A 57,671-nucleotide genomic window follows, 5' to 3' on the forward strand; every position below is an offset into this window, starting at 1 on the left:
TTAAAGCTGTTATCGATTCTTTGTTTTATCTCATTTGAAATTTCATGCAAGAAAGTATAATCGAAAGAATATATGCTTGAATATTTCATAAGATTGCTCATTGATGTATCGATAAAAGTTGAAGAATCAAGGTGCCAGCGATTTAACGGAGTAATGATTTTATCAAACGAATTGTGCATGGAAGCTATAAAGCTGCCTAACGTCTCAGTCATTAAGTCGCCTGTTATACCTTCATTCCCTAACACTTCATTATAGAGGACACAAAATCTGTTTCCCTCGATCGCATTTAATTCAAATATATAGCTGCCGTTATTCATCATAACCGGTTCGCCAACGTTGATACCGTCCTTTTTCAAATGCTTTACTATAACCACTTCTGATTCAATCTCTTCCATTGTACGTAGTCCATGATAATAAATCTTCAAATAATATTTTTTAACGTCATCTCTAACTACATATGTATCGTGCATACCCCTACGAAATAAATGGCAAGAAATCACGTTGTCACCAAAACAATAATTTGAGCAGAGTGTGGCATTTAAGGCTTGGTTACATATGATCGATGCTTCGGTTGGAAAAAAACTTCTTGGACTCAAAAATACTTCACATCCCTCGGTTGTTTTATTCTGAAGTACCATAACGAACCTGTTGTTTCACCCTAATAATACCATAATCTGGTTAAGCCAACATTCAAAAAAGGACGCTCTCGCGCTTTCGCTTACGTACCGAGATTCGAGTGTTTCTCTCTATGCCATAGCTTTTTTGGAGTTGGATGTAAGTTCTGCAGTCGTGGTTATCCTCTCTTCGTTGTAACTCAAGTAGGTATGTGCTGCCAGAAGTTTATCTAAGCAGCTTCCATTCCCCCTTTTGAGTATTTTATTTTTAAAACAAAAAATCGCAGAGTATATGTATCCGCGATAACTGCGTCATTTAAAGGCTGTTAATGTACTTCTCTAAATTCCCTCTGTTTAGCTCAATCAAAGCCCTAGTTTCAAGGAGTTACGGCTCCTAATAACCAGGGCACCGAAGACTGATCGCCACTTTAGAATGGCCTGTCCTATATCATTTTCTCACGTTCAATACTTTCCTCGGACTCGATCTAAATATTCGTGCCAAATGCCGCTTTCCTCTTCTGTCATTCCCCCGGTTATTGTGGAAAAATCTATGGCCCGGTCGAAACTTTCTTTTAATAGAGTAAATTGCTGGAAAGAGGCCGTTATTTTGCTCAACGAGGCCGAACAGGCCAAGTCTTCCAACTTCCCTATGTTAGGACAACCGCTTAGTTCCAAGGATTGGAGCTTTTCAAGCTTAGCAAGTAGGGAAATATCCTCAACCACCGAGTCTTTTATAATCACCTCTCGCAGCTTATGGCATTTCTTTACAAATTGCATATTTAGCAGAGAAACCCCTTCCAGCTCCAGCTTGCGCAAGTTCACGAGCTTGCCTAATACAGCCAAGTCTCCTTCGGTTATTTGGTCTAATCCGGAAATCGTCAGTTCCTTAAGCTGCTTGAGTTCGGCTATACTGCGAAGCTGCTGTGCATCCGGTGCGGAAATTTCCAAGGCACGTAGGCTCTTGACCGTCTCCAAGGGTGAGAAGTCACGGATCTGCGTATGTTGGACATTCACTACTTTCAATTTGGGAAGCAAGCTGAGAGGAGATATATCTGTAACGGCCGTACCGGAAATAATCAACTCCTGTAAATGCTCCAGACTTTGCAGCGGGCGAAGATCCGAAACCGGATTTTTCACCAGATACAATATTTTCAACTGCTTGCAGCCGCTAAGTGCTTCGATCGAACAAATTTCATTCACGCTCAGGACCAACTCGCGCACGTCCCCGCACTGTCCCAGTGGTGTAATATCCGTTAGCCCTTTACCAATAAAAAGAAGCTGCTTCGCACGAAGAAAAGCATCTGGAGAGCCGCTAGTGCCCATAATTCTTTCTTTCCAAGCGTTATCCAGTCCCTCAAACCATATGTTTACGTCCTGAACACCCGACTCTTCTCGATGCAGCTCAAGCACAGGAAGCTTCATACTGCGAATCGCATCAAGAAAATGAACTTCTCCTTCTTTGCCAAAGCTCCATGAGATGTATGCATCATCTTCCCTATTAATACTGTAATTACCTTCCTTAGCCGTATCTCGGATAAATTGCAGCAAATGAGAAACACTGAGGGCTATCACGTACTTGACCTCTTCGTCTCGCCCGAAATTGATTACCTGTCCTTTTATTCCTTTGTCTGCAGGATCCAGGTCGATACCAAGGTTATTACCGCCCCAATCTTTGCTGATCGGCACCCAATACCTGTTTATGTACTGTTCCTTAATCCAGTCGGCGGGAACGGAATAATGCTCCACTTCTATGGTATCATCTTCCAGATCGATCCAAATCCTTGATTCCGCAAGCATGTTATCCAGCGATAGAAACGGCAGTCCAAAAAACAACCCCGGCCCGCCGTCCTTTTCTCCGTTATGGATCAGGTAAAGCTCCCGAAGCTCAGATGGCAGTCCAAACCCCAATTGCGCTTCCGCTTTGCAAAGGTCCTCCTCCGTTGCGGGTGGGTTTAACGATGAAGCTAACTGTGGGAGATCACCTTGTAGCAGCTCTATGATTTCTTGAAGCACTTGTTTCATTGCAAATTTCCTCCTCAGCGAATCCTCAAACCTAACATTTAATTATATCCTCAATAAATTCAATAAACACTTCCTAAGTTTCTCTATCGGCTTTCCAACTCAATGCTTATGCCTGTAACGGGAGTCACGTATTTTCTATTATAGGATTTCAAGTAGAAAAAGTCAGCGGCCTTTGTACCTAATTGGCAGGGTCATGGGAAGCCATGGTTCATAGGGTCGAGGTCGAGGTCGAGGTCAAACAAGCTATTCCGCCCATTTTAATTATGGGATATAATGAAAACTGGTGTCGGATGTGCTATTTTAGATCGAACACTAGCAAATGCCAAAACAAGGAGTTCATAAAATGGACATGGAAAATTATAAAAAAATGCTAATAAAAAGAACAACAGACTGTATTACATATCATGCAAGCCCAGGCCCATCTATAGAAAATTGCACAAGCTGGATAAGCGGAAATACATCTGACTTCTTTGATGATAAATCGGATTTAATCATTGATCACAGTTACCTCTTTGGTTATGGAGCACTATATGTTTTCGCCAAAATCACAACTAATGAAATACAAGATCCCGTAGCAGGTTTTTGGCAATTCTCATGATTCAGCGTATCTTTAAGGTTGGGATTTGGCTTATTTTGTTGACGTATCTTGCTCTGATGATTATTGGTTTCTTTCGGGGGAGTTTGACTGGCAGGACTGGTTTTCTAATGACGTTAATAGCTGGTGCAATTGTCGGTATTTTATATTGGCTCCCGAAACTGTATGCATACTTAAATCGTTGGTTGTATGAGGAGCTGAAAAGAATGATGAAATAAAAAACCAACCTCACATAACAAAAAAGGTTGGTTTTTTAATATTATTTAGCTTGGGAGATTCCATGAATGATGCTTGTTAGTGCCTCCTTGATGGGTGTAACTGGACGACCGAGCAGCTTTTCAAAATCATTGCTTTCGATCTCCAATGTACCTTCCCGGATGCCTTGCTGGATACCTATGAGAATAGGAATGACGAAATCGGGTACACCCGCGCTTTTCATGATTTCGGCAAACTTGGCATCATCGACTTGTTGCACGGGTATATCTCTGCCTAAAACCGTTCCAATAATAGACACTAGTTCTTCTTGAGTCATCGGTTTACCCGAAAGCTCGTAGATCTTATTCGCGTGCCCCTCTCCCGACAATACGGCTGCAGCTGCCTCCGCATAATCTTGTAGTAATGCCCAGCCTGTCTTACCCTTTCCTGCAGAAGTCACCCACGGCGCTCCAGCCATCACACCTTGAATGGTTCCGATCTCATTCTCCAAGTACCAGTTGTTTCGCAAGAAGGAGTACGGAATGCCCGTTTTGATGATGGCTTCTTCGGTGACACGGTGTACTAAAGCAAGGAACAACTTGCTTTCACTTGCATTTGCTGCACTTGTGTATGCAATAAATCCAACTTGCGCGCGTTGTGCCGCTGCTACCGCATTTGTATGTTGACGAATTCTTGTCTCGTTGTCCCCATCTGTTGATATGATTAATAATCGGTCTACACCAATAAAGGCTGTATCCAATGTTTCAGGGCGGTCAAAATCTCCATGCCGTACTTCTACTCCCCGAGCTTGCAGTCCTTCTGCTTTTTCTGGATTGCGAACACTAACAGCTAATTGATTTGCCGGTACTGTTTTCAATAACGTCTCTACAACTTTCGTACCCAATTTCCCTGTTGCTCCAGTGACCAAGATTTTCATCGTCGTATTCCTCCTAATATACTTAGTTGTAATAATTATTGTTATAACAATTAAAGTTACAACAACTTTATAAAATAAAAGCTCTTAAAGGAGCTTTCATTTATTTGAATTTTACTGTGAGTTGACTCAAATTGGTCTGTGCCAATCTGTTTTCCATAGCAGACTGAGCCTCATCCAATTCAATTTGAAGGATCAACTCAATGTTCCGACCGACTGGGCATTGCTTATTCGGGTCGTCGTGTAAACGGAATAATTGGTTTTCTTCTATAACATTTACAGCGCGGTAAATATCAAGGAGCGTAATTTCCTCTGGTGTTTTGAGTAATAAAGCCCCTCCTACCCCCGGCCGTACTTCCACTAAACCTGCCTTTTTCAGCATTCCCATAATTCTTCGGACTACTACAGGATTTGTGTTAACGCTCCCCGCAATAAAGTCCCCAGTCATTTCATTGGGATTAACAGCAATCAGGGAAAGGATATGAACCGCCATTGAAAAGCGCGTGCTTATTTGCTTCAAGCTTTATCACCACCGTTGTAACCATTGTAGTTATTACAAGTTGTTAAGTCAATACCCGCTCCATGTCGACTCCTTATATACTAGAAAAACGCATATAGTCCATTTTCAAAGTACTTGTATTCCTGCTCACCTATAATCTTTTTTCCATATCCTTCAAAGAAAGCATCAATCTCTGATTCTGTTTCAATTGCATTTGGCTTAGGGCGAACCGCTAAAGCTGCATCATATCTTGGATCTCCAAACGCTCCGCCGCTCCAATCAATAATGCTTGCTATTTTTCCATCACAAACTAATACATTATCAATTGTGAAATCACCATGAATTAATGTATATTCTGTTGCTTGAGGCTTGTTGTTTTTCAATGAGCCTAATAATTCAATTGTTCCATCGACTGAGTAATGTTTAAGATTATATTCTGCAGTTCGTAACATATTGTCCAACCAAATTGAATCTCCAATTAATTCTTTAGGGCATGGTGTTCTGTGAATATTTGACAAGGCTGCTCCAAAATTAAATATCAGTTCATGCTTTTTATCACAATTTTTCTCATTCATTAATGCCTGTCTTAAAGTCTCTCCCTCAAAAAATTGCACGAGCGCCCACGCCTGATTCTTATCTTTTTCTTCCACGAACTGATAAACAGAAGGAATAGGTAACTGTGTCTCTTGAAGACAACCCAGAACATGTATTTCTTGAGATAACCAAGAACAATATTGATCCCCCCTTGTTCTTTTTAAAATATAACAACCTCGTTCACTTTTAATTATTCCTACATCAGATGTGTGACCCTGTCTTGGAAATCTGATGTCTTTAACTTGACCTATGTAATCAATGATTTCATTGGGTATTTCATGTAAATTGATTGGCAGCATAAAAAAAACACCTCAACAATTCGTTTTGCTAATTTTAACATCATTTCTTGAAAAAATTGAATCCACAACACTTTCTTGCGCGGGTAAGCCCTCCCTTTCACTAATTTTCCGCATTTTTTATTTCTTCTTTTGACACAACACGCCAACCGTGTGCTTCAAGTTTATTTATATATGTTTCTATATTAATTTCTTCAATTTCTATTGCAAGTGGTGTCAAAGAAACCCAACATTCATCAGAAGCATAATTAATAGTAACTTTTACTACCTCATATCCATTGTGGAACCCTGGATGAAAACCTGGATCATCTATTATATCCCCTTTAACAGGGCGGATATTAGATTCAAGTGTTTTCATCATTATCTCTTGTATATTCTTTTCTTTTTGTTCCTTTATTGATGATATAAAAAGCATCATATTTATTTTCATTGTTATCCCCCTCTTTACATTTTTTAGATCCGTTCAACGCTCTCACACAACCTACAAGTAGGCTTCGTATCAGAGTTAGGGTACCCCCGTCTGCTTTGCAATCCTACAAGACTTAAGGTTCTAACTTAAATATTATTTCCTCAACATCTCTGCCACTTAATTCTATATAAAAAGGCTGAAGATCCTCGTTTAAACAATATTCAATTCTCTGTCTTAAATTTTTCCAAGTAACCATTTCCAATGCTATTTTTATTGAAAAAAAACCTACTTCTAGGCTCTCAGAACTAGTTGTAAGTTCTCCTCCAATAGCTTTACCCAAAAATAATGTATTACAAATTGATCGATCTACATTTTGAATGACTCCACAAAATTTGATAACCTCAATATCTATACCCGCTTCTTCTTTTGTTTCCCTGATTGCAGCGTCCTTAAGTGATTCTCCTTCTTCAACTTGTCCGCCAGGCATCTCCCATCCTCTACGTGGTCCTTTTATTAATAAAATTTCTTCTTGGTTATTAAATACAATAGTTGCTGCTGAAACTATATGTTTTGGTTGGGTCATACATATGTTACCTCCATCGTTTTAGTCACGGCATTCTGCTCCACTCTCGTACCCATTAGCTGAAACAGGTACACACCATTATCATATTGCCATCCGGATCTTTAAATGTGAAATCAGACAAGTCGGGATATGTTTGGATCTCCGTTACGATGTCTGCCTCGAGTTCCTTAACACGATGATATGCTGCGTTAATATCTGAAGTACTCAGATTAAATAGAGGCTGATTTGAAGGTATGAGCTCGTAATTCAAATCAAAACAATGATTATCTAGGGTAATTCCCGGTCGCCCGAGTCCCATATCCAATGTATAAACTGGACCTATATACCCTCCTTCTCTGACTTCTAAGCCAAGAAGAACGCTGTACCATCGTATTGATCTTTCTAAATTTGTGACATGAACGAAGATAGTATCTACTCTGTTATGAATAGGATTTAACAAATTTGCTACCCCCTTGAATGGTATTTATTAACAAGCTAATATTATCGTACATACGTTCCGCTGTAAATAGGAAGCAGTATTTCAGCAATCGCTTTGAAAAATGAAAAAACAAACGCAGGATTATCTTTATAAGATGATCCTGCGTTTGTGAGTCTATCAGGAAAAATAAAGAACGTGTTCGCCGCGGCGGAACCTAATCTGTCATATAAACCAGTCTGAATTAGCAAAATGCTTTAAATGTCTATTACCCTGAGTGTATACACGTTAGAAGAACCAACTGGAGCCGCATTGAAATAGGCGCTGTTCGCAACTGCTCCGGGAAACTTGACCCCATATGTAATACCGCCTCCGCCATCCTTGATACCCACGATTTCTACTGTACTAGGAATAGGAACTTGCAATACTACGGGCTTGTGAAAAATGCCGACATTTTCCACAAGGATTTGGCCATTTACCTTAACTGTAACTACATCTCCATCTTCTGCAGCATAATCCCATATCAGCACACGGCTTGTATCCATTCCCTTCTTCATCTCAAGCTCGAAATTTCTAGGCTGCAGGCCTGCAGAATCATCTGAATAGGTTAATATTGTTCCGGCCATCATCCCTTTGCCGATCCCATTTGACTGAACATCTTTCATATTGCCTGATAACGATGAGGAATCAAAGAAGAAAAATGTCGCAAACAGCACTAATGCCATAATTCCCATCCAGAATCGATGCTTGTTTTTCCTCTTGTCAGGCGGAGGATGTTGTCCATCAGACTTCACTTGATGACTCGAATGAATCTCTTCTTTTACCCCGGCGGGGGGACGCTGGTTTCCCTTTTGCACATAATTTTCCCGTGCTTCCGTATTTCGCTGAAAGTCCGTCAATGCTGCTCCTCCTTTCTATGTCAGATTTATCGATTGTCTTCCTGTTGAACGAGCGGGTACTCCCGGTACAAGATGGACATACACAATCGGACAATGACAAAAACAAGAATTCCCAGCGTAATAGCCCATCCTTTTGAAAAAAGCCCTTGGTCAGCCCATTTGTTAACTACGATACCCGCCAGGGCTAGAGCAGTGCTAGTATATAAAGCCATCTGCAACAAAGGAAGCAGAATCGTCATTTTGCGGTAAGGTTTCCCCAAGAAATCGCTTTTCATAGCCAAATACACCCAAAAGGTAAAGAAGCCTAAAACACTTAATACGGTGTTACTGGTTGGAATCTCGTAGACAAGTGCATTCTTAATATCATCATATACCATAAAAGGCAGAAGAAAGATCACGGGGATAAAAATAATCATTAAAGGATGATAAATAATCGCAAACAACCATTTCAAGGCTTCTCCCTCCTCTCTCTATCTTTCAAAATCTTCGGGAATAAGCGTTGACAGCTCCTCGGCAGTGGCATCGGCCTTCCCGCTCATGCGCATGGCATGGCTTCTGATCGCCTTTTCAACCAGATTTCGTACGAGCCGTCCGTTCCCTGCTGTCAAATTTCCCCTATAGGTTCCAAAGAGGGATAGAAGCTTAGAGTCCGCCTCCCCAGTTATCACATACCCTTGTGCCGCTACCTGTATATGCGAGATCTGCAGCATCTCTTCCTCCGAATAATCGGGGAAGGTGATGATATTGGGGAATCTGGACCGGAGGCCCGCATTACTATCCAGGAAACGCTCCATATCTTCATCGTAGCCGGCCAAAATCACGATAAGCCGGTCCCGGTAATCATCCATGGCTTTGACAAGTGTATCGATCGCTTCCTGTCCAAAATGATCCCCGTCCGCCGCTAAGGCGTAGGCCTCATCCACGAATAAGATACCGCCCAGTGCACGTTCGATGACTTCCCGCGTCTTGAGTGCAGTTTGTCCTACATAACCGGCAACCAGACCAGATCGATCGGTCTCTACCAGAGTGTCCGCCTTGATCACACCCAATTCTTTAAACCGTCTTGCCAAAATACGTGCAATGGTCGTCTTTCCTGTTCCCGGGTTTCCTTTAAATACCATGTGCAGAGTCTGCGCGGCACTGATGGGCAAGCCCATCTCCTGCCTGCGTCTGGCTACCTCAACCTGAGCCGAAAGACTTCTCACAAAGTTCTTAACAGTTGCCAGGCCGACGATCGAATCCAGCAGTTCCCATGTTTGAGCTCCATGATTGGCGGAGTCCGGATCTACTGACAAACCAAAGTCTGCCGCTATGAGCTCAGTCAATTGATCCTTCCCGATATCAGGATGATCGGCCAACCGTTCAGCTTGCTTGCGTATCGCTTCCTCCAACGTATTCCTTACGAGCCGGCCATTGCCTCCGTCCTTTTTGCCAGGTATCTGCTTATCATTAAAATAAGTTCTAAGCAAAGGAGTTACGTCAGGAGCCAACGTGAATCCGCGCGTCCTCACCATCAGAGAAGCAATTCGCTGCATGTCCTCAGCCGTATAATCAGGAAATTCGATCTGCAATGGAAACCGTGAGGATAGACCTGGGTTCATACCGACAAACCGCTGCATATCTTCTGTGTATCCAGCCAAAACAACGATCAGATTATCTTTATGAAGCTCAATTAGACGAACAAGTGTGTCGATCGCTTCCTTGCCGAAACCACCGCCCTGTACACCGTCCTGTGCAAGCGCATAGGCTTCGTCAATGAATAGTAGACCGCCTAGTGCGGATTCTATAACCAGCTTCGTCTTGTTCGCTGTCTCCCCAACATACTGCCCGACAAGATCGGAACGGTCAACCTCAACCAAATGGCCTTTCTTCAAATACTCCATAGACCGGAGCATTCCAGCCAGCAGACGAGCCATCGTCGTCTTTCCGGTTCCTGGATTACCCGAAAAAATCATATTGAGCGTCTGACCCGTATCAACCTGAACGCCGGCCTCCTTCCTCCTCCGATCCACAACAAGCTGCTTCTCCAAAGTCCGGACGAAGGTCTTGACCTTATCCAACCCCACAATGCCGGCAAGCTCATTTTCAATGTTAAATGCTTCCTTTGCCCCAATACCAAAGTCCGCTCCCGTAAGCAGCTGCAGGTCTGTGTCTTCTTTTGACATAAGCTCCCCAATACGGGTCGATTGCTTTCGGACAGCTTCCTCGAACAAATTTCGGACAAGTCGGCCATTACCGCTGTCATTCCGGCCAGGGATCTGCCTATTTTCGAACAGTTCGATAAGCCCCTCATGGGCATCCGCTTCTATGCTGAATCCATTGGAATGTGCCATTCGCAGCATAATCTCCACCATGTCCTTCGCCTGGTAATCCGGAAATTCAACAATGAATGGAAATCTGGATCGCAAGCCGGGATTAGACCGCAGGAAAACTTCCATTTCCCGGGTATAGCCAGCTATCACAACCACCAGATTACTCCGATTATCCTCCATAGCCTTAACGATCGTATCAATCGCTTCGATGCCGAATGTATCGTGGTCATGACGCGCGAGTGTATAAGCCTCATCAATGAACAGCACGCCTTCTAAAGCTTCCGTCACTTTCGCCATCGTTTTTGGAGCAGTAGAACCTACATATTGACCTACAAGCTCCTGTCTTGATACTTCAACAAGTTGGCCTTGGGTGAGCAGTCCCAATGCCTTCAGAATACGGCCTATTAAACGGGCAACAGTAGTTTTGCCGGTTCCTGGGTTTCCTGTGAATACCATGTGAAGTGCCATGGCCACAGAATTTGCCCCCTCCCTAGCCCTAAGCTTGTTGACTTGGACCGTTTCCATGAGCTCATGCACGAATTTTTTAACGGACTCTAGTCCTGTTAACGCATTTAGTTCACCTAAAACATCGTCTATCGATTCCTGGCGGACAAAGGACTTGGCCTTAATAGGAATCTCAATCGAACGCGTTTCTACATAAAAAGAACCATTCGTAAACTTAATATTCACTTTCTCATCGGGCCGAATCTCATCGCGGGCACGCAGACCCGACACTACCGGGATAAGCTCCTTGTCCATCCAGTCATGGACGGCCTCCCCGAACGTTTTATTTGCAGTCGCTATACTTGCGAGCGCCTCGAATACAGCAGAATCGATAGTACATCTCGTTTGTGTATCCCTGGATAAATCATCCACCTTTTTTCTAAGTAAGGTCTCGGCGATCAACCGCATCGTTGCCTCATCTAGCGGTGAGGATATAGCCGTTGCCTGGATGCTTCGCAGGATGGGAGCGGGAATCTGATTTGCTATTGCGGGTGGAATTTGCCCAAACCTGCTCTCTCCAGCAGCATATTCATCGATATAGAAGATGAGATAATAATCCGCGGCTCTTATGCGCACCCCTTCCTTGGTCCGGAAGCTCCCTTCCATCGCAAGCTGAGCGACCAGATTGACGAGAGCCGGGTCAGATTCCTTGAATCCGCTAAAAAGAACTGTACCCCCTGGCCCTTGAAAAGCAGCTGCCATATCCTGAATGAAATTGCCTGAAAGTTCATCTATCTCGTAGCTGCTTAAATCAATAGATGCCATTTGTGGCATTGAAGCTAGCTTGTGCTTATGCATCTCTTTGACTAAATACTCCAGAGCTGTCTTTTTTCCAGTGCCTGCGGCTCCCGCGATTAAAATCACATTCCGTACTTGATCCTTGCGCCCGTTCATATAGCCCTGTTTGTATGCTGCAACCAAGTCCCTCACGAAGAGCTCCTGTCCGATCACCTTGGCATTTATACTTATCTCCGCTTCATAGAATCGATGATCCATTTCCTCGGGAAAAAAAGTAGGCTGTGTCTCTCCTCTTCCTTGAGCCAAAAACCCATCTGTTTGAAATCTATTATCGGGGGAGGGTATTGAAGGCAAGGATGAGTTCCCTGCAGCATGCGCCGGATATGGTCCTTGAAATGCGTTTCCAGTGCTAGCACCATAATTAGATTGTCGCCGCTGGTCCGACTGCTTAGGCTGCACAGGCTGTTTCGGCCTTGATGGGGTGCCAGAAGCTTCTTTTTTGGCGAAAAAGCCTTTTTCTTGAATTAGTTTATAGATTTGAATTTCGGGAAAAAGAAAATTCAGGATGTTCACCATCGTTTTCCGGTTGATTCTCATACTTTCAGTTATCCCTCCTGCTGCAGCTTAAACCTTCTATATTGAAAGTGAATCTATTGATTTATTGGTGAATAAGAAGTGTCTAAAGTAGTTCTTCCTAACCTCCTTATCATATCACATTATGGAAAATGATGGGACAATGTGTCGATTTATCGCTTAGCAGCACTGCTGAAAGAGAGAGTGAAGCCATTGTACGCAAATTGTAGAAATCCTTTGATTTATATACTTACTTTGTTTTCTAAGCATGCTCATCTTCTATAATATCTTCATTAAAAATAATAAATGCGTACTTTAAGCAATGCAGTTGGTTCAGCCTTATTCCCATCTTCTCATAGAATACGCTATAGATTAGTTTAGCGAGTTCGATCTCATCTGAACACAATAGCATCTTTTCAGAAATTACAATGATCTCTATATCATATTCGTTTTCTGGTGCTCCCCCAGCTAACAGGCCAATTGGGTCCCATTTATTAATAATTTGGGTTAGTTTTTGAATATTAATTTTCAGGTTGTATCCTCCTCATATAGAACTTACGTTTTTCTTTTTTTTCACGTTTCATAACCATACTTCTTAGGCTCTTTTAAGTACCAAGTAATAAGGATGCAGTCCCTTATATCAATTGAGAGCGTAAATTCATTCACAGAGTAGATTCGTAAACGATGATTATATCCATGCGTTAATTATTTATTTAGTGCCCCCGTTCCCACTCTTCCCTTAAAATTGCGTAGTAATATTCATCCCACCATTCATTGCCATGGGGTATACATTTCTTAAAAAATCCTTCTCTTCTCATCCCGATTTTCTCCATAACTCTATATGATGGGATATTCTGTGGCTGACAAGTAGCAATAATTCTATGTAATCTCATTTTCTCAAAACCAAATTTCAAGACGGCTAAAGCTGCTTCAGAAGCATATCCCTTATTGTAAAACTTAGGATTAAACACCCAACCAATCTCGTAGGTATGCTCTCCAAAATACTTATGAAAGACAATGTGACCAATGAGATAACTTTCATCCGCTAATACAACAGGAAATATCTTAGCTTTGTCATCCATGTTTTTCTTTACAAAGTCTTTAGCCATTTCTTCCGTAAAAACGCCTTCAGGTAAATATCTCATAACATTACTGTCAGATGTATACTCATGTACGGATGGCCAATCCATATATTCAAAATTGCGAATGGTTAATCTTTCTGTTTTTATGTACATTTCATTTCTCCCACCAAACAATTATTTCGATTTTTATATATTCATTTTAAAAGACGAGGAGACCTTTTACCATTGATTTTTATTCAACTGTCCTACTTATTATAGTAGCTTCACGAATAGAACAGTTTTATGATAAACTCAAGAAGTAATTGCATAATGTTGTGATTAATTTAATGGAACGCACGCAAAAAAGCCGCAGATAAACACTTGTTCGTCTACGGCTCAGAAACAGTTTTGCAAATGGCCTTCATACTGCTACCATTAGCGGATACTCCACAATCTTTTAACCTCTACCAGTGCCTGATCATCGAATTCCATTCTGTATACATCAGGTTTAGAGGTATGCATTAAAAAATCCAAATCGTACTGCTTGTCATAATAGCCCATCATTAAAGTCATTACAGCTCCATGAGTGCCTAAACCTATTCTCCGGCCATGATGAATCGTTAATAATTCTTTCAAGACCGCTATAGCCCGGCTCTGACAAACTATATTTGACTCCCCTCCTGTTAATGCAAAGTTGGGATCAGAAAAAGACTTCTCCAATAAAGGGATTAATTCCTTATCAGGCATTCGGCTGTCTTCATTAGAAAAAATTCTTTCTTTAAGATCTTCAAACACTACAATTTCTTGTCCAGCACATCGAGCTAACTCCTGAATGGTAAGGATTGCTCGTTGGTATGGGCTTGACACGAAAACCTCGATTTCCTCTCCTTTCAATAATTCCGTTATTCGATAAGTATCTGATTGACCTTTATCAGTTAACCCTCTTGTTCTTTCGTTTCCTTCTGTCTTCGGTGATTCGCCATGTCTGACCATGTAAACGAAAGTTTTCATTTTTACCTCCATGAAGAACTGAAGAATTTTTTATTTCTGTTGTGAAAGGCCGACAATCCAATCCGTCAGCGCCTTGGTCTGAGAGAGGAGCGCGATAGGATCACGGTACCAAGATCGATCTTCCCCCCAAAGGTAGATTCGCCCTTCGCGAACCGCCTTCAGGGATCCCCATATGGGGTCCTTCTGCAACTCCTCCAGTGAAGATTCGGTGGTCAGCACGATGTAATCTCCAGCGTATTCCGGCAGTTTTTCCAAGGATGTTTCAGAGTATGTTACCTCCATTACCTTGTCAGGTAAGGCAGCTGGAGCATGAAGGCCCAATGCCTGGTAAATAATTCTGCCCCCGCGGCCTGATTTGGCGCCGAACACGAACACCTGTCCATCGTACTCCTGGAATACAGAGAAGGTGGCGTCTTTAGGCAAGACTTCCTCAACTTTGGTTTTAGCCATCGCTATTTGATTGTCATATTGGCGCAGCCACTCAGCCGCTTCAGTCTCTTTGCCCAGCACATCTCCAAAGTAGGTCAATTCTTCATGAACACTGTTGAAAGTATTCGAGGCTACTGATACCGTTGGTGCAATCTGACTATACTTATCGTAGACTTCCTGCTTCGTAGTATGTGTAATAATAAGATCCGGTTCCATAGTTAGCAGTTTCTCGAATGAGTCTCCGATCTCTTCAACATCAGCCAATTGACCATCCAGATAGGGACTTTTTATTAACATTTCACTGGATCCTATCGGTTTAATGCCTAGAGCGATAACGGTACCTAAATAATCTACCGCCACAACTCTCTTCGGTTCCAGTGGAACGTTAACTTCACCAAATAGAGTGGATACAACTTTGGTTTGAGACGGTTGCGCTGCATCGGTGGAACTAGGGGTCACTTGCGAACTCTGGCTGGACGCCGGAGCATCACTGCCCGCAGCGCATGCGCTGAGAATAATAGTGAAGCACAGCCAGAGCGTGGATAAAATAACCTTATTAGAACCTTTATACATTGTATAATCCCCTTTTTCTACATTTTGATAATGATTTTCATTATCGTAATTAGTATAGATTTGAGAGGATTGATTTACAATGGAGTTTTTTAACGCCTTTTTTGTATGATTTGTATAAGTAGAATTCTGATCTTGACGGGGCAGATGTTTATTTCTGAATTGTCCGGGGGCGATGCCCGCATATTTTTTGAACATACGATTAAAATAAAACAGATCCGGATATCCTACACTGCTAGCGATTTCCTGTAAAGTGGCATCTGTTGTAATCAACAGACGCTGCGCTTTCTCCATACGCAGTTTGATTATGTATTCGATAGGGCTAAGTCCGGTCTGCTCCTTGAACTTACGAGACAAATACTGCGGACTATAATTGAGCTGCAAAGACAATGACTCTATGGATTTAGTTTCTTGATAATGCTCAGATAAAAAGCGCAGCACCTGCTCGGTCAGACTGTGCTGACTAATCGCCTCAGGACTTTGCTGCATCTGACGCAGCAGTCTATGTACAAATTGGTAGAAGACCCCTCTTACCTGCAATTTGTCAAGCCCGTTTGTTTGACTCCAATCCCGGTGCATACATTGTACGAATTCCAATAGTTCCAGAGCATCATGAGGTGCGAAGCCGAAAGGCTGCTCGAATGGATTATCGCTTTGTAAAAGCATTTGAAATTCATAGAGACAGTTTTGTGGCAAAACAGCCTTGTATAGAATCAGATAGTATTCAAAAATGGTCTCTGATTCAATTTCCATGGATGCCCCTTTCCCGCCATGCAATATATGAAACCGGTCGGCGTAGTGGACCTCCCCATCCAGCCATAACCTGCCTCTGCCGCGAGCAGCATAAACAAAGGCACTGACAGGGAATATGTACCTGGGCAAGCGCTCACCCGCCTCCAGCACATTATGTCTGACATCAAGCACCCTAACATTTGCCTGATTCCATAATTGGATATGATCATGGATGTTCATTGATTACTGCTCAGATCCTCTCTCTTCTCCCGCACCCAACACAGCTGATATCCCTTATAACTTGCTTATAACTTACTCATAACCTAGTTGGGGCGAGTCCGTGTAAAGTAGATTTATTTGAGAGTTATTCTCATTTACATTGTATAGAAAAAGAGAAAGTCTTTCAAATCTATTATTGGGTCCGCTACCATCATAACTTATGACAAAACCACCCTTCATCCATTTTTCGATTGAGGGTGGTTTTTGTGTCCTATCCATTAGTAAGCAGCCCGCCTCCTTCGAATGGATGGAGTGTGTGCTTCACTTAACGATGTTTTTGATCGTTAAAGCAAGTGTTTCCAGGTCAATCAGCCACGTTAGTGATATTTTTCATCGTTAAAAGAGGTCGGATGGTACCCTCGGGGTGGATAAGAGGGATTTAACGATGTTTTTGATCGTTAAAGTCAGTATGCGGAGAGGACCTGCTCCTTTTAACGATGAAAAACATCGTTAAAGTAGCAGAACCTTCTCACTTGTCGCGAGCTCTTTATTCCCAGCGCCTGCGCCTGCTAGGAAATCTCCTCCAATCAAGAGAAAAACCCTTGTTGGCTGTCCGTTTGAGCTTGGTGTTCGTGTGATTGTAGCTGATAGAGGGAAGGGGTGTGGGTGGAAGAGCGGTAGCGTCCGCCTTTAAAGATTTGTTCCAACCCCATCATCCAGTCCATTCAAGGGAACAAATCTTTAACAGCGGCTGGAGCCCACATCCCTTTCCTCCGTAACGCTCCCAAGTCCCGAACACGCTCTTCAAAAGGACGCCACAAGTCGTTTTCTTAAATAGTGCAAGCTCGCTCATTCCGATAAGTTAACACTCTGGATTTCGTTCTCATTTCCTCATACTCGTCCTCAGCAGTCGAATCCCAGATAATGCCTCCTCCTACTCCGTACACGGCCTCCTGCGTATGCGTATCCACAAGAACGGTGCGGATGGCGACGTTAAATGTGATGCCTTCACCCGGTACCGCGAGCCCGATAGCACCGCAATAGATGTGACGTGGTTCCTGCTCCAAGGAAGATATGATTTTCATGGTGGAGATTTTTGGTGCCCCGGTAATGGAACCGCAAGGAAACATAGCCTGGAATACATCAAACAGGGTTGTCCCCGGCTTTGTATTCGCTTCAACGGTTGAGGTCATCTGGTACAGGGTAGGATATTCCTCGATTTCGAACAGCTTGGGTACTTGTATGGTACCAGTCTTGGCAATCCGGCCTAAATCGTTCCGAAGGAGATCTACGATCATTACGTTCTCTGTGCGGTTCTTTTCGGATTCGAACAACGCTTTTTTGCTCTCCGACTTGGGAAGGGTACCTTTCATCGGCTTTGTACGGATGACATCTCCGTTCCAGTGAAAGAACAGCTCGGGTGAAACAGACAGGATTCGGTAGCGTCCCACATTCAAATATGCGGAATAATTGGCCTGCTGGACGTCTTTCAAATCTTCATAGTAGGCAATGTCATCTCCACTGAACTCAGCCCGCAAACGTGTAGAATAGTTGACCTGGTACGTCTCTCCTCTAGCAATCGCAGCATGTATGCTTTCAATGTTGTTTGCATACTTCACAGGGTCTGTACCCATTCTCCAGTCAGATACAAAGTAGTCTCCCTGCTCACTTAGGATGTCTTCTTCCTCTTTTTCCTCTTCTTCTCCCTCTTCGACTGGTTTATCGTAGACACCGAACCATACTAGAGGAACCTCTTCACCAGACTCACAAACACTGAGATGCTTCTCGAAAGCGGGCGCGCACTCATAAGAGACATAACCAGCCACATAGAACTGGCCATTAATAGCTTCCTGGACCTTCTCGAATATATGTTCAACATTTTCCGGATTGTGGGTTTGCCATACTTGCAGTGGCTTCTCAAATTTCAATCTTTTATGATTAAAGTCAATGATGATGATAGGTTCTTCTTTCACTTCCTACACTCCACTTCTATTTCCTAATTCGCAGCAGGATGGGACTTGTTGGGTTGGCTGTTCTTATGCTGCAGAGAGCCGACTACATTGCGGATGATTCTAATGCCCACATCTTGTCTGGCCGATAGAATCGATTCCGGGTGAAACTGCACGGCTGTGATCGGAAGGTTCTCATGGCGTACGGCCATCACAATGTTATCCTCAGATACGGCTGTGATCTTCAGGCATTCAGGAACCGAGCTTGCATACAAAGAATGATAGCGGGATATGGTTACCTCTTTATCTAGACCATTCCACAGATGGCAATCCCCAATAATCCGGATCTTGGAGCTTTTGCCATGCTGAGGATAGGATAGTGTATCCAGTGTTCCTCCGAAACACTCGACAATTCCTTGAAGGCCCAGACAAACTCCGAAAATAGGAAGATTACGTTCCATACACAATCCTATTGTCTCATTAAGTTCAAATTCTTCAGGTTTTCCAGGCCCCGGCGATAACACAACAAGATCATATTGTCCTGACCGAATCTGCTCTCTGGCAGCAGAAGACCGGTATGTGACGACCTCGGCTCCCGTCTGCTTAAAGTAATTTCCCAATGTATGCACGAATGAATCCTCGTGATCGACGAAGAGAATACGTTTACCCTTGCCGTTCAATTCGGCCACTGGAGCAGAGCGGGTCTGCTCATTCCAGCCGCGTATAGCTTTCAATAATGCTGCCGCTTTCGTGAGGGTTTCCTGCTCTTCGGATTCAGGGTCCGAATCAACATGGAGGGTAGCGCCTACTTTAATTTCGGCAATCCTATTTTTAATTCTAATAGTCCGCAGTGTCAGGCCCGTATTCAGATTACCATCAAATCCATATAGCCCTACTGATCCTCCGTACCATCCACGAGGAGATTGCTCGTTTTTCTCGATCCACTGAATAGCCGCGCGTTTGGGTGCTCCAGTGACCGTAACCGCCCACATATGTGTCATAAAAGCATCCAAGGCGTCGAATTGAGGCTCAAGCTGACCCTCTACATGGTCAACCGTATGAATAAGGTGGGAATACATTTCGAGTTGTCTTCTGCCGATCACCTGAACAGAACCTGGCACACAAATGCGGGATTTATCATTGCGGTCGACATCTGTACACATCGTTAGTTCGGCTTCATCTTTCGTTGAATTGAGCAAAGAACGAATATGATCCGCATCCTCAATAGCATTCTTTCCTCTTTGAATCGTGCCCGAGATCGGGCAAGTCTCCACCCGGCTCCCTTCTACACGAACATACATCTCTGGAGAGGAACCTACTAGAAACTCATCCCCCAAGTTGACAATAAATCCATAAGGACTCGGGTTCAACTTCTTAAGACGCCGGAAAATGTTGGAGGGCGAATCCTTGCAAACTTCATACAAAGTCTGTGAAGGGACAACTTCAAATAGGTTTCCCGCTCTAAACTGTTCAATCGCTTTGTTTACTAGTCCAGCATAATAGCCCGGCTTATATTCATAATCCAATGTTTCTTCGACCACAGGAGCTTTAGAAACCACTGTTTGGGTTCTAGGGATTGAGATTGTGGAATGAGTACCCTTTTCAAAATCATAAGAAATTCTATAGGCGCAGGACATCTGATGATCCACAACAATTAACTCATCAGGAATAAATAATATCATCTCTGACGTATCCGTCTGGCGCTCGTGTTTGAATTGAATGGGTTCAAGCTGGAACACCAGATCATAGCCAAATGCACCGTAAAGTCCCAGGAATGAATCTTCAGAAGCATAAAAAAGATTTTTAAGCGCACGCAGTACATGGAAAATGGAAGGCTGTCTGGTCCTCTCTTCCTCAGTAAACGTCTGTTCTGTCCGGTGAATAATTCCTTCAATAGTGCTTGAAACCAGCTTAACCTCAATTGAATCCAGTTCGAGTAAGGCATTCAGCAAAATAGGAATTAATACTTCGCCGCGCTTATCAAGTGCTTCTACATAGAAACGATTTCCGGCAGAACGTAGTTGAACGGGTGGATGGACAAAACCAATATCCCAGCGCGAGTACCTGCCAGGATATTCATAGGAACTCGAAAAAAGAGCTCCTTTGGCTTGATCAACCTGCTCTAAAATACTTTCTACGGCAAATTCGTAAACCAACGGCTCGACTGTCCGCGAAATTGAAATATTTCCTTGCGATGTGTACACTTGTTGCTCGGGATTGTAAGTCAGTTGGGATAAAATACTGTTCATTTTTCTAACCTCCATTTGTATAGAGGAGAACAGGTTCTATGGAGTTTGTGGTTGAGGATATCATAAATAAATATGCAATTCTCGGCTCACTCTCAGCTCTTCCTGTCTCATCTCATCTCAGCTAATCTAACCTCTATTCATGATTATATCATAGTTAAAACCACAGCGTTTTAAAAATCTGATAGGTCATGAATAATCCCAGGCGATGCCTTAGAAAGCATGCTCATCTGGAACGTATGAAAAACCCCGCAATGAGCTGCGGGGTTTACTTTGCCTATATGGGTTAGTTAATGTGAAGCTGAATATGCTTCCAGTTCTGCAGATGGATCAAATTTTTCTTTGCTCATTGCAAATGCTGCTAGAAGAGCAATGACTGAAGGGATAATCGCCCAAGCAAAAGTATGAACGATCGATGAGGAAAGTGCCTCTGTAATCTTATCAAGAATCGGAGCAGGGATTTGATCCCGGGTTTCCGGAGTCAAGATGTTACGAGGATCGCTTAGATCAACACCTTCTGACATTTGACCGCCTCCGCTACCGAACATGGAAGCTAATTTATTCATAAACACATGACTTTGAATGATGCCGAATACCGTAATCCCCAGGGTCATCCCCAGTGAACGCATGAAATTAAGCGTTGAGCTTGCAGAGCCTCGCTGCCTTGCAGTGAAGCCATGAATCGCCGCGTTGCTTAAAACGGAGAACGATGCGCCGATTCCAAGACCGACCAGAATCATGAAGATCGTGACGATGAAGCGCGTAGACCCTGTCGTTAGCGTGGTAAGCAGAGCAATACCTACTACAAGCAGCGCCAAGGTAGGAATCATGATGGAGCGATACTTAAACTTGGTAAGCAAGGAGCCGCCGCCCGCGGCTGTAATGACGGATCCGAGCATCATCGGAAGCAGAACAAGTCCCGAATTCGTTGCTGAGCCGCCAAGAACACCCTGAATGAAGATTGGAATGTAAATAGAGGCGGTAATAAACGCTGCTCCCGCGAACATAGCCATTACATTACTTGTTGCATAGAGACGGTTCTTGAACATACCGAAGGTGATGATAGGTTCTTGTGCTCGTCGTTCGATAAAAATAAAACCGATAATAAGCACCACAAAAGCCGCAAACAAACCTATAATCATACTGGAGTCCCAAGCATATTGCTTGCCTCCGAGCTCAAGCGCGAACATTAGACAAACGATGGATGCGACTAGCGTAAATGCGCCAAGGTAGTCGATTTTTTGTTTAGAATGTTCGACAGATTCTTTGTAAAAGAAAGCAATCATTACGAATGCGATAAGGCCTAACGGCAAGTTGATGTAGAAAATCCAAGACCAATGGATATAGTCCGTAATATAAGCCCCAAGAAGCGGGCCGAAAATGCTGGATAGACCAAATACAGCACCGAATAACCCACCCATCTTGCCGCGTTTATCCGCAGGAACCACATCAAACATGATCGTGAAGGCGATAGGCATTAGAGCGCCGCCGCCAATTCCTTGAATCGCCCGATAAATACTCAGCTGTACGATAGAGTCTGCTGTTCCGCACAGTGCAGAACCGATCATAAATACAATAATTCCGAAAATAAAGAATCGTTTGCGGCCATACATATCCGATAATTTACCGAAAATCGGCATACCGGCCATCTCTGCTACCAAATAAGCGGAAGTTACCCACATTAATTTATCAAAGCCGCCAAGATCCCCGACAATTGTACCTATTGCTGTTGCTACGATCGTGTTATCCATCGAGGCCATAAGAATGGCCAGCAGCAGACCTCCAAGTATTACGCCTATCTTGTTTCCCTTTACCATCGCCCCTAGTTCCCTCCGCCTTCAGTCAGAATCCGTTTTAAGAACATGCCCGTATAAGAAGCCGGCACTTCGGCCACTTGCTCCGGCGTGCCTTCAGCTACAAGCTTGCCACCTGCTGCTCCTCCTTCTGGCCCGATATCGATCACCCAATCCGAATCTCGTATCAATTCCAGACTGTGCTCGACAACGACTACGGTATTTCCCGTATCGACCAGCTTATTAAGTAAAATATCCAGTTGTTTGATATCAGATGGATGAAGTCCTGTTGTCGGCTCATCCAACAGGTAGAGCGTATGGTTTTTGGACGGCTTACTGAGCTCTTTCGCCAACCTTATCCGCTGTCCCTCGCCGCCGGATAAGGTTTTGACCGATTGACCCCATTTAAGGTAGCCGAGCCCGACCTCACACAGCATCTCGATTAATCCCGCCATTTTGACCTCAGTCTTGAGAATCGGCAGGCTTTCCTGCACAGACAAATTCAGCAGATCTGAGATGGAACAGCCTTCATATTTAACCTGAAGAACTTCTTCAGTAAACCTTCTTCCTTTACAGTCGTGACACTTTACTTCCAGATCGGGCAGGAAATTCATGTCTACGGACAGCACTCCCAGTCCTTGGCAAGTCTCGCACCGGCCTCCGGGCGTATTAAATGAGAAATGCTTTGATGTCAGCTTTCTATGCTTGGCTTCCGGCAAGCCGGCAAACAACTGACGAAGTTGGGTAAACATATCCGTGTATGTTGCAACATTAGAGCGCTGCATTCTTCCCATTGGCGACTGATCAAAAATAACTACATTTCCAACATGCTCCAAGCCAGTAATCTCCTCGCATCCCGTCTTTTCCAGTCCATTCGGACTTTCTTGTGCAAGAATATCGAATACAAGCGTGGATTTGCCGGAGCCCGAAACCCCTGTTACGGAGACTAGACAGCCTAGTGGAAACGAAACGACCGGGATATGGATATTGCGGGCTTGTGCCTGCCGAATCGTGATATGCTGTCCGTTCCCCTTCCTACGGATGCGTGTCGGAGCCTGCAGCCTCTCTGCTCTTAAATAAGCGCCGGTAGCCGAGAGGTCGCTGGACATCAAATCCTCCAAGCTGCCTTCGCCCACAACGTTCCCACCGTGCAATCCGGCTCCAGGTCCGATATCGATAATGTGATCGGCAGCACGCATCATCTCGACATCATGCTCGATAACAAGCACTGTATTTCCCATATCACGCAGCTGCTGCAGTACCCGAATGAGGCCGACCGTATCCTTGGGATGAAGACCCGTCGTCGGTTCATCCAGAATATACAATACACCTGTCAGACCTGAACCAAGCAGCGATGCAAGCCGAAGCCGCTGTGCTTCTCCGCCGGACAGTGATACTGTCTGCCGGTTCATGGATAGATAGCCGAGCCCAACATCCATAATCCGTTTGAGCTTTGTGGGCATATCTTGGAGGATGGGCTCCAGCAGATGAATACCTTCTGGCGGGAGCGCCTCCTGCAGGCCTTGCGTCCACTCGTAGACATCTCCGAGCGACCAGTCTGACACATCTGTAATGGAGGAGTCAGCTACCCGAACAAGACGTACTTCATTCTTCAGTCTAGCTCCGAGGCATTCCGGGCAAAGTTCTTCATGAAAAAAGCTGCCCTCTTTGTCCTTGGTTCCCGTTTCCCCCTCCTTCTCTTTATAACGCCGCCACAACCCGGGAATAACACCCTCAAATTTAGTTCCTTGTGCTGGCTTTACATTTGGATAATGGCGCTTGAATGCGTCACTCTCAACCCCGTAGTACAGCAAATCGCGCTGGACTTCACCATATTCGTTCAAAGGCTGATCCGGATCGAAAACAAAGCCGTAATGCTTTCCGGCGGCCATTAAAATGCGGGTTTGAATATCACGATGAACGCCGTTCAGTGAGGCAACTCCGCCGCCGCTCAAGCTGAGCTCTAAATTAAAAACCGCTCCTTCATTTATGCTTGCTACATGACCAAGACCACTGCAGGCTTCGCATGCTCCTTCTGGCTTATTAAAGGAAAAGTGCGACATTCCCAGCTTCTCAAGCTCTGCGCTGCAATGCGGGCAGTTCATGGTCTGACGCTCCATGTACTCGTCTTCCTCTGCCAAATAACCAGCGGGTTCAAAAGAAGGCGGAATGCTGCCGCTGCAGGATGGGCAAACCCGCTCCCCCAATCTGAAGAAGATAAAACGGACATACGTATATATGTCAGTTATTGTCCCGACCGTCGAGCGCGGGTTACGATTGGTGACGTGCTGTCCAACGCTGATGGACGGGGATAGTCCTGTAATGGACTCGACCTTTGGCTTGCTGATTGCATCTGCCATCATCCCCATGGAATCCAAATACTGTCTCTGGCATTCACGTTGAAGCGTGTCCATGGCCAGTGTCGATTTGCCAGATCCAGACGGTCCTGTTAGCACAACCAGCTTGTACTTGGGAATTGAAAGCGAAATGTTTTTCAGATTATTTTCCCTGGCACCACGAATATGAATAGTTTCTTCCACACAAATCCCCCTCATAAGCAGTTGCTCTCTATTGAACCTGAAAGGCATGATCTTTTTTTCTACCTTATTACCCTTTGCAAGTTCCGAATGATTTCGATAAAATGAAAGTAATCAAACGAAGATCAAGTATCTCCACTACCGAATATCTCCGTTATCAAGATAATTACATATTAAAAGGAGGCTGATCTTTTGTCAAGCCATCGACAAGATCAAATAACAGAACAACAGGAAAATTTCACCTTGCGCATGAGAGGACTTGGAACCCGAACCGTGTTATACCAGCAAAATGTAGCCGCCTCACTCGGACTATACAATAATGATTATATATCCGTGGATATTTTGCGCGAAAAGGGTCCTATTACCGCCGGAGAACTGTCAAAACTAACCGGACTTGCAACGGGCAGCGTTACCGCCTTAATAGACCGGCTTGAAAAGCTTGGTTATGTACGTAGGCAAAATGATCCTAATGACCGCCGCAAAGTGATTATAGTTCCCTTGTATGAAAATAAAGAAGATGTCAGCAACACGTACCTTCCACTTCACAACGCAATGGTTAAACTGGCTTCCTCCTATAAAGCTGATGAGCTTGAGCTCATTACACAATTTTTAAGCGATGCTAGTGAGGTCATAGAAGAGCAGATTCATCTGCTTAGCTCCACTACACGCAAAAAAACTTCTTCCTGAAAAGCCTAAAAATAGCCCTCTCCTTTGTCAAAAAGATGAGGGCACATTTAGGTTGCAATGCATTAAGAAAAAAGCCTTGCGGCGTCCTTTGATGTGCATGTTCGTGACTTGGGTGCGTTGCGGAGGGAATGGCTGTGGGCTCCAGCCGCTGTTAAAGATTTGTTCCCTGAATGGAATCGATGAGGAGGTAGGAACAAATCTTTAAAGGCGGACGCTACCGCTCTTCCTCCCACAGCCATTCCCTCTCTCTTTAGCTACAATCGCACGAATCACACGAACACCAAGCTCAAACGGACAGCCAGCAAGGCTTTTTCTTTTGGTTAGTAGAGATTTCCTAGCGGCGCAGGCGCTGGGGAAGAACAGAACACGCAGCTGAGAAGGATTTGCTACTTTAACGATGTTTCATTCGTTAAAGTAGCAAATCCTCTCCACAACCTTGCTTTAACGATGAAAATCATCGTTAAAATCCCTTTTAACCACCCTGAGAGGCCATCCTGCCTCTTTTAAAGATGAAAAACATCGTTAACGTGACGGATTGACCTGGAACACTTACTTTAACGATGAAAAACATCGTCTTAAGTGGAGTTCACGCTCATTTCAGCGAGGGTGGGCTGCTACTACCACTCTTCCTCCCCTGATCCCTTCTTCCCTCTCAACTAAAAAGTGCCGAAACTGCCACGATCAAACGGATAACGGACTGTCAGTAGAAGTTACTTTCCTGAGGGAGAGGGATAGTGTCGATAGGATAATCTAAGCTTCCTTTCTGACTCCCTCGCAGGATGAAGAGTCACACCGTCCACTTTCCCACTGTAAAGCTACACTGTGTATTCGGGAATTTTTCACTCCAGGCATCACCAAAAAAACTTATACTAATAAGTTCATAAAAGAATTAATAACCAATACTCACAATAAAGATACTTATACTGAGTAACATGATAAAAGATGTTAAAAGAGATCCAACTGACCATAAGGGAACACGAACATGTAACTCTTGTTGAATAATTTGTTGGATTCTATACGCATCAGATTGAGGTGGGCCTTCACAAGTTAGTAGAATGGATTTATTGCTATATTCAGAAGATGTCAATTTAGTTATTACATAACGATCAGCTTGCAGTATCATCCAAATACGGAGATAGTGAAACAAACCGCGCTGTATAGGCATAAACGGCATACTTTCTTTAATTATCCAAGCAATTAGTGAGCGTAATGGATTATAGCTTTTACAATGGGTATATTGGTGGAGCATGATGGCTTTGAGTTCATTTTCATTAAGTTTATGTATGATTCCAGTCGAAATAATAATTTTGGGGCGTAGAAATCCATATGTGAGTGCTAGGCGATGGTCATTACGAATGACTATAATAGGTGTCTTTAAATGTGCGTACTCATTCATCAATTGATTGCTCAACCTATCATGCTTTTCTGTTCTGAGAAAATTTCGCCATTGAATAGATTCCATGCATTGTAATGAAATACGCCAAACAATCATTGCAGAGCTATAAATAATAAGCGAATACATACCAATCGAAACTATTGGATATACCTTGGATTCATAACTTATTAGCGGGATTGAAAAATTAAATACACTCTTTAGCAAATGATAATTAAATACTTCATGAATCAAGAAAAGTAAAATTTCCAGCCAAATAAATATGCCAATAAGAATGATGGCTAGTAAGACAGAATTAGTTCGATTTAATGTCATTTCAGCCCCTCCAGAGTTTTTTTATCATATATCAGAGTTGCTATAATAAGACAAGCGCTATGATACATATCGTATCATAGTGCCTGGTTAAAAGTAAACGGTTGTATGTGAAATTAATTAATGTTTCATCCCCGGCATGTTGGACGTATCCTTCCCACTTCCATGTCCTTCTCCAGATTCGGACACGATTTCCAGCATCGTATCGATTTCTCCTTGTGCTACAACACTTAGGTAATTTTCACCTCCTGTTAGCCAGGCATGATTGTAAGGCCCTTCCGTAGGGGAATCTTTATACTTGGGTTGAATGGACATTACGTACGTATGAACACTATCTGGTAATTTTTCTTTATCCGTCCAGAGCAGCGGTGCATGTTTACCCAAATGGGAAAAAGGTGCGGCAGCAAGGGCCAAGGCTGGAGCATCCTCATTTACAAAAGAGAAATTGTGTCCCGGCGTTGTAATCCCCCATCCAAACCCGGTTGCCGGATCTTTGTATTTCGCAAAAGCAACGGCACTTTCATACGGATCGTTTCCGGCAATCCGGACGACCTTTCCATATGGAGTTAAATTGGTTTCCACTTTAGCAGATACCACAGATTCCGGTCCAAGAATGTAGATATTTGCATTCCCTCCCCGCGTCTTTAATGCATCTATTGTTTCTGAGGGAATTTCATCCTTTTTGACATAAAGCAATGGCTCCGGCATATGAGAGATCCAGTTCACCGCTGGGATCGTATATGCCTGACTATCCATCGAACCCACGATTACCGAAAGTGGATTGTCGCCAGTAACCTTCGCATAATAAGCATCAATCGCTTTCGCTACGGCAGCTGGATTTCCACCTGTAATCTTGTCTGTTTTCAGTCCAAGTGCCTTAATCTGGTCCTCTACTTCTTGATCGAGATCGCCGACTATTACGACCTGAATGCCGTTATTCATGTCCACACCTTTCGGTTTTAACCGCTTTAACTCATTCAAGGTGACATCAGGAACCCCGTCTTTATTGACAAAGAGAACAGGACCGTTATTCGGATGGTGGATCAAATCTGCGCTAACCAGTGCCGTTTGCCAATCCTTTGGATTCGCGATTACGACACCACCCGGACGGTTATCATCACTGGTTGCCATCCACAAAGTTTGTGAAATGAGTACGGCAGCTTCTGCGGGATCACTTGTGTTAATCCGGGTTGTGTTTTTCGATCCGACCCAGAGGTTGTTTGACCCAGTAGTTGGTTGGCTGGATGCTATCTTTGTCTGCTGCGAGACAGAATCGGTATTTTTGAAGCATCCTGTCAAGGCCAAGACCGCAACCACGGAAACGACCCCGGCCTTCCATGTCAATTTTAGTGAATTTCTCATAGCATGCCCTCCTATTTTTGGCTTATGGCTTGTCCCTGATTTGCAATTTGCTCCCATGTAACGCCATTATCTGTTGAAAGATACACGTTCTTTTTTTCCGTTGCGAAGGCAAGTTCTTTCGAATCGACCGGGTTTCCGGATACATAAGTGAAGACATCCTCACTCTGTATCGGTGTTTTGACTGTGATCGATTGATTCGTTTCCACATTCATATTCACCATTCCGGGTTTGGCTGTACCGATCAGCAGCTCCCCGTTATCCATGAAAGCTAATGCGGATATAGGATGCTCCGTATAAACAGCTGTAAACGTTTGGCCGTTATCCTTCGAAAGATATGCCCCTGACTCCATGCCAATTGCGACAATTGCATCCACTGTTGGATGTACCGCTATCGTCGTAATCTGCCCTGAAAGGCCGGACATCTGGCTGATAACCCAAGTTTTGCCCTCGTCTCGACTGTAGAACAATCCTACCTGCTTCATTTTCGAGTTCGGTTGTGAATTAAGCACATAAAGAGTATGTGTCCGGTAACTTACACTCATGTTATGAAGATCCGCTTCGCCCTCCAAAGCCAGAGGTGAGATCGATCTCCCTTCATCCGTGCTTTTAATCAGGCCTAAGGGATTATTGTATTTGGAACCAGCCGCAGGATGGCCGCTGCTATAGAATCCATCATCTGACATGGAGAAACCCATATAATCATGTTTCTCCCCTGGGGAGTCACTCCACTTGCCATCAGCATATTGTTTTATCCCATCATGTGCCGGAATAAACAAACGTTTCCCGTCGCTCGAATAGCCCAGACCGTGTATGTGCATAAAAGTCGTGTTCCCTGCATTGTGGGACCCTTGTTGATCGCTGGATGGTTTCTTTGAACATGCTGTTCCTCCCAGCGTAATAATAAAAGCGATTCCTAGTACTATGATTTTTTTCAGAAAAACGCCCCCCTTTTGATACAAAAACTCATTTTTGATGCTGCCCACGGGTTTCCAAGCCATGTCGTATGTTAGTTAGTGAACATAATGAGTATAACAATTACTTTTGAAGATCCTGTGTAGAAAAACATTAACGGTTCTCTTTAGGAAGTCGAAAATAAAACGTGGTCCCATGCTTATGACTTTCTGCCCATATGTACCCTCCATGAGCGGTGACCAGCTTCTTTGCGATGGTTAAACCCAAGCCGCTGCCGCCGGTTTTGCGATTGCGCGACTTGTCCCCCCGATATAACCGCTCAAAGATATAGGGCAAATCTGCCGGTACTATGCCGCTGCCCGAATCCTGAATGGTAATAAGCACATCTTGCTTTTCCTCTAAGGCTTCAATTTTCACATATCCGTTTTCTGGTGTGAATTTAAGCGCATTGCTAAGCAAATTGACCAAAATCTGAATCATACGATTTCGGTCCGCCATAATCCGTATGTTCGGACTGCAACTAAAGGTTAGATCGACTTTTTTTTCAAGATACGCTGCGGAAACAAGGTCTACTCCATGTTCGATCATTGTATCCAGGGACTCTTCTTTTCGTCCCAATTGAAATGCTGGTGATTCCACATGGGTCAAGTCTTCAAGCTCAGCTACCATATTCGTCAAACGCTCAATTTCTTCGTAGCAAGAATGAATCCGTTCCGGGGTCGGCTCCCAGATGCCATCTTTAAATGCCCTTAAGTGACTTTTCAACGTAGCCAGCGGCGTTCGAAGTTCATGGGCAATGTCTTCGGTCATCGTGACCCGAAGCTGCTCTTGATCATGCAACTGCTTGGCCAAATCGTTAAGCGAAGTGGCTAATTCCGCAAGCTCGTCTCGGCCGCTGATCTTAACCCTGGCATCCAACTGGCCATCCGACATCCGTTCTGCGGCCTGTTTCATATCCACAAGCGGCTTCGAAATACGTTTGGCAACGTAAAAACCGATTAGGACAGCAAGGATAATCGAACCGGCGAACGTCCATATGATCGATTGAACGAGGGCTTGCTCCAAATGATAATCCAATTGGGATACAGCATGGTTCATGCTTGCAGCCTGGTCATGAAACATGGAAATATGGTAATGCGTCGCTACAATCACGCTTATTGTCGAAATGATTAATATACATGTTGCTGTACCGATGATGATGAATGCAAGGCGTGTGTGCAATCGCTTATTCATTTGGCACCACCTGCAAACCGGTAACCGGAACCGTAAACGGTAATAATATACTGGGGGTTTTTGGGGTCCATTTCAAGCTTGTGGCGCAAGTTTTTAACATGCTGATCGATGGTCCGAATATCACCATCAAAATCATAGCCTAGTACCTTATCTATCAATTCCTCTCGCGTAAAATACCGCTGCGGGTATTTTGCTAATGCCAGAAGAAGCTTATATTCATTTGGGGTTAAACTGACCGATTCTCCTTGACAGAAGACTGTATGTTTGAGCGAATCGATTTCTAGATGACCATGGTTATACGATAAACGGTCAGCAAGCAAATGGCTGTCATCTGTTCGGCGCAGGATCGCTCGTACACGAGCCACGACTTCACGCGGATCAAAGGGCTTAGTCAAATAATCATCAGCGCCATTGGTCAAACCGTTGATTCGATTGTTATCCGACGTTTTAGCGGTAAGCATAAGAATCGGAACCGAATTGATTTGACGGATGGTTTGGCAAACAAGTTCCCCGCTCATATCCGGGAGCATGAGATCTAAAATGATGAAATCAAGGGTTTGATTTCGTAGAGCCTGTATAGCCTCGTCCCCTGTTGCTGCTTCTAACGTCTGAAATCCCTCATTCTTAAGATAGGATGTGATAACATCGCGAATTTTCTCTTCATCATCCACCACCAAAATAGTTTTCATGACAACCCTCCAATGAACATCCTCTTATTTTGCAATCAAAATATACTATACCCCCTAATAGTATGTCAATTTGTGTTCATCTTTTAACTTTGCGTTTTCCTTTGACTGAGCTGCAATTGCAATTAAGGAAATGGAATACGTGTTCTTGAAATGCAAAAGAAGCCGCATCATGCGACTTCTTTTGGTTCTATGTTCTAATAATTACTCATTAAACTTCACCTTAAAGAGACTTGGCAAGGCGGAATCCAAGGTCGTCGATGCTGAAGGTCGGGTGGCTGCGACGACGGCACGTGGCCCCACAACCCCTTTCCTCTTCAGCCCAACTGCCACCACGAAAAATTCGGTAGGAGCCGTACACTTTTTCATCGTATACATCCCAGCACCACTCCCAGACATTGCCTAACATGTCGTACAGCCCCCATGCATTCGGTTCCTTTTTTCCTACATTATGGCTTCTGCCATCTGAATTATCATGATACCAAGCAATCTTGTCAATTTCTCCGTATCTATATGTTGAAGTTCCTGCTTTACATGCATACTGCCACTCTGCTTCTGAAGGAAGACGATAGCCGTCTGATTCCCAATCACAAATGATATTGGCACCATCATCACTTATGGAATAACAAGCTTTCAATCCAGCTTTCTGAGAAAGTAAATTACAAAAAGTAATGGCATCATTCCAAGAAATATTCACAACCGGCTTTTGCTCTCCCTCAGAAGAAACAGGTGCTTTTGTAGTAATTGCTGCATATAGCTCCATAGTTACAGGATACGGGGCGAGAAGGAACGGCTTTATTTCGGCCATCCATTGACTGTTTGTTCTATCGTCTCTTAATTGTATTTTTCCAGCTGGAATTTTTACCATGGGATAATCAATATCATCAAGATGGCTCTTTGTTGCATTAGACACTCTACATCCCTCCTAACCTTGTCCCTTTCTGAGTTAACCTTTACACCCACTATTGCAATTATCATATGATAATTAATAAATTTTTGTAATATTTCTCCTGCAAGCCGTGTGCTTAAGTCGAAAAAGTCCTGACATAATCCTCACAGATATATCGATTATCTTCACTATTTATCGGCTGGATATTCGCTACTCTAAAGAAGCTTAGTCCTACTACCATCGCCAGCAAGCCATAAGCAGCGCTTTGTGAATCATTCACCTTCATTTGCCCCATCATGTTACCGTAGTCTAAGATCTTTACTATGCCTTGAATGTCTTTCATATAACCAGCAGAAACTACTTCTTGTAATTTGCGATCGAGTACGGCCCTAGAAAAGAAATGAAGAAAAAGCTTTGCTTGATCTTCATGTGGGATATGCATCCGTTCTACACCCTCAAGATCCGAAACATTAATTGCCCCTTGCGCAGCATCGCTTTCAGTTGGGAGGATATGCTTTAGTGTGACCTTGATCATTTCTTCAGCATTCATTGTATTTTGAAGTTCTGAATTAATCTTCACTCCATAGTAGGCTAAGAACGCTTTGAAAGCCTCAATCATCAAATTATCCTTGTTCTTAAAGTAATAAGTTACAACTCCCTTGGAACAATCCGCATACTGAGCGACCTTCTCCAGAGTCATACCATCTATCCCATATTTGCTGATGCAGGTCAGCGTAGCATTAATTACATCGGCTCGACGCCTGGGCTCCATTCCTACTTTAGGTATTTTTTTCGCCTCCTCTTTTCATAATTAGTGGTCGATTTTATTTATACCGAACGGACAGAATAAATAAAATTTATATGATTTGCTCCATCCTGTCAAGATAGTGTTTACATCGATGAGTGGTATGATCAAATTAGGTTGAGAAAAGGCTGCCGATTCTGCTGGCAGCCTTCGTTGAATTCATATTAAAAAATTGCGGAGTGCACTATATCAAGTATTTTCCCGTAATCGACTGTTCCGCATGGATGATCTGCGGAGTTGTGCCTTCGAACACCACCTGGCCACCCTTGCTGCCTCCGTCCGGTCCCATATCGATGATCCAATCCGCTTGGCTGATCACATCGAGGTTGTGCTCGATGACGATCACCGTATTGCCGGCATCCACGAGGCGGTTCATGATCTCCAGAAGGTGGCCGATATCTGACATATGAAGGCCAGTCGTCGGCTCGTCCATCACATAGATACTGCCCTTCTTATGCAGCTCGCTTGCCAGCTTGATGCGCTGGCATTCCCCGCCAGAGAGTGTGCTGAGCGGCTGGCCGAGTGTAATATAGTTCAACCCCACATCACTCATCGCCTGGAGCTTGCGCACGACTTCTTTTAGCTGAAAAAATTCCAATGCCTGCTCCACAGTCATCTCTAGCACTTCAGCAATTGACTTGTCGTTCAGCTTGTAAGCGAGCACCTCTTCCTTGAACCGTCTGCCTCCGCATACTTCACATGGCAGTTTTACGCTGTCGAGGAATGCAAGGTCTGTATACACAACACCCAGCCCTTGGCAGTTCTCGCAAGCCCCCTTGGAGTTGAAGCTAAACAAGCCTTGATTAACCTTGTTTGCGGAAGCAAACGCCTTGCGCACATCATCCATAATGCCCGTGTAAGTCGCGGGATTCGAGCGTGTTGAGACACCTATCGCCGATTGATCGATAACGATCGCATCCGGATGCTGACTGAGGAATACTTCGTTTATCAGCGTACTCTTGCCTGAGCCGGCGACACCCGTCACGACTGTCAACACTCCTGTTGGAATGTTTACACTCACGTTCCGCAGATTGTGAAGTCGGGCATCCTTAATGGACAGCTGCCCGGACGGCTGTCTACAATCATGCTTCAGCTGGAGCGGCCGCTTCATATAATTGCCTGTCAGCGTACCTGCCTCCAGCAGATTTTGGTAGCTTCCTTCATACACAATGTTACCGCCGCGGCTGCCAGCGTGAGGCCCAACGTCGACGATATGATCCGCCACCTTGATTACATCGGGATCGTGCTCAACGACGATCACGGTATTGCCCTTGTCGCGCAGCTTCTGAAGCAATTCATTTAACCGGTGTACATCACGGGGATGCAAGCCAACGCTGGGCTCATCGAAGATGTAGGTGACATCCACCAGACTTCCGCTCAGGTGCTTCACCATCTTAACTCGCTGCGACTCGCCGCCGGACAATGTATCCGTCTCACGATCCAACGTCAAATAGTCGAGTCCGATATCCACCAGATGCTGCAGCCGCTCCGTCAGCGACTTGATGATTGGCGCGGCTACCGGATTATCAATTTCCCGAACGACACGGATGAGCTGTCCGACCTCCATGGAGGACAGCTCCGCAATGTTGTGTCCATTGATCCTGCAGCTGAGCGTGGCCTGACTGAGTCTCGCGCCGCGGCAGCTGGAGCAGGGTCCTTCGGAAATATATGGCGCAACTATCTTTCGTGTGCGCTCGGACTTCGTCTTCACATCCTGCTTGATGTATTTGTTGGTAAACTTCTCAATGACGCCTTCCACTGTAATATTCGTTGCCTTACCAGCGAAATCCATCTTCACTTTCCTCGCCTTGGCGTACAGCAGTTGCTCCAGTTCCTCATCCGAATATTCGCTCAGCTTCTTATCGAGATCGAAGTCCCCCGACTGCACGATCATGTTCCATTCCCACCCGCTCACCGAATAGTCCGGCAGCATAATCGCCCCTTCATTGAGCGACTTTGACATATCCAGCGCTTTGCTCATGTCGACGCCCAGTCTGCGGCCGATCCCGTTGCACTCGGGACACATGCCTTGCGGATCGTTAAATGAGAACATGTGACCTTGTCCAACATAGGGCTGACCCGCTCGGGAGAAGAGAAGACGGAGTATCGGAGAGATATCGGTAATCGTACCCATCGTGGAATGGGAACCACCGCCCAGCCGCTTCTGATCCACAATCACAGCCATGCTCAGGTTCTCGATCCCGTCCGTGTCCGGCTGTGGAACGCGGGGAAGGAAATTGCGCACGAACATGCTGAAGTTCTCATTCAGCAATCGCGTGGATTCAGCGGCAATCGTATCGAAGACGATCGATGACTTGCCGGATCCGGATACCCCGGTGAAGATCGTGATCTTCCGCTTGGGAATGCGCAAGGATACGTTCTTGAGATTGTTTTCCCTAGCACCCGAGATTACGATATACTCCTGATTAGATTCGCTCATGCTTAACATCCTTCCTGTTCGTGTTAATATCTATTTATCACATACTTGCTTTATCCATACGCATTCAGTGCGAGCTTGACCTGAAACGACAAACTAGTCAGATTGTCAGAAGTAGACATAAACCGGCTGCAAACGTACATGCAGCCGGTTTATGTTTATTCGGGTCAAGCAGGCTCAACTCTCGTACCCATTCATTTAGCATTGGGGAAGGAGATGTTTTGTTCCGATAGCGGTATTACTCCAATACCTTTTCAAACTGGCCGAACCAATTACCCCAACCATACCTAGCACCTTCGACGCCTTGAGCATTTGAGAACCCGGTTTGTTCGAGATGAAGGTTAACTTTTCCGTCCCCTAAATCCTGCAACGTCCAGGTGACTGTGTGCTCCTCTCCGGTTACTCCCCAAGTATAGGACAACTTGTGTGGTGCTTCCACGATAAGCACTTCGCCGTCAATAATTCCATTCCACCATTCGCTCGGCTCAGTACGGAACTGAAAACGTTGTCCTACAACAGGCTTAAAATCATTTTCCATGATCCACTTGGCAAGCTTTTTTGAATCTGTTAAAGCGGACCACGCCTTCTCGATCGATGTTGTGTACTGAAAATCCATGGATAATGATAAAGTCATTCTTCTTCCTCCTCAAATAGTTGATTCAAGCGCAACATATTCATACTCCAGAACTTGCTGTAGAAAGCCAGCCAATCTTGAATTTCTCTAAGTGGAGAGGCGTTCAGTCTAAATCGCGTCTCCCTGCCAACTTTTCGGTCAAGTACCAGTCCGGCCTCTTTAAGGATTGTCAAATGCTTGGATACCGCTGTACGACCCATTTGAAACTGTGACGTCAACTCATGAAGCGGTATCTCCTCTGCCTCTGCTAACAGACGAATCAGTTGGCGCCTAGTTGGATCTGCAATCGCGTCAAACACATCCCGCAACTGATTGTTTTCGCTCACAACACCCTCTCCTAAATATTACATACTCATTTGGTTCCTCCTCATAATTGTTTCAAGTGAAACATTCAGGGTGCAAACTTTCCAAATGACTAACTTCTGATTGGACACCATTTGGTGACGATTTAATTATAGGCCACCATTTGGTGTCGTGTCAACTATTTGACGAAAATAAGCTTGTCATCCGTTTGCGCAACAAAGGCTTTCAATCGTTTAAGCTTAGTTTGAGCTTAACAAAAGAATCGTACATGTTAACCCGAAATAGAAACATAGAGGACTATAAAGCCATGTATCATTTCTTGCGAATACAGTGTGATTAATTCTCTTGAAAAATCCTACGTATTTAAAGTCACCAATCGCCCGAAGGAAGAAAACAGAAGCGCTAACGATACACCCAATTCTTATAATGGTACTTGCTGAAAAGAATGGTATATAACCGCCCTGAATCAGAAGAATGAAGCACACGATTAGCATAAGAATCGCCACAAATAATGTACCTAGCTTCCCTGGAACAAAAGCAGGTTTATGCTCTCCCGCTTTTGAGGGTATGGTCGCATGGATACCCCAGTGTCCCCCATACGCCCAATAAACATGCAAGAAACTGATCAGAGCCAAAATACTTACTGATGATAATGTCATAACGAATTTCATTCAAACACCTCTAAATCATCTTATCTAAACTTGCTCAGCAAGCCTAATAAAGTTTCCAATAACATTAAACCTACCAACAATTTCGTTTGCGGCCTGGGGAGTACACGAACCAGAATAATTGAAAATATGAAAGTCAGTACATTATTTGCTTGGCAAAAATAATTCAGCAAATTAAGTTCCATATTAACTTTAATCATTGCCAAATTAATGCTAGCGTTTGAGATGACTGCTAACCCACCGCTCACGAACCATACGGCTTCTTGGGTCATGGATTTGTATACTCTTGGTGCTATGCAGATATGAATAATCCCCAAAAGCATAATCATTAATGCCACTACAAGGTATAATGTTTGTATATAAAAGCTCCTTTCACCTCTTAGGGTTTCATTAGCAAACCATAAACATACGACCGCGTATGTTTATGGTTTTTTTATGTCCCTATGGATTATACAATCACATTAGGGACATGGATAACTATATATTCAATAAAATCATAAACATTTTTTCTATATCAAAATTTGTATTGGCCTCAAACCGGGTCATCCATCCTACATAAGTTAAATAGGTAAGTCTGGCCCTGTCTACCGCTTCTGTAAGCGTCAGCCCCCTCCTTTGATACAGTATGGAAATACATGTAATTCTTTGTTCCTCAATATCGACTAATCGGGATGCCACGATAGGATCATGTTTGGCCCAGGCGTAAATGCCAATTTCAATTTTCTTGTCCCGATTGATACTAATGTGAAGAAGCTGTTCCAATGAGGAATTATCTTGTTCTATACTTTGAATGATCCGTTTTGTTGCATAATCTTCCCAATAATCCAGCATGGAATCCAGCAGTTCTTTGCGGTCTCGAAAGTAGTGGTAAAAACTACCTTTGCTTATTTCAAGCGTCCGGGCGAGCATCTCGACACGAACTTCATGGATTCCAGCTTCAGCCAATTTATTTAATCCAGCTTTTACCCAGTCTTCCCTGGTTAATTGCATGACTCACCTCTAGATACGGTAGCGTATGTTTTCATTAGATTACTCTTCAGTTCTTGATTTGTCAATGAATATGGAGCTACAATGCTTCTGTATGTACGCAGCGGTTTCTTTATGGGTTAACTTATTCAGAAGGCTTTCTGATTCTATAAGTATTATTTCATCGATTTCTTTACCACATGGCTTCAAATCACTCTGATTTCCAACAAATTCAACAAGAAATATAGAAGTCTCCTGACTTTCATAGCCTGTTCTCTTCCTTACATCTTCGTTAAAATTAAAGGATATTTTATTAGGCAGTTTTTGTTTAATGACATACTTATCTGTTCCTGTTTCCTCCATTAGCTCGCGTTTAACTGCATCTTCCAGGCTTAAATCCTCATCTTCAATCCCGCCCTTTGGAAAGTCCCATACTCCTGAATCATCCTCAAAAGTGTTCAACACTTTATGAACTAATATAAACTTATTCCCCTGATACGCTATGGCGCAGACAGCTTTTCGAACAGTTTGATAATGCGAAACATCTCCATACAGCTCAATGTTGTATACGTTATCTATAATTTCAACCTTGTTCAAAGCCGTAGGCTGGATACTTGGCGGTGTCCATAATTTTTCAAGTGGATCTCCTCTAAAATAAGCCATGATAACTTTAAGCGCAATGGCATGAGTAACTATTAGAATGTTCCCGCCCCTATGTTTTGACACAATCTCTTTAATTGCTGGAATTATTCTGTCTTGTAATTGAGAGAAAGATTCGCCTTCATTTCTGGGAGTATATAGATGGGGAGTATTCCAAAATTTTCTGTGATCGTCGGGAAAGTTGCTTTCAATATCTGATCTTTTTTGCCCTTCCCATGAACCCATATTGATCTCCTTCAAGCTATCAGATGGATAAATATCTAATTTCCGCTTATCTCGAATTATTTCAGCAGTATGGTAAGTCCTTTGACTTGTGCTGGAGTAGATGGCATCAAAGTTGAATTCCTTAAGGGATGTTCTTAACCAGCTTGCTTGACGTTTACCTAGTAGGGTTAAAGACGAATCTTGATGACCTTGTATTTTTCCTTCTACATTCCATTCAGTTTCACCGTGCCGAGTTAAAAATAGAGTCGTTTTCGTCCTCATGCACCTCTTTTCTGATTTGAGAATACTCGTTTAAGATCTAGTCGTATGTGACTTTAGATTTGAGTTTTCATTGTCTTCAACAGCAATTATCTCTACTTTTCTAAAATCCGGATCGTAAAAGGAAAATCGTTGAAGCTGCTCATGATCAAGAACTTTATTATCAATCTTAACGTCTCTTCCCTCCATTTTCCCTAAAATACTTTCAATTTCATTGACTTGAAACTGTATCGCAGGCTGATTATGTTCTCTAGTATTAAAATCTGTACGCATAATATCGTCAGAAATAATGAAAAAGAAGGCAAACTGATATTTTGTTTTGAGAACAACCATACCAGCCCCTTCTTTCAACTTGGAATGAGTGGATGAGTTGGGATCCAAATCAAAAACTTCACAATAAAATTTTGCTGTTTCATATGGATTTTTTGCTGGCAAATAGAGTGTACTTGCATCAATAAGCTTAGGCTCCGTCGCACTCACCTTATATGTATCTGTTCCCCAGTTACTCACATCAATTCTACGCCCATCAGGATCATAGAAGGCAAACTCTGTGCCGCAACTACCTCGATCAACAATCTCATCACCTTCTATTTTCAAACCTTTCTCTTTGATTCTGTTATAAATCAGAAAAAGGTCTGTAACCTGAAAAAACATTACCGAGTGATGATTTCCTTCAGTATTATGAAAGCTGAGTGGCATGATATCATTTGATTTCAAAAATATAAATTCAAACCCCTCTTTTGTGTACAAAATAATTTTATTTCCCTTTCTTTTTAGCGGAAACTGTTCTGATGCATCTGGATCCAAATCAAAAACTTCACAATAAAAAGTTGCTGTTTCATACGGATCTTTTGCTGGCAAATACATAGCTTTAACTTCTAATAATTTAGCATCTGTTTTTTCTTCGCTCATCTTAATCACGCTCCATTTTTATATTTCCATATTAATAATTTACCATAATTAGGGTATATGGGATTTGCGGGACGCCATCTTACGAAGTTGATATTGAATAAGCTGCTGATAAAAAAGCATCGGAGATGCTTTCCCCAATGCTTTCTTTGCCGGTGCCTGTAAACAAGCAAAACATACCATAATTTGTAATGTATCGTCAATCGTACATTTTCCCATCCATCTACCGATATTATTGTGGTATATTTATATCAAGTATGAAACGTAAATAAAGGAGATTGAGACGATGAAGGTGCAGGAAGTCAGAGCGGCACTGCGTAAAAACCATTTTGAAGAAGAGATTCGCAAGATTAAAGTATATGATGAGAAGAATGAGATATATTCCTATGAAAGCCGCCATAGTGGAAGCAGATGGGAAACCGTCTACTACAATGCTAAAACTAACACCATTTCGTTGACAGAGCCGCGCATTACCAAACGTTAAATCGCCAAGCTTTCCCGCCGGCCTCTCAAGGTTAGCGGTTTTTTTGTTGTTCATTGCTTAATTGCAGCACGATGAGGAACCTAGCGTTGGATTATTATTTACCTCTTGGTTAACAGGTACATTTCTAATGGAGCAAACCCCTGTTTCAGGTAAAACAAGCTCTACTCTCTCTGCTGCTTCTAAATCACCAGTAAGATAAGCAACGATGGATCTTACTTGTTCATACCCCGTAGCCATTAAGAAAGTAGGTGCGCGGCCATAGCTTTTCATACCTGCAATATAAAAATTCTTCTCAAGATGCCGCAGCTCCCTCTCTCCATGCGGGCGAACCGTTCCACAACTATGCACATTAGGATCGATAAGAGGAGCAAGTATCTCTACACTTTCTGTGGCTTGATCCAAACTAAGCCTTAATTCCCGCAAAAACGAAAAATCAGGACGGCTTCCGGTGTTAACAATGATTTCGTCAATGTCTTGCAGCTCATCGGAATCGCCGATAATCGTAATACGTTTCTCTTTTTGTATAAGGCCTTCAATTTTGAAAGGAGTAACCACCTGAATTTGTCCCGACTCCACTAATTGATGGATTCGACTGCCAAGTTCCCCTCTCGCTGCAAGTTGATCATTTTCCTTCCCACCATAGGCGTCTTCCACTCTTTCTTTTCGCATAATCCAACATATTTCTGTTTGCTGATCGGCTTCTTTCAGTTGAGCCAAATCCAATAGGGTATTTAAGGCTGAATGTCCGCCTCCAACTACAGCGATCCGTTTTCCTACATATCTCTCCTTATCTATACCGGTGATGTTGGGAATGCCATAATAAATATTGTGATGTAATGATTGTTCCTCATTTGTCCATATCCCATTAGCGAGAACTGGATTTGGCTGTCCCCATGTTCCAGAAGCATCGATTATTGCTTTAGCTTCGAATCTTTGGAACGTTCCGTTATTGTTGGTGTAAATAATAAACGGGAGGCTCTCACGATTGGCCGACTTCATTTTATCGATACCTTTTCTGCTTATTGTTATTACGCTTGTATTTAAGTTGACATGTGGTTGAATTTCTGGAAGGTTGGCTAATGGTTTTAAATAAAGCTCCACTATTTCTTTACCTAATGGCAATTCTTCGGGTGGTGGGGTTTCCCAACCATGTTTGGATAGCAGCTTTTTAGCCGCTTGATCGATATTATATTGCCAAGGTGAAAATAAACGGACATGTCCCCATTTCATGATATTGTTCCCAATCTGGGGACCTTGCTCCAAGACTATAAATGTCTCACCACGTTCTGCTAAATGTGCTGCTGCAGCTAATCCAATGGGGCCTGCTCCTATAATAGCGATCGGCAAATTGTTGTTGTTTGAATGATTTGATGGCGTGCAGCAACTGGATATGGGTAGGTTTATTTTTATGTTTGGCATTTGTTTTCCTCCTAATTTGTAGAACGATTAACCCCAGAAACTGATTAGAGTTATACCGGTTGTAATTACTAAGGCATATACGATTCGTATTAACGCTTGCTTTTCTTTAAGTACAACGAAGCCTAGAAAACACCCGATTACAATGCTAAACTCGCGTATAGGTGAGATATGGCTAAGTGGTGCATATTTCATGGCGATTAAGAACAATAAGTACGAACCTGGTGCCATGGCAGCACCAATCATGATCGTTCGCCAATTTACCTTCCACTCTTGCTTTAACTTGCCGCTGCATAGAGCTGGCCTACTTAAAAATATAAAACCAGCGATATTATAAATTTGTAACAACCCCAGTGGAGACATAAAATCAAGAATGGATTTATCAACTATGGTATATCCTGTAATGGATAGTCCGACACCAAATGTGATCAAGAATGTTTGTAGTAACTTCCGATTAACCCGAACGGAGAAAATTTCACTTAGTCCAAACAAACCGCTTACGATGAGTATGAGTCCAGCCCAACCCAATGTAGTTAGTTTCTCATCATAGAGAAATATACTAATGACTGGGATTAGCAATGCCGCAGATCCTCGCATAAATGGGTATACCTGTGAAATCTCACCAATCTGATACGCTTTACTCAAAAGTGTTACGTACATACCTTGAAACACGAAGGTGATAATTAATAATATAATTTCTTGCACACCTATCTTAGCCGCTAATACATCACTTATAAAAAACGGCATGAAAACAAGGCTTGCAATCGTTTGAATGGACCATAGAAAGCTTGATTTATGCACACTTTTTTTAGTGTAAAAATTCCAAATTGCATGTGTAACTGCAGATGCAATGACTAGAAGCCACACAAGAGTCTCACTCACACCATTCACCTCAAAACAGCTTAATTACAGCTCATCGAACAAGTAATTGTTCATTGGTGATCGTTCAATTCTTCAGATGACACAATTGCTTGCCCGCAACAAATTGTGTGTCTGGCCCCACCCCCTTCGATCCAAAATCGTATCCAGAACCTCTTTCATCCTAAATGCCTCTTGAAATAATATTTGCAATATGCAAGTATTTAGGAAAAAGATTACCCCAAAGGGGTAGTGCAGCATTGGCTTGATTTCGCCATGGCGTCATTCAAAAGCTTAATGGATCGAAGAACGGTCTCTTTTTCAAAATCGTTCATATGAGAGAAGACTTCATTTAAATATTCCTTCATTTGCTCATCAATCGTCGTGGCCACGTATTTCCCTTCTGTCGTTAACGAGAGGATATACACTCTGCGGTCGTCTGGATCAGGCGTTTTTTTCACTAAATTTATTTTGATTAAGGATTGAATTTGACGGCTAAAGGTGGTGATATCAGTACCTAGGGCCTCTGCTACCTGCTGAATAGAAGGTTTATGCTGGTGGTCAATCTCATAAAGAATATGGCTTTGAATTAATGAAATTTCGCAGCCTCCGACAGAACAACAATTTTTATTAAGAAAACCAAAACGGCGGGTCATAATTTGAAATAGTTCGCGAACATTTTCCACTGTGGATCACCTCATGTAATAGTTATACAATATTTATTTGCATTTTGCAAGTAAAATAATATATAACACATTCAATCAAAAAAACTCATAATACAAGCTTTCTAGTATGTAAATGCTTGTTACAGGACGATGCTCATCGCAGGTCTCGGGAGCCTGCCAGTTAGCTTTACGCCTATCAGTGCATCTATATAAAAACCTTTATTTGCCGAAGATGTACAAGGAGCTGCCGAGACAGCTCCCACATCGTTCGTATAGAACACCTTATGGCTGAAGTGGGAGAGGATATCTCTTGTTGAACCTATGCCTGAAAGGTTTCAACACGTAATCTCGCGGCAAGAACTGAAACCCAACCGAAGGCAACAATTCCAGCGCTCCCCATAATAACGCCGATCCAAGTACCGATACTCGAGCCTATAATAATGAGCACTGGCGCGAGGATACAAGATGCAATACAATAAATACTCCAACCACGCTCGCCTTGTGTAGCAAACCGACGTGCAAAAACAATGCTTGCCGCAATTAGACAAATAAAAGCCGTAAAGAATGCCAGGGAATGGAGTGCTGCATGGCCGCTCATCGATGTTGGCATTCCGGCAGGAGCACCTGGGGGAAAGCTGAGGCCAGGATCTGGGCGAAACAGACCTGCCAGGATCATGCCAATCCCATAGATTCCAATGAGCATCGAACCCCACTTGCCTCCCTTACGCCCTCGCAGCAAACGGCGCACTCCAATCGCTGCACATACAGCAAGCAATCCTGTTATGAAGAAATTAGCGCTTTGAATCCATCCCAAATCCCCCAACGTAAGGGTACTGATGGCATGGCGCCTGATATCGAATCCTGTACGTGTAAACGATTGAATAATGGCTGCAATGTAGAACAGCGGTGTGGAAACAACCCCACCCATCAGAAGAAGACGAATCGTCCTCGTATTCCGCTTATTTGTAATCATAATAATCTTTTTCCCCTCTCATTGTCCATTTAGCTACGTCCCCATATCCACTGTCACAACGATGATGGAGACGTCTTCGGTTGGATGAATTCAGTTGGCTTTGTTGTTAGCCGTTGTCCGCGGCCTAAGATCACAGGATGGACCCAGGTCCGGTATTCGTCGATGAGATGATGCTTCATCAGTGTTTGTGCAAAATCGCCAGGCGCCTGCATGACGCCATTCAACGTAATGAATGGCTGCATGATGATTTTCCCCATTTTTATCCCTGTCCTTTCGTGTCATGCGGTCGATTCAGACAGTTGCGTATCTCCCGGATGTCCATCATCCAGGGTCAACTGAACTTCGCCGTTATAAAGACAACGAATGAGAGAATGGCAAATCGACATCCACGAGTCAGTAATAAATGGAACTTTGATACTCGGCTTGTTGAGTGATCGTACCATTTCAGGTTAAAGTAAAAAAACGCCAAGCCGGATTAAGGGCTTAGCGTATATTTTCGTTAATTATCTAAAGTATGAAAAACCTTTGAAATAAAAGGCTCTGCACATTGTTTACATGTATTCAATGTATTCAATGTATTCATGGGGGAGCATCACAACAAGCAGTGACAAAACCGGAACAATAAAGTCTTGGCCTGAAGCAGAACATATTGCACAAATCACTAGCAATACCTCTGGCATTATTATGCATTCAAATCCGTCATTGCTGGAATATGAATTTCTTTGACACAGGAGACCCTAGAGAGGTTGACGACACATTTCACAATTGAGACAATATCCTGTACAGGAATTCTTGTGCCGCTATATGCAGCAATCGCTTTGTCGACACCATCCTCATAAGGAATTTCTGCTGCCAGCTCGCCCGGATTCACACAGGTAACCGCAATGCCATCCTTACGAACATGCTCTCGCAGTGCATGAGTAATGCCACGCAGACCGAACTTGGAAGCCACAAATGATACCTGGGCGTTATTCGTATGGTCCAGTCCTGCTGTGGAACCAATAAGAATAATTTTACCTGCTTCCGATTTGCGAAGATTAGGCAGTGCAGCCTGTATGCAGGTAATTGTTGAAGTTATATTCACATTAATAATGTTGGCAATGTCACTCGCCTCATCCTTGTCAAAAGTATAGTGAGCCTCAAACCCTTCTTTCTCCCAAATTCCTACGTTATAGACTAGAACATCGATCTTCTCCATTTGAATGCCCTTTGATAGGACTTGTGCGGCATCCGGCTGCGCCAGATCTGCTGCAATCCATATCCGCTTTATGCCATCATTAATATCCAGACTGCCCGGCCTGCTTCTGGAGACGATCCATACTTGATCGCCATGCTCGGGCAACCCTTTCACAAATGCATCTCCCAGACCTTTACTAGCCCCCAAAATAAGATAACTTCTCATACTGTATCCCTTTCCATGTTAATCGTTATCATATTCAAGTGTACAATATTAGCCATGGACTCTCCACCGCTCTCAATACCTTTCTCCTTTAGAGTAGAAGAACCGCTATTTCACTTCCTGTTTAGAAATGCTTCGTTTATCTAATTGCATCTTATCGAACATCTAATAACGTGTCTGCTCAATCCCCACTAATTTCTGTAAAGTGGCAATATTATCCTGAAGAAAAGACTGATTTTTTTCGACACCTCTGTTTTTGCACCAAACAATTGCACTGAAAGCATCGTAAAGATCATAGAATGGTAACACTGACTCCAGATTCACCATAGGGCGAATCGTTCGATACCCATCAATATACGGTAGCTTTGTTCTCGGGTTTACTCCCCAAATATATCGGTTGATTTTTGTAAAGTCTATTTCAGAGGATGCACCACGGGCACTCTCGAAATCAATAATGCCAGTGACCTTGTTATCATTCACCAATATATTACCAGGTCTAAAATCCATATGAACAATGCATGGCCCGTCAGGTTCTGGTAAAGCTGAAAATACGCCATCAAAGTGAAGAATACATCTTTCATACAGCTCTGGATCGAGAATCTCTTTGCAAGGCTCTTTCCACTTTTCAAAATTACCTTTGATATGTAGTCTCCAATTATTTGGGTCAACAATCTTAAATCCATCAGTCACATGGTAACCGTAACCTGGAGTTTTAACCTCATGAAGCATCGCATGAAACACGCCAATTTGAAAAGATAGTTTCTCATCAATATCTTCTGTACAAGGTATGCCTTGAATCGCCGAAAGAAGCAATGCTCCAGTAGTAAATTCATCCCCATCCCAAAAATCCAATACTTTAGGAACAGGTATTACGTCCTTCAATGTTTCAAGCATTTGAAATTCACGATATAGTTTATCCTTGTTAAATGGAATTTTTACATACACTTTTTCTCCGTTGGCGAGAGTAAGTTTGTATACATCAGAACTAAATGAATCTGGAACATCTTCTACATTCAAGACGTTCAGCTTTAACTTTTCAATAACGTTTAGAATGGAACTCATAAAGTACCTCCTCGTTTTGGATTGCAAAACGATAATCCCGATTAAAAACCTTTGACTTGCTCGGGACTCTTGGCATTCCCTGGAATAAACCGAATTAAACCCAATCTCTTACATATATCATATTCTTGATCCAGAACCAAGACCCCTTTTTAGAGGGGTCATTTTCTTTTTCAAGAGGGATTTCGAATGCGAATCATCAAGACAAAGCAGGTTATTGACGTATTGCGCCGTGCAGAAGCACTTCCGGCGGTACTTCTCGATCTGGTCGATGACTACTTCTTGCTGCCCATTTCATAGATTTTTTGGAGCGTCTGGATTTGCTTCTTCTTCTCGTCATCGTCCTCTGTGTGGAGATACCCCTCCACAAGCCTGTACCCGAATGCGAGAAGGATCAGCTCGTAGACGCAATGATCGGCGATAGAGGATACATCCGAATACTCCGAAAAGCCTTTGTAATACGCGGGGACACATCGCTGGTAGTATTCGACCATGTGATCGATATCCGCTTCATCCGCAATCAGGCTTGCGAGATCCTCTCCCAGGTAGCCCCATCCGGATGTATCCCAGTCGATGAGCGTGATTTTCCCGTCAGCATAGATCAGGTTGGTCACCCAGAAGTCCCGGTGGCATAGCACGAGAGGCAACTTTTCGATGCGGGCGAGTATCTCGTCTGCGCGCTCATCGATGTCGATGAGCATTTGCCGCACGTGCTGCGAGAATTCACAGCCCTCCGAGCGTATATAATCGTAGACGATCGGCCATGACCGGTAATGCAGATACGTATTCTTCATGAGATCCACATGGCTCAGGTTGGTCAGGCTCTGCAGCACAGCGGGTTTCTCCACATACAGCTTGCCTTGATAGCGTCCTAACTCCAGCGCAGCCTGTTCATACATGTCACCGGTCAAATCTAAACCGGTTACGCCATCGATAAATTCCAGCCACAGCTGGAATTTATTTTCTTCGGCATTGATCTCGGCGTGATAACATGTCGGCCAGCGGAAGGCATCCGAGAACGTCACTCCCAAGTCAGACGCATAGAGATCATACTCCCGGCGCCATGAACCCGGATCGCCGTAACGATCCCATTTCTTCTGGATTTTCAGCACGATACGGTACGGCAATTTTTCGCCATCCGCGGTTTCGGCGATCCCCGTTACCAAGTACACATCTCCCACAGTTCCGCCCCGTAACGGCATGGTTTGGCAGTCGGCCGAGATGATATCCTTCTTGAATCGTCGGCTTAAGGCATAGATCAGCGTTTCGAATTTAATATTCATTTTTTCCATCCTCCGTTTTTCTTCGTTTGCTTGCTCCACATCGTGATCGTTTTGTTTCGAGCCCTCTTGTCGATGAAGCAACTCGTTTTATCCTGGACATACTTGTTCTCATGCTGCCGGGCAATAATCCGTCGGGAATTGCTTCTATTTCTGTGTAGCCATAGGTTTTCAAATCCATCATGTTTTTTTTGTTAGCTCCTTTAATGTAGTTTCTTGGACGCAAAAATGCCACGGACAAAGCAGCCTCTAAAGAAGCTGCTGTCGCGCGGCATCAGGACGCAAAAAAGATACGACCTTCATCGTATCCTGCAAACAGCAATATTCACGAAAGGTTACTTTGGATGGCATAGCAAATAGTACGGACGTTTTCCGCTTTTTTCACGTATGCCTGCTATTCAGTTTTAAGACCAAACCACCATATAAGTAGTTGCCATTAAAACACATCTCCCTTCGTGTCAGGAACTTGCTTATCGCTAAGCTGTCTATAAAATAACCTATTTTGGAAAAAAAATCAATGCCTGACAGCGCATATTGTGTCGGCCTTCTCCATCAAGTCTGCCGTTGATAAAGAACTCGCGAGCATCAAAAGTCAGCGTGAGCGCTTCCTCAAGATCACTTGGAACCCCAAGTGATTAAGCACACCCATCGAAGTGACTTGTTAAGGTCGATACAATTTTAAGCGATGTGCATCCTTTTGATCATAGGTCCCTCAGTTCCCATCTGCAACAAATTGCTCAATCCGGCTTTTAATAGAGTCCCGAACGGTACGGAATTGAGCGATAATTTCATCTTCCGTTCCTGTCGCTTCTGCCGGGTCATCAAAACCCCAATGCCATTTGATAACATTTTTGTTGGAGATCACTGGACAGTGTTCATCGGCATGGCCACATAGAGTAATCACAAAGTCTGCCTGGTTCAAAATATTTGGATCAATAACGTTTGAAGTTTGACCACTAATATCTGCGTCGGCTTCTTTCATGACCTGGACGGCACGTGGATTTAATCCATGAGCTTCTAGACCAGCGCTTTTCACATCGTAATGATCACTACCCAACTTCTTTAACCATCCTTCAGCCATCTGACTGCGACAAGAATTGCCTGTGCAAAGAAAGTAAACTAATTTTTTGTTCATATAAAGTTTCCCTCTTTTCGTATTTAAAATAAATATATAATTACTTGCTTATTTATATTTTACATGCCTTTTGTTAACGCAGTGTTAACATGAGGAGATTTTTTCACCGTGAAATGAAAACTCCTTGAGGGGACAAAATTCATATTTGAGAATGAAAAATTTCAAAGAAGGGAATTATTTTTGTATAGGAGTGATTCTCTGTGCTGATTAAAAAAATAGTAGTCTGCTCATCAGTCTTTATTTTTCTACTTCTACTTGGAGGTTTAATGAATAATCAGTTGGAAAGAAAAAGGTTTGAAAAAATAATTCGCCCCTTGTCTACATCATCATATTCGCTTTATTCAGCATCTTATTCTAAGAGTGACCAGATATTCCCACCATTTCAACCACGAGAATATGTTCGAATTATAAAGATACCTAGACACAACTAAACATGTATCCAACTCTGCAAAAATAAGATTATTCTGGATGCAGCAGCTTTTTCTTCTCGTCAGAGGACTCATAGGCCTTCAATACAGAAGAGAGTAATCCGGGAAACCGGAATTCCAGATCTTCTGTTCGCAGGGATAGGAAACGCTGAGTACCTTGAACGCGAACGTTTACGATGCCGGCCTCCCTTAATGTTCGAGCATGATGGGAAAGTGTGGATTTCACAACCGGTACTTCTATGTCCCCGCAAGTTCTCTCTTCCCCGTTACAGATTTCAGAGATGATTAACAAACGAATGGGATCGCTTAAGGCATACAGAACATTGGACAAATGAATTTCTTCCCGTTCTGGATGATACAAAATTTTCATAATAACCCCCCTGTTTTTTTCAGCTCATGATTGAATTATAGCACAACACATGCTATACTTCCATTGTTCGATAACAATCGAAAAATAGAACTAGCATGGAGGGAACTCAATGACAATCCAAACTACGCATAAGTCTACCAAGGCCGCGGAGCAGGGAACTATAAAAGAAGGAGTCGTTATTCTCCTGCTCGGAATATCAATCGTGCTCGTCATCATGAACACGATGATGTTTAATTTAGCTTTGCCGGACGTTGCTGAAGCCTTCAATTTATCGCCTTCTTCCACCTCGTGGATCGTTACGGGCTATTCCATCGTATTCGCTCTCACTTCAATTACTTACAGCCGATTAGCTGATTTCGTTCCAATCCGAAGGCTCTTCATTATCGGGATATTATCACTTAGCCTTGCAGCTATCGCCGGATTATTCAGCAACAGCTTCATCATGCTGCTAATCGTCCGTATCCTTCAAGCATCTGGCGCGGGCTCGATTCCGGCCTTGTCCCTGGTCTTAATATCCCGTTACATCCCAATTGAGCGACGTGGTAAAGCAATGGCCATGATCATGTCATCGGTATCACTCGGCCTTGGTTTAGGTCCTGTTGTTGGTGGAGCGATCGTCGAGTTTCTCGGCTGGCATATTTTATTTGTCGTGACTGCGGTAACTTTGCTGTTAGTGCCTGTATTTGTAGTTCTCATTCCTAAGGAGAAACCGCAGAAAGGTTCTTTTGACGTTCTTGGCGCACTATTTATTAGCGTTGGAACGACGGGACTTCTTCTTTTTTTAACTAATCATTCCTGGGTTGCACTGGTTTCTGGGCTTATCGCACTTGTCCTGTTTACTGTTCGTATTCGCTCGGCAAGGATCCTTTCGTCCTCCCTGCTCTATTCCTAAATCGTTCCTATCTTATTCTAGGGGCAGTCGGTATCGTCGCGTATTTCTGCAGCTTTGCAACATTATTCCTAATGCCACAAATCCTTGTTAAGCAATATAGCCTTAGTGCCATTGGAGCCGGACTCGTGATTTTCCCAGGGGCGTTATTAGCCATGTTCGTGTCTCGACGTGCGGGACGTATTATCGATGCACAGGGGAACAGCTCAATTATCCGATATATTCCGCTGCTTCTTTTGTCATCCGTCATTTTGTTCGCTTTGTTCGAAGGGGTTTCTTATCTAGCGATCATGTTCATTTACATGTTAATGAGCATTAGCTTCACGATCTTAACGAGCAGCATTTCAAATGAAATGTCCAGAATACTGCTGCCTTCGCAGATTGGATCCGGATTGGGATTGTTTCAGCTGCTCCAATTTTTCAGCGGTGCTTTCGGAGTTGCTATTACCGCCAGTGCCCTTGTTTGGCAAAAAAATCTCCCGCTATCCAATGCTTTCAGCAATATCTACTGGGGGATGGCAATCGTTGTTATTCTAGCTATCGGCTGCTCGGTCGTTTACCTCCGATCTGCATTGCGAAGACCTCAGGCTTCATAACATTCTTGAATCCAATTAACTCTCCCTGTTTGCAATTTGCGTGTATCATCTCGCTCTGTATCAGGTACACAGAAAAAACGGTATCCACTGGATACCGTTTTTCTGTGTAAACTTTGTGAAATTAATAGCATTGCCCACTATTTCTTTGCGATGATCATAAAGCGTTTAGAATTGTTCTTTATTCCTTGCCTGTGAACAATGATCACACGAATAATTTCATGGTTGCGCCCATGAGCTTCGATATATATCCGTAAATTGTTGTAAGTATGCTGCAGCTCGTGGGGACAACCCATCAAGATATCCCGGCTCTCCGAACCATGGTTGATTTGAAAAAGAATCATAGATTGGCTGACTTAACGGAGTATATGTCAGCATCAACGAACGTCGTGAAATCTCCTTATAATAACGGCCGCGATGCAGACCAAACGGATTGAAAATGACCGCATCGCCGGCCTTTAACGCGATGCGCATCGCATTAGGCATACCCTCTTCCCGATTATGACTCTTATTGTCTTTATAGCGGATATAGTTCTCTTCCGGACTATCGTTGCGATTTATCGAATAAGGTACATATTCGAGATCATCATTATCAATGAGCGAGATTTGAAGTTGAATGCCTTTGTAGGAGCCATCACTTTTCCATACTTGTTCTAAGAGCTTTTTTTCTTCCTGTTCGTCCTTGACTACGAATTGCGAATCACGATGCCACTCCCCTTCTTGGCTGGTAAATTGCGGATTTGCATAATAAGTCGTAGAGCGGAACAGGGATGGACCGGCAAAAATTTGCTCGACCGAGCCCAGACAACGAGGATCGGCAATGGTTTCCATAATGACATTAAAATGTTCCCTTGTATCCCGGTGCCACCTGGGATCGTTAAGATGCCTCATAGCTAAGAAATCTGTATTTGGATTTTGCCGATAGTGCTCCTCCATAAACTGTTCCAGCACATAATTGCTCGACGTTAAAAGCGTTTCCAACTGTTTCCCGCTAAACAACTGAGGCAAAATGAGATAACCCTCTTCCGTAAATTGACGATATGCAGATTTTAATTGAAACATATGCTCTCCTCCATAATTGTTTTCTTTTTGCAAATCTACTAGGTTGTTGTAGTTTATTTCTTATAATACCAGTCATTTACTTCATTTGTAATTTCGTCACCACCATGTTTCTTCCATGATTCTACAAAATTATCGAATTCATCCACAGAACTGATGCCCATAATAATTTTCGTGAATGTTTCTTGCATCATGGCGGACAGGTCCGCCTTCTTGCTTATCATGGTTGAAGTTGGTGTCGTAATAAATTGGTTAGGCATAAATTGATCATTTTTCAAATATTGTTCAAATATTCTTGTTGATCCATTGGCTTGTGCCTCAACCCACCATAAAGATTGATCACCTTCTTTGTATTTCTTGATACTGTCGTAAGCAGCACGAACATTTGGAGTACCTTGGTCTAAACTCAATTCACCATTCAATACTGCATTGCTTTTATTGATTGAATCCAAGCTACTTGACATATAAATTTTAGCTGGTGCTAAAAACCAAACCGGATTTATATCGCCTGGCGGTGCTATAAACGTTTTATAATCATCGTCAGATGTTGTGAGATAAAATTTATCGACAAATGCATTCATTATTTTCAAAAGTGCTTCGGGGTGCTTATAACCCTTTTTCACCACCCAATAAAATCCATTAATATTTAAGTTGTGCTGCAATAAAACCGGCTTACTGTCAACCGAGGGCATTGCATAAGGAATCCACTCAACGTCAGGTAAGCTTGTCGATGCCGGATAGTTAGCTCCACCTTTATCGGAGAAAAAGATACCGACTTTATTAGCTCCTATCGTTTCGATGGCTTTCACAGTATCCTTTACGGCAAACTCTGGGTCAATCTGCCCGTCCTTGTACATTGCCTGGAGCTTTGCCAACGCTGTCTTCATTTCGGGTTGAATGTTGCTATACGTCAATTTGCCGGTCGAATCCTTGATCCAAATGTCGTTATAAGCATGAAAACCATTAAATAATCCTTTTAAATAGTAGAAGTCTTTGTCGGTCAATATACCGTATGTATCTTTTTTGTTATTACCATCTGGATCTTGGTTAGTGAATGCTTCAGAGATTTTCAAAAGATCTTCCATCGACTGGGGTTCTGACAAGTTTAGTTTAGTCATCCAATCTTTACGGATCCAAACCATTGGAGCGCTATCTCGTTCGAGACCAGTAAATGGGATAGCCATCAACTTACCGTTAAACGTAGCCGACTGTAACACTTCTGGACCCGCGTCAATTATTACCTGCTTAACACGGGGCGGTGCATATTTCTCAAAATACTCAGTCATATCCTCAATTAAATCTGCCTCTTTAAGCTGCACAAATTGTTCGGGTGATGCCATGAAAAAGTCTGGAAGATCGCCTGAAGCAATCATCAAATTGGTCTTGGAGATAGACTCGGTCGCTGAAGTTGTTGACCATTTTCTTTTCACTTTAATGCCATATGTCTCTTCAATATAGCGAGTCCATATGTTATTATTGATGTCGTCACCGTCAGCAAATTTAACCAACGTAGTGTAGTCCGATACTGTTGTAATTTCAATAGGCGGATCATACTTTCCTGACTTTGCGTCTTCAGCTTCTTGCGAATCCTTGTTCTTCTGAGGATCATTAGTCTCCTTGGCTGCAATTTCCCCCGCATCGCTGATGTCGTTTGTAGGCGTCGTTTTTACTTTATCCCCTGCTGAACAGCCTGATAAAACAACTGTCAGAAGGAGAATGCAAGCGGCAATTCCAACCATTCCAAACCTCCCATGCTTCATTCCAAGTGCACTCCCTCAATAATTATTTGCTCCGCAATGCTAACGCTCTCATAGCTGCTATGCGATGCTGCAACTTAATATATCGGATTCTAAAATGAATATCCATGTTCGATTTTGTATTTATGTAGTAAAAATGTTTATTTCTGAAAAATTGAATAGGAAATAAAAAATGGCCTATTCCGAGCAGCCGCACTTTCCCCAATGCACTGAATAAGGCAATTTTCTGAGATCTTTGACTTCAATAGCATTAGACATTTCGGCAGTCCCTTGAGGCGCATAAATAAAAAAACGGCATCACAGTGGATACCGTTTTTTTATCAATTTTTGCATTATGAATATAAACAACACTCCCACTATTTCTTTGCGATGATCATAAAGCGTTTGGAATTGGTCCTTATTCCTTGCCCGGTTTGATTTTCTTCAATGAATTTTTGAAGGATGTCAAAATCATGTTCACTTTGCCCAAAATCAGGCACAATAGGTGTGTGTTTCAAAAGAAAGATCAGATCTTCATACGATTTGTAGTATTCCGTAGCATCATACTCAACATGCTGAATATCACTAAAACCAGCTTGAGCTAATTCTTCAAGGTATTTTTCTTTCCATAATCCTTCATCAGATCCAAATTGCTGCCCTCTTCCGAAAGCTTCTTTAATATTAAGTTTATCGTTATCACTTATTTGTTGAGTGAGGAACATGCCGTCTTTCACTAGGACTTTAGCTATCTCTTCTGCATAGAAATTTGAATGCCTGCAAGATACCACATTAAAAAAGCTCGGTGGAAACTCCAGGTTTTCAGCATCCATCAGCAAGAAGCGGGCATTTGCTTTATTAGACTTTTGCAAATTTGCATTAGCGGTTTGAATCCTATCTTTTGAATGATCGATTCCCACTAGTAATAAAGCAGAATCAGTGATGGATAACAACATTTCTCCACCACCAGTCCCAATATCAAGCAGTAAATCAGACTTTTCACATCTATCGGTTACTTCCTTGTAAAAGTCCCACTTCTCTCCTTCGGTTGCAACTTTCAGTGTACTAAAGTCCCAGCCATTAAGTGCTCCAACCTTATCGTAAAAGATCATATAGTCTAATTTGTTTATGTAATTCACTCCCTTTTGTTACTTAGCCTAATGCATATCAAGTACCGCAAAAGGTTCGGTAAGGACGCGTTGATGGCTCAGGCGGTGAGCAGTAATCAGCCTGTTCAGGTGTGTGTGCAAAAGGACTCGAAAGTGCATCAAGCAGCCGCTCCATCACACTGTAATCTCCATGTTTCACCGCGGCATTGAGTGCCTCTTCAACCCGGTGATTCCGAGGGATAATTGCAGGATTGCTGCTGCGCATCAATTCGTGCGACGATGCTTTTGGTTCCTTCTGCCTGCCGAGTCTCGCTTGCCAAAGCTCATGCCACTGAGCAAATTCCGTTGTGCCAAACAGGACTGAATCCTCCGGCTTATCAAAAGTTAACGCACGAAAGGTATTCGTATAATCCGCTCGATACTTCTCCATCAAACTAAGCAGGTTTTCAATGAGAGCTTCATCCTCCGGCTCTTCGTTAAAGATTCCCAGTTTTGCCCTCATTCCCGTGAGCCAATTAAGGTGAAACTGCGTGAAAAAGTCTGAAATCGCGTCCTCAGCCAGTTTCACTGCCTGATCCTCGTTCGCATCCAGCAGCGGCAAAAGGGTTTCAGCAAATCTTGCGAGATTCCAAGCGGCAATATGAGGCTGATTTCCATATGCATAGCGGCCATTAACATCAATGGAACTGAATACAGTTGCTGGGTTATAGGTATCCATAAAGGCACATGGACCATAATCAATCGTTTCTCCACTAAGGGCCATGTTGTCAGTGTTCATCACCCCGTGAATAAAGCCAACGAGCTGCCATTTGGCAATCAGTGCGGCCTGTCGTTTGATTACTTCTTGAAGCAGGATAAGATAGCGGTTCCCACCAGCGTCTGCTTCTGGGTAATGTCTTTGCAAGGTGTAATCAGCCATGGTTTGGAGATCCTGATCAGTACCCCAATTTGATACATATTGAAAGGTGCCAACGCGTAGATGACTGGCCGCCACACGGGCTAGAATGGCGCCAGGCAGCTCAGTTTCGCGGATTATTGACTCGCCTGTTGTCACCACGGCAAGGCTGCGGGTAGTAGCAATTCCAAGCGCATGCATGGCTTCGCTGATGATGTATTCGCGCAGCATAGGTCCAAGCGCCGCTCGGCCATCGCCGCGGCGGGAGTATGGCGTTTCACCTGAACCCTTAAGCTGAATATCTACCCGTTCTCCTAAGGGAGTGATTTGCTCGCCAAGCAGTATAGCCCGGCCATCCCCTAACATGTTGAAATTCCCGAATTGATGCCCTGCATAAGCTTGTGCAAGGGGCAAAGCGCCTTCGGGAATCTGGTTGCCGGCAAGAATCTCAATACCATCATTGCTTTGTAGTGCTTGAACGTTCAATCCCAAGGACGTTGCTAATGGATCATTGAGAATGATCAGCTTTGGTGAACGTACAGGGGTTGGGTTTTGTCTGGTGAAAACTGTTTTTGGCAGACGTGAGTAACTGTTGTCGAAGTTCCATCCTGTTTCTACTATTGCTTTTTTCTCCGTCATTCATATCTCCCTTTCCACTTATATACGCAACGTGGGCGGTTGCTGCAGTATGACCTGCTTCTGCTGCACGGGCAGCGGCGCAAGCCGCAGTATCACTGGCATCACGAGCAGCGGTTTGTTTGGCATGCACAATTATTAGTATATCATTATTTTTGGCATAATGAGGAATTTGCTACACAAGGAGCTCTGAATTGACCGATTCTAAAATGAGGGGCCTCAGTGCCGTCGTTTCATCAAGATGTATATAAGCATCATAACGCTGAGCCATACGCGATGGAACGTAGTTACCTAATTCTCTGTTTGGATCATAGACGACACCAATAGCGCGATGACCAATAACCTCCTGGAATTCGAGCTGACTTTTGTTAAAGAGTAATAGCTGGTTCTCTCCTTGGCCCGCCTGATGCATACAATCTTCCCAACTTCCATTTATGGCTTTCGGTACGTCCATCACTTCAACTGGTGAGCCCCATGCCCGGCCTGCCAAGACTTGTCCCTGATAAGTACCGAATCCCAGAGCGAATACCTGTTTATATTCAGGATCTTCCCTAATCAGTTGCCCCACGTTGACCATACCATCACCGGCCATATCTGTTGCACGAGCATCGCCGATATGAGT

52 protein-coding genes and 1 pseudogene (2 of these 53 cut by a window edge) are annotated in these 57,671 nt (G+C 43.4%); 5 read left to right on the forward strand and 48 right to left on the reverse strand.

Going from position 1 to position 57,671, the window contains the following annotated elements; genetic code table 11:
- A protein-coding gene (locus tag J2Z66_RS05935; RefSeq protein ID WP_209970456.1) for a phosphotransferase enzyme family protein crosses the window boundary here: on the reverse strand, window positions 1–596 show its 5' portion. It extends 409 nt beyond the left edge of the window; the window shows 596 of its 1,005 coding nt (coding positions 1–596); the start codon lies at window positions 594–596; the stop codon falls past the left edge of the window.
- Window positions 597–1,076: 480 nt separating this feature from the next.
- Window positions 1,077–2,636 (reverse strand): leucine-rich repeat domain-containing protein, encoded by a 1,560-nt coding sequence (locus J2Z66_RS05940; RefSeq protein ID WP_209970457.1) that lies wholly within the window; start codon window positions 2,634–2,636, stop codon window positions 1,077–1,079.
- A gap of 343 nt (window positions 2,637–2,979) precedes the next feature.
- On the opposite strand from J2Z66_RS05940, the gene J2Z66_RS05945 reads away from it, so the two are divergent.
- Complete coding sequence (locus J2Z66_RS05945) at window positions 2,980–3,234, forward strand: hypothetical protein (protein ID WP_209970458.1); 255 nt, start codon at window positions 2,980–2,982, stop codon at window positions 3,232–3,234.
- Between the two features lie 256 nt (window positions 3,235–3,490).
- Here the strand turns inward: J2Z66_RS05945 and J2Z66_RS05950 are convergent, their stop codons facing one another.
- From J2Z66_RS05950 to uvrA, 16 genes are all read right to left on the reverse strand, one after another.
- The gene (locus J2Z66_RS05950) at window positions 3,491–4,363 is read right to left on the reverse strand and encodes an SDR family oxidoreductase (protein ID WP_209970459.1); all 873 of its coding nucleotides are present in this window, start codon (window positions 4,361–4,363) and stop codon (window positions 3,491–3,493) included.
- Between the two features lie 100 nt (window positions 4,364–4,463).
- Window positions 4,464–4,880: an Rrf2 family transcriptional regulator gene (locus tag J2Z66_RS05955; protein ID WP_209970460.1), complete on the reverse strand. Its 417-nt coding sequence runs from the start codon at window positions 4,878–4,880 to the stop codon at window positions 4,464–4,466.
- 80 nt (window positions 4,881–4,960) lie between these two features.
- Window positions 4,961–5,752 (reverse strand): aminoglycoside phosphotransferase family protein, encoded by a 792-nt coding sequence (locus tag J2Z66_RS05960; RefSeq protein ID WP_209970461.1) that lies wholly within the window; start codon window positions 5,750–5,752, stop codon window positions 4,961–4,963.
- A 100-nt stretch (window positions 5,753–5,852) separates the two neighbouring features.
- Window positions 5,853–6,179 carry a hypothetical protein gene (locus J2Z66_RS05965; protein WP_209970462.1) on the reverse strand — a complete coding sequence of 109 codons (327 nt, stop codon included), beginning with the start codon at window positions 6,177–6,179 and terminating at the stop codon, window positions 5,853–5,855.
- A gap of 112 nt (window positions 6,180–6,291) precedes the next feature.
- Window positions 6,292–6,741 carry an NUDIX hydrolase gene (locus J2Z66_RS05970; protein ID WP_209970463.1) on the reverse strand — a complete coding sequence of 150 codons (450 nt, stop codon included), beginning with the start codon at window positions 6,739–6,741 and terminating at the stop codon, window positions 6,292–6,294.
- Between the two features lie 55 nt (window positions 6,742–6,796).
- Complete coding sequence (locus J2Z66_RS43995) at window positions 6,797–7,180, reverse strand: VOC family protein (RefSeq protein WP_376774363.1); 384 nt, start codon at window positions 7,178–7,180, stop codon at window positions 6,797–6,799.
- Window positions 7,181–7,413: 233 nt separating this feature from the next.
- Window positions 7,414–8,055 carry a hypothetical protein gene (locus J2Z66_RS05975; RefSeq protein ID WP_209970464.1) on the reverse strand — a complete coding sequence of 214 codons (642 nt, stop codon included), beginning with the start codon at window positions 8,053–8,055 and terminating at the stop codon, window positions 7,414–7,416.
- A 26-nt stretch (window positions 8,056–8,081) separates the two neighbouring features.
- The gene (locus tag J2Z66_RS05980; RefSeq protein ID WP_245375313.1) at window positions 8,082–8,507 is read right to left on the reverse strand and encodes a hypothetical protein; all 426 of its coding nucleotides are present in this window, start codon (window positions 8,505–8,507) and stop codon (window positions 8,082–8,084) included.
- Window positions 8,508–8,525: 18 nt separating this feature from the next.
- Window positions 8,526–12,206 carry an AAA family ATPase gene (locus J2Z66_RS05985; protein WP_209970465.1) on the reverse strand — a complete coding sequence of 1,227 codons (3,681 nt, stop codon included), beginning with the start codon at window positions 12,204–12,206 and terminating at the stop codon, window positions 8,526–8,528.
- Window positions 12,207–12,895: 689 nt separating this feature from the next.
- Window positions 12,896–13,417 carry a GNAT family N-acetyltransferase gene (locus tag J2Z66_RS05990; protein ID WP_209970466.1) on the reverse strand — a complete coding sequence of 174 codons (522 nt, stop codon included), beginning with the start codon at window positions 13,415–13,417 and terminating at the stop codon, window positions 12,896–12,898.
- 261 nt (window positions 13,418–13,678) lie between these two features.
- Window positions 13,679–14,254, reverse strand: a complete 576-nt coding sequence (locus tag J2Z66_RS05995) for a histidine phosphatase family protein (RefSeq protein ID WP_209970467.1) — start codon at window positions 14,252–14,254, stop codon at window positions 13,679–13,681.
- Between the two features lie 30 nt (window positions 14,255–14,284).
- Complete coding sequence (locus J2Z66_RS06000) at window positions 14,285–16,225, reverse strand: AraC family transcriptional regulator (protein WP_209970468.1); 1,941 nt, start codon at window positions 16,223–16,225, stop codon at window positions 14,285–14,287.
- 809 nt (window positions 16,226–17,034) lie between these two features.
- Window positions 17,035–18,177, reverse strand: coding sequence for an aminodeoxychorismate synthase component I (pabB, locus tag J2Z66_RS06005; RefSeq protein ID WP_209970469.1), 1,143 nt, complete (start codon window positions 18,175–18,177; stop codon window positions 17,035–17,037).
- A gap of 23 nt (window positions 18,178–18,200) precedes the next feature.
- Window positions 18,201–20,402, reverse strand: coding sequence for an anthranilate synthase component I (locus J2Z66_RS06010; protein ID WP_209970470.1), 2,202 nt, complete (start codon window positions 20,400–20,402; stop codon window positions 18,201–18,203).
- Window positions 20,403–20,689: 287 nt separating this feature from the next.
- Entirely contained in the window at window positions 20,690–22,216 is a 1,527-nt protein-coding gene (locus tag J2Z66_RS06015) for an MDR family MFS transporter (protein ID WP_209970471.1), read from the reverse strand.
- 5 nt (window positions 22,217–22,221) lie between these two features.
- Complete coding sequence (gene uvrA, locus J2Z66_RS06020) at window positions 22,222–24,732, reverse strand: excinuclease ABC subunit UvrA (protein WP_209970472.1); 2,511 nt, start codon at window positions 24,730–24,732, stop codon at window positions 22,222–22,224.
- A 246-nt stretch (window positions 24,733–24,978) separates the two neighbouring features.
- Between uvrA and J2Z66_RS06025 the strand changes: the two genes are divergently transcribed.
- Complete coding sequence (locus J2Z66_RS06025) at window positions 24,979–25,416, forward strand: MarR family winged helix-turn-helix transcriptional regulator (RefSeq protein ID WP_209970843.1); 438 nt, start codon at window positions 24,979–24,981, stop codon at window positions 25,414–25,416.
- An 889-nt stretch (window positions 25,417–26,305) separates the two neighbouring features.
- On the opposite strand, the gene J2Z66_RS06030 is transcribed toward J2Z66_RS06025, so the two are convergent.
- From J2Z66_RS06030 to J2Z66_RS06100, 15 genes and pseudogenes are all read right to left on the reverse strand, one after another.
- The gene (locus tag J2Z66_RS06030) at window positions 26,306–27,124 is read right to left on the reverse strand and encodes a M56 family metallopeptidase (protein ID WP_209970473.1); all 819 of its coding nucleotides are present in this window, start codon (window positions 27,122–27,124) and stop codon (window positions 26,306–26,308) included.
- A 117-nt stretch (window positions 27,125–27,241) separates the two neighbouring features.
- The gene (locus J2Z66_RS06035; protein ID WP_209970474.1) at window positions 27,242–28,483 is read right to left on the reverse strand and encodes a cell wall-binding repeat-containing protein; all 1,242 of its coding nucleotides are present in this window, start codon (window positions 28,481–28,483) and stop codon (window positions 27,242–27,244) included.
- Window positions 28,484–28,494: 11 nt separating this feature from the next.
- Complete coding sequence (locus tag J2Z66_RS06040) at window positions 28,495–29,301, reverse strand: F510_1955 family glycosylhydrolase (protein WP_245375314.1); 807 nt, start codon at window positions 29,299–29,301, stop codon at window positions 28,495–28,497.
- Between the two features lie 247 nt (window positions 29,302–29,548).
- Window positions 29,549–30,628 carry a sensor histidine kinase gene (locus tag J2Z66_RS06045; protein WP_209970476.1) on the reverse strand — a complete coding sequence of 360 codons (1,080 nt, stop codon included), beginning with the start codon at window positions 30,626–30,628 and terminating at the stop codon, window positions 29,549–29,551.
- The gene (locus tag J2Z66_RS06050) at window positions 30,625–31,317 is read right to left on the reverse strand and encodes a response regulator (RefSeq protein WP_209970477.1); all 693 of its coding nucleotides are present in this window, start codon (window positions 31,315–31,317) and stop codon (window positions 30,625–30,627) included. The genes J2Z66_RS06045 and J2Z66_RS06050 overlap by 4 nt, the downstream gene beginning before the upstream one ends.
- A gap of 220 nt (window positions 31,318–31,537) precedes the next feature.
- Window positions 31,538–32,182, reverse strand: coding sequence for a formylglycine-generating enzyme family protein (locus J2Z66_RS06055; RefSeq protein ID WP_209970844.1), 645 nt, complete (start codon window positions 32,180–32,182; stop codon window positions 31,538–31,540).
- A gap of 89 nt (window positions 32,183–32,271) precedes the next feature.
- Window positions 32,272–32,364: pseudogene (locus tag J2Z66_RS42440) on the reverse strand (DUF4180 domain-containing protein); the annotation flags it as partial.
- Window positions 32,340–32,990, reverse strand: a complete 651-nt coding sequence (locus tag J2Z66_RS06065; RefSeq protein ID WP_209970845.1) for a TetR/AcrR family transcriptional regulator — start codon at window positions 32,988–32,990, stop codon at window positions 32,340–32,342. The pseudogene J2Z66_RS42440 and the gene J2Z66_RS06065, both read right to left, overlap by 25 nt.
- Window positions 32,991–33,192: 202 nt before the next feature.
- On the reverse strand, window positions 33,193–35,448 hold the full coding sequence (locus J2Z66_RS06070; RefSeq protein ID WP_209970478.1) for an ATP-binding cassette domain-containing protein: 2,256 nt from the start codon (window positions 35,446–35,448) through the stop codon (window positions 33,193–33,195).
- A gap of 235 nt (window positions 35,449–35,683) precedes the next feature.
- A complete protein-coding gene (locus tag J2Z66_RS06075) occupies window positions 35,684–36,079 on the reverse strand; it encodes an SRPBCC family protein (protein ID WP_209970479.1) in 396 nt (131 codons plus the stop codon).
- Window positions 36,076–36,405 (reverse strand): ArsR/SmtB family transcription factor, encoded by a 330-nt coding sequence (locus tag J2Z66_RS06080; protein WP_209970480.1) that lies wholly within the window; start codon window positions 36,403–36,405, stop codon window positions 36,076–36,078. The genes J2Z66_RS06075 and J2Z66_RS06080 overlap by 4 nt, the downstream gene beginning before the upstream one ends.
- A 216-nt stretch (window positions 36,406–36,621) precedes the next feature.
- Complete coding sequence (locus J2Z66_RS06085; RefSeq protein ID WP_209970481.1) at window positions 36,622–37,053, reverse strand: DUF3995 domain-containing protein; 432 nt, start codon at window positions 37,051–37,053, stop codon at window positions 36,622–36,624.
- Between the two features lie 474 nt (window positions 37,054–37,527).
- On the reverse strand, window positions 37,528–38,040 hold the full coding sequence (locus J2Z66_RS06090) for a TetR/AcrR family transcriptional regulator (protein ID WP_209970482.1): 513 nt from the start codon (window positions 38,038–38,040) through the stop codon (window positions 37,528–37,530).
- A 39-nt stretch (window positions 38,041–38,079) separates the two neighbouring features.
- Window positions 38,080–39,162 carry a histidine phosphatase family protein gene (locus tag J2Z66_RS06095; RefSeq protein WP_209970483.1) on the reverse strand — a complete coding sequence of 361 codons (1,083 nt, stop codon included), beginning with the start codon at window positions 39,160–39,162 and terminating at the stop codon, window positions 38,080–38,082.
- Between the two features lie 30 nt (window positions 39,163–39,192).
- Entirely contained in the window at window positions 39,193–40,071 is an 879-nt protein-coding gene (locus J2Z66_RS06100) for a VOC family protein (RefSeq protein ID WP_209970484.1), read from the reverse strand.
- A 283-nt stretch (window positions 40,072–40,354) separates the two neighbouring features.
- Between J2Z66_RS06100 and J2Z66_RS06105 the strand changes: the two genes are divergently transcribed.
- Window positions 40,355–40,552, forward strand: coding sequence for a hypothetical protein (locus J2Z66_RS06105; RefSeq protein WP_209970485.1), 198 nt, complete (start codon window positions 40,355–40,357; stop codon window positions 40,550–40,552).
- 57 nt (window positions 40,553–40,609) lie between these two features.
- Here J2Z66_RS06105 and J2Z66_RS06110 read toward each other — a convergent pair whose 3' ends face one another.
- The 10 genes from J2Z66_RS06110 to J2Z66_RS06155 form a co-directional block, all read right to left on the reverse strand.
- A complete protein-coding gene (locus J2Z66_RS06110; protein ID WP_209970486.1) occupies window positions 40,610–41,971 on the reverse strand; it encodes an FAD-dependent oxidoreductase in 1,362 nt (453 codons plus the stop codon).
- A gap of 27 nt (window positions 41,972–41,998) precedes the next feature.
- Window positions 41,999–42,850, reverse strand: a complete 852-nt coding sequence (locus J2Z66_RS06115) for an EamA family transporter (protein ID WP_209970487.1) — start codon at window positions 42,848–42,850, stop codon at window positions 41,999–42,001.
- A 212-nt stretch (window positions 42,851–43,062) separates the two neighbouring features.
- Window positions 43,063–43,512, reverse strand: coding sequence for a MarR family winged helix-turn-helix transcriptional regulator (locus J2Z66_RS06120; protein WP_209970488.1), 450 nt, complete (start codon window positions 43,510–43,512; stop codon window positions 43,063–43,065).
- A gap of 298 nt (window positions 43,513–43,810) precedes the next feature.
- Entirely contained in the window at window positions 43,811–44,464 is a 654-nt protein-coding gene (locus J2Z66_RS06125; RefSeq protein WP_209970489.1) for a DUF998 domain-containing protein, read from the reverse strand.
- Between the two features lie 53 nt (window positions 44,465–44,517).
- Complete coding sequence (locus tag J2Z66_RS06130; protein ID WP_209970490.1) at window positions 44,518–44,706, reverse strand: dihydrofolate reductase family protein; 189 nt, start codon at window positions 44,704–44,706, stop codon at window positions 44,518–44,520.
- Between the two features lie 440 nt (window positions 44,707–45,146).
- On the reverse strand, window positions 45,147–45,866 hold the full coding sequence (locus J2Z66_RS06135; protein ID WP_209970491.1) for an SDR family NAD(P)-dependent oxidoreductase: 720 nt from the start codon (window positions 45,864–45,866) through the stop codon (window positions 45,147–45,149).
- A gap of 162 nt (window positions 45,867–46,028) precedes the next feature.
- Entirely contained in the window at window positions 46,029–46,925 is an 897-nt protein-coding gene (locus J2Z66_RS06140; RefSeq protein WP_209970492.1) for a phosphotransferase family protein, read from the reverse strand.
- Window positions 46,926–47,197: 272 nt separating this feature from the next.
- Window positions 47,198–48,205 carry an aminoglycoside phosphotransferase family protein gene (locus tag J2Z66_RS06145; protein ID WP_209970493.1) on the reverse strand — a complete coding sequence of 336 codons (1,008 nt, stop codon included), beginning with the start codon at window positions 48,203–48,205 and terminating at the stop codon, window positions 47,198–47,200.
- A gap of 709 nt (window positions 48,206–48,914) precedes the next feature.
- Complete coding sequence (arsC, locus tag J2Z66_RS06150; RefSeq protein WP_209970494.1) at window positions 48,915–49,337, reverse strand: arsenate reductase (thioredoxin); 423 nt, start codon at window positions 49,335–49,337, stop codon at window positions 48,915–48,917.
- 459 nt (window positions 49,338–49,796) lie between these two features.
- Window positions 49,797–50,135 carry an ArsR/SmtB family transcription factor gene (locus J2Z66_RS06155; protein WP_209970495.1) on the reverse strand — a complete coding sequence of 113 codons (339 nt, stop codon included), beginning with the start codon at window positions 50,133–50,135 and terminating at the stop codon, window positions 49,797–49,799.
- Window positions 50,136–50,244: 109 nt separating this feature from the next.
- Between J2Z66_RS06155 and J2Z66_RS42445 the strand changes: the two genes are divergently transcribed.
- Together J2Z66_RS42445 and J2Z66_RS42450 are read left to right on the forward strand one after the other, a co-directional pair.
- Window positions 50,245–51,027, forward strand: a complete 783-nt coding sequence (locus J2Z66_RS42445; RefSeq protein WP_245375316.1) for an MFS transporter — start codon at window positions 50,245–50,247, stop codon at window positions 51,025–51,027.
- 152 nt (window positions 51,028–51,179) lie between these two features.
- Complete coding sequence (locus J2Z66_RS42450) at window positions 51,180–51,620, forward strand: MFS transporter (RefSeq protein ID WP_245375317.1); 441 nt, start codon at window positions 51,180–51,182, stop codon at window positions 51,618–51,620.
- Between the two features lie 216 nt (window positions 51,621–51,836).
- On the opposite strand, the gene J2Z66_RS06165 is transcribed toward J2Z66_RS42450, so the two are convergent.
- The 5 genes from J2Z66_RS06165 to J2Z66_RS06185 all read right to left on the reverse strand — a co-directional run.
- The gene (locus J2Z66_RS06165) at window positions 51,837–52,679 is read right to left on the reverse strand and encodes a phytanoyl-CoA dioxygenase family protein (RefSeq protein WP_209970496.1); all 843 of its coding nucleotides are present in this window, start codon (window positions 52,677–52,679) and stop codon (window positions 51,837–51,839) included.
- A 53-nt stretch (window positions 52,680–52,732) separates the two neighbouring features.
- Complete coding sequence (locus J2Z66_RS06170; protein ID WP_209970497.1) at window positions 52,733–54,415, reverse strand: type 2 periplasmic-binding domain-containing protein; 1,683 nt, start codon at window positions 54,413–54,415, stop codon at window positions 52,733–52,735.
- A 374-nt stretch (window positions 54,416–54,789) separates the two neighbouring features.
- A complete protein-coding gene (locus tag J2Z66_RS06175) occupies window positions 54,790–55,539 on the reverse strand; it encodes a class I SAM-dependent methyltransferase (RefSeq protein WP_209970846.1) in 750 nt (249 codons plus the stop codon).
- A gap of 37 nt (window positions 55,540–55,576) precedes the next feature.
- Window positions 55,577–57,052, reverse strand: coding sequence for a protein adenylyltransferase SelO (locus tag J2Z66_RS06180; protein WP_209970498.1), 1,476 nt, complete (start codon window positions 57,050–57,052; stop codon window positions 55,577–55,579).
- Between the two features lie 172 nt (window positions 57,053–57,224).
- Window positions 57,225–57,671, reverse strand: partial view of an erythromycin esterase family protein gene (locus tag J2Z66_RS06185; protein WP_209970499.1) — the 3' end only. It continues 828 nt past the right edge of the window; only the last 447 of its 1,275 coding nucleotides appear in the window; the start codon falls outside the window, past its right edge; its stop codon occupies window positions 57,225–57,227.

The sequence above is a fragment of the Paenibacillus eucommiae genome, from assembly GCF_017874215.1.
Lineage (GTDB): Bacteria > Bacillota > Bacilli > Paenibacillales > NBRC-103111 > Paenibacillus_AI > Paenibacillus_AI eucommiae.

What these genes read in the sequence shown, in the direction of transcription:
- J2Z66_RS05940 (WP_209970457.1), bottom strand. Translation starts at nt 2,636, where the DNA reads ATGAAACAAGTGCTTCAAGAAATCATAGAGCTGCTACAAGGTGATCTC.
- J2Z66_RS05945 (WP_209970458.1), top strand. Translation starts at nt 2,980, where the DNA reads ATGGACATGGAAAATTATAAAAAAATGCTAATAAAAAGAACAACAGAC.
- J2Z66_RS05950 (WP_209970459.1), bottom strand. Translation starts at nt 4,363, where the DNA reads ATGAAAATCTTGGTCACTGGAGCAACAGGGAAATTGGGTACGAAAGTT.
- J2Z66_RS05960 (WP_209970461.1), bottom strand. Translation starts at nt 5,752, where the DNA reads ATGCTGCCAATCAATTTACATGAAATACCCAATGAAATCATTGATTAC.
- J2Z66_RS05965 (WP_209970462.1), bottom strand. Translation starts at nt 6,179, where the DNA reads ATGAAAATAAATATGATGCTTTTTATATCATCAATAAAGGAACAAAAA.
- J2Z66_RS05970 (WP_209970463.1), bottom strand. Translation starts at nt 6,741, where the DNA reads ATGACCCAACCAAAACATATAGTTTCAGCAGCAACTATTGTATTTAAT.
- J2Z66_RS05985 (WP_209970465.1), bottom strand. Translation starts at nt 12,206, where the DNA reads ATGAGAATCAACCGGAAAACGATGGTGAACATCCTGAATTTTCTTTTT.
- J2Z66_RS05990 (WP_209970466.1), bottom strand. Translation starts at nt 13,417, where the DNA reads ATGTACATAAAAACAGAAAGATTAACCATTCGCAATTTTGAATATATG.
- J2Z66_RS05995 (WP_209970467.1), bottom strand. Translation starts at nt 14,254, where the DNA reads ATGAAAACTTTCGTTTACATGGTCAGACATGGCGAATCACCGAAGACA.
- J2Z66_RS06000 (WP_209970468.1), bottom strand. Translation starts at nt 16,225, where the DNA reads ATGAACATCCATGATCATATCCAATTATGGAATCAGGCAAATGTTAGG.
- J2Z66_RS06010 (WP_209970470.1), bottom strand. Translation starts at nt 20,402, where the DNA reads ATGAACAGTATTTTATCCCAACTGACTTACAATCCCGAGCAACAAGTG.
- J2Z66_RS06015 (WP_209970471.1), bottom strand. Translation starts at nt 22,216, where the DNA reads ATGGTAAAGGGAAACAAGATAGGCGTAATACTTGGAGGTCTGCTGCTG.
- J2Z66_RS06025 (WP_209970843.1), top strand. Translation starts at nt 24,979, where the DNA reads ATGAGAGGACTTGGAACCCGAACCGTGTTATACCAGCAAAATGTAGCC.
- J2Z66_RS06030 (WP_209970473.1), bottom strand. Translation starts at nt 27,124, where the DNA reads ATGACATTAAATCGAACTAATTCTGTCTTACTAGCCATCATTCTTATT.
- J2Z66_RS06035 (WP_209970474.1), bottom strand. Translation starts at nt 28,483, where the DNA reads ATGAGAAATTCACTAAAATTGACATGGAAGGCCGGGGTCGTTTCCGTG.
- J2Z66_RS06040 (WP_245375314.1), bottom strand. Translation starts at nt 29,301, where the DNA reads ATGCACATACACGGTCTGGGCTATTCGAGCGACGGGAAACGTTTGTTT.
- J2Z66_RS06045 (WP_209970476.1), bottom strand. Translation starts at nt 30,628, where the DNA reads ATGAATAAGCGATTGCACACACGCCTTGCATTCATCATCATCGGTACA.
- J2Z66_RS06050 (WP_209970477.1), bottom strand. Translation starts at nt 31,317, where the DNA reads ATGAAAACTATTTTGGTGGTGGATGATGAAGAGAAAATTCGCGATGTT.
- J2Z66_RS06055 (WP_209970844.1), bottom strand. Translation starts at nt 32,182, where the DNA reads ATGGTAAAAATTCCAGCTGGAAAAATACAATTAAGAGACGATAGAACA.
- J2Z66_RS06070 (WP_209970478.1), bottom strand. Translation starts at nt 35,448, where the DNA reads ATGAGCGAATCTAATCAGGAGTATATCGTAATCTCGGGTGCTAGGGAA.
- J2Z66_RS06075 (WP_209970479.1), bottom strand. Translation starts at nt 36,079, where the DNA reads ATGACTTTATCATTATCCATGGATTTTCAGTACACAACATCGATCGAG.
- J2Z66_RS06085 (WP_209970481.1), bottom strand. Translation starts at nt 37,053, where the DNA reads ATGAAATTCGTTATGACATTATCATCAGTAAGTATTTTGGCTCTGATC.
- J2Z66_RS06090 (WP_209970482.1), bottom strand. Translation starts at nt 38,040, where the DNA reads ATGCAATTAACCAGGGAAGACTGGGTAAAAGCTGGATTAAATAAATTG.
- J2Z66_RS06095 (WP_209970483.1), bottom strand. Translation starts at nt 39,162, where the DNA reads ATGAGGACGAAAACGACTCTATTTTTAACTCGGCACGGTGAAACTGAA.
- J2Z66_RS06100 (WP_209970484.1), bottom strand. Translation starts at nt 40,071, where the DNA reads ATGAGCGAAGAAAAAACAGATGCTAAATTATTAGAAGTTAAAGCTATG.
- J2Z66_RS06105 (WP_209970485.1), top strand. Translation starts at nt 40,355, where the DNA reads ATGAAGGTGCAGGAAGTCAGAGCGGCACTGCGTAAAAACCATTTTGAA.
- J2Z66_RS06110 (WP_209970486.1), bottom strand. Translation starts at nt 41,971, where the DNA reads ATGCCAAACATAAAAATAAACCTACCCATATCCAGTTGCTGCACGCCA.
- J2Z66_RS06125 (WP_209970489.1), bottom strand. Translation starts at nt 44,464, where the DNA reads ATGATTACAAATAAGCGGAATACGAGGACGATTCGTCTTCTTCTGATG.
- J2Z66_RS06130 (WP_209970490.1), bottom strand. Translation starts at nt 44,706, where the DNA reads ATGCAGCCATTCATTACGTTGAATGGCGTCATGCAGGCGCCTGGCGAT.
- J2Z66_RS06135 (WP_209970491.1), bottom strand. Translation starts at nt 45,866, where the DNA reads ATGAGAAGTTATCTTATTTTGGGGGCTAGTAAAGGTCTGGGAGATGCA.
- J2Z66_RS06140 (WP_209970492.1), bottom strand. Translation starts at nt 46,925, where the DNA reads ATGAGTTCCATTCTAAACGTTATTGAAAAGTTAAAGCTGAACGTCTTG.
- J2Z66_RS06145 (WP_209970493.1), bottom strand. Translation starts at nt 48,205, where the DNA reads ATGAATATTAAATTCGAAACGCTGATCTATGCCTTAAGCCGACGATTC.
- arsC (WP_209970494.1), bottom strand. Translation starts at nt 49,337, where the DNA reads ATGAACAAAAAATTAGTTTACTTTCTTTGCACAGGCAATTCTTGTCGC.
- J2Z66_RS06155 (WP_209970495.1), bottom strand. Translation starts at nt 50,135, where the DNA reads ATGAAAATTTTGTATCATCCAGAACGGGAAGAAATTCATTTGTCCAAT.
- J2Z66_RS42445 (WP_245375316.1), top strand. Translation starts at nt 50,245, where the DNA reads ATGACAATCCAAACTACGCATAAGTCTACCAAGGCCGCGGAGCAGGGA.
- J2Z66_RS42450 (WP_245375317.1), top strand. Translation starts at nt 51,180, where the DNA reads ATGTTCGTGTCTCGACGTGCGGGACGTATTATCGATGCACAGGGGAAC.
- J2Z66_RS06165 (WP_209970496.1), bottom strand. Translation starts at nt 52,679, where the DNA reads ATGTTTCAATTAAAATCTGCATATCGTCAATTTACGGAAGAGGGTTAT.
- J2Z66_RS06170 (WP_209970497.1), bottom strand. Translation starts at nt 54,415, where the DNA reads ATGGTTGGAATTGCCGCTTGCATTCTCCTTCTGACAGTTGTTTTATCA.
- J2Z66_RS06180 (WP_209970498.1), bottom strand. Translation starts at nt 57,052, where the DNA reads ATGACGGAGAAAAAAGCAATAGTAGAAACAGGATGGAACTTCGACAAC.